Source organism: Brevundimonas aurifodinae, assembly GCF_040195595.1.
GTDB lineage: Bacteria > Pseudomonadota > Alphaproteobacteria > Caulobacterales > Caulobacteraceae > Brevundimonas > Brevundimonas aurifodinae.
Genome location: NZ_JBEGDD010000001.1, coordinates 441,712 through 488,463, shown reverse-complemented (window position 1 = coordinate 488,463; position 46,752 = coordinate 441,712). Strand labels below are relative to the sequence as shown.

45 protein-coding genes and 1 riboswitch (1 of these 46 only partly in view) are annotated in these 46,752 nt (G+C 67.8%); of the genes, 24 read left to right on the top strand and 21 right to left on the bottom strand.

The window, feature by feature from the left end:
- The 9 genes from hisH to ABN401_RS02440 form a co-directional block, all read left to right on the top strand.
- A partial coding sequence (gene hisH / locus ABN401_RS02480) for an imidazole glycerol phosphate synthase subunit HisH (protein ID WP_349683230.1) occupies positions 1-582 on the top strand: 582 nt, incomplete at its 5' end.
- On the top strand, positions 579-1,313 hold the full coding sequence (gene hisA / locus ABN401_RS02475; protein WP_349683229.1) for a 1-(5-phosphoribosyl)-5-[(5-phosphoribosylamino)methylideneamino]imidazole-4-carboxamide isomerase: 735 nt from the start codon (positions 579-581) through the stop codon (positions 1,311-1,313). The genes hisH and hisA, both read left to right, overlap by 4 nt.
- A 163-nt stretch (positions 1,314-1,476) precedes the next feature.
- Positions 1,477-2,244 carry an imidazole glycerol phosphate synthase subunit HisF gene (gene hisF / locus ABN401_RS02470; RefSeq protein ID WP_349683228.1) on the top strand — a complete coding sequence of 256 codons (768 nt, stop codon included), beginning with the start codon at positions 1,477-1,479 and terminating at the stop codon, positions 2,242-2,244.
- Positions 2,241-2,864, top strand: coding sequence for a bifunctional phosphoribosyl-AMP cyclohydrolase/phosphoribosyl-ATP diphosphatase HisIE (gene hisIE / locus ABN401_RS02465; RefSeq protein WP_349683227.1), 624 nt, complete (start codon positions 2,241-2,243; stop codon positions 2,862-2,864). Before hisF ends, hisIE begins: the two co-directional genes overlap by 4 nt.
- A gap of 42 nt (positions 2,865-2,906) precedes the next feature.
- Positions 2,907-4,358, top strand: coding sequence for a glucose-6-phosphate dehydrogenase (zwf, locus tag ABN401_RS02460; RefSeq protein WP_349683226.1), 1,452 nt, complete (start codon positions 2,907-2,909; stop codon positions 4,356-4,358).
- Between the two features lie 143 nt (positions 4,359-4,501).
- Positions 4,502-5,206 (top strand): 6-phosphogluconolactonase, encoded by a 705-nt coding sequence (pgl, locus tag ABN401_RS02455; RefSeq protein ID WP_349683225.1) that lies wholly within the window; start codon positions 4,502-4,504, stop codon positions 5,204-5,206.
- A gap of 3 nt (positions 5,207-5,209) precedes the next feature.
- The gene (gene edd / locus ABN401_RS02450; protein ID WP_349683224.1) at positions 5,210-7,084 is read left to right on the top strand and encodes a phosphogluconate dehydratase; all 1,875 of its coding nucleotides are present in this window, start codon (positions 5,210-5,212) and stop codon (positions 7,082-7,084) included.
- Positions 7,081-8,052 carry a glucokinase gene (glk, locus tag ABN401_RS02445; protein ID WP_349683223.1) on the top strand — a complete coding sequence of 324 codons (972 nt, stop codon included), beginning with the start codon at positions 7,081-7,083 and terminating at the stop codon, positions 8,050-8,052. The genes edd and glk overlap by 4 nt, the downstream gene beginning before the upstream one ends.
- 83 nt (positions 8,053-8,135) lie before the next feature.
- Complete coding sequence (locus ABN401_RS02440) at positions 8,136-8,405, top strand: hypothetical protein (protein ID WP_349683222.1); 270 nt, start codon at positions 8,136-8,138, stop codon at positions 8,403-8,405.
- Positions 8,406-8,496: 91 nt separating this feature from the next.
- Here the strand turns inward: ABN401_RS02440 and ABN401_RS02435 are convergent, their stop codons facing one another.
- Positions 8,497-10,293, bottom strand: a complete 1,797-nt coding sequence (locus ABN401_RS02435; protein WP_349683221.1) for a long-chain-acyl-CoA synthetase — start codon at positions 10,291-10,293, stop codon at positions 8,497-8,499.
- A gap of 314 nt (positions 10,294-10,607) precedes the next feature.
- On the opposite strand from ABN401_RS02435, the gene ABN401_RS02430 reads away from it, so the two are divergent.
- Positions 10,608-11,144, top strand: a complete 537-nt coding sequence (locus tag ABN401_RS02430) for a flagellar biosynthesis protein FlhF (RefSeq protein ID WP_349683220.1) — start codon at positions 10,608-10,610, stop codon at positions 11,142-11,144.
- Between the two features lie 72 nt (positions 11,145-11,216).
- On the opposite strand, the gene ABN401_RS02425 is transcribed toward ABN401_RS02430, so the two are convergent.
- The 3 genes from ABN401_RS02425 to ABN401_RS02415 form a co-directional block, all read right to left on the bottom strand.
- Positions 11,217-12,527: a PQQ-dependent sugar dehydrogenase gene (locus ABN401_RS02425; protein WP_349683219.1), complete on the bottom strand. Its 1,311-nt coding sequence runs from the start codon at positions 12,525-12,527 to the stop codon at positions 11,217-11,219.
- A gap of 14 nt (positions 12,528-12,541) precedes the next feature.
- Positions 12,542-13,093, bottom strand: coding sequence for a lipocalin family protein (locus tag ABN401_RS02420; RefSeq protein ID WP_349683218.1), 552 nt, complete (start codon positions 13,091-13,093; stop codon positions 12,542-12,544).
- An 83-nt stretch (positions 13,094-13,176) separates the two neighbouring features.
- Positions 13,177-14,088: a DUF1206 domain-containing protein gene (locus ABN401_RS02415; protein ID WP_349683217.1), complete on the bottom strand. Its 912-nt coding sequence runs from the start codon at positions 14,086-14,088 to the stop codon at positions 13,177-13,179.
- A gap of 130 nt (positions 14,089-14,218) precedes the next feature.
- Here ABN401_RS02415 and ABN401_RS02410 point away from each other — a divergent pair, with 130 nt between their 5' ends.
- Genes ABN401_RS02410 through ABN401_RS02395 form a run of 4 tightly spaced genes read left to right on the top strand, consistent with a single transcriptional unit; the run spans position 14,219 to position 17,455 of the window.
- Complete coding sequence (locus ABN401_RS02410; RefSeq protein WP_349683216.1) at positions 14,219-15,172, top strand: ABC transporter ATP-binding protein; 954 nt, start codon at positions 14,219-14,221, stop codon at positions 15,170-15,172.
- Positions 15,169-15,936 carry an ABC transporter permease gene (locus ABN401_RS02405; RefSeq protein ID WP_349683215.1) on the top strand — a complete coding sequence of 256 codons (768 nt, stop codon included), beginning with the start codon at positions 15,169-15,171 and terminating at the stop codon, positions 15,934-15,936. Before ABN401_RS02410 ends, ABN401_RS02405 begins: the two co-directional genes overlap by 4 nt.
- A 14-nt stretch (positions 15,937-15,950) precedes the next feature.
- The gene (locus ABN401_RS02400; RefSeq protein WP_349683214.1) at positions 15,951-16,235 is read left to right on the top strand and encodes a DUF427 domain-containing protein; all 285 of its coding nucleotides are present in this window, start codon (positions 15,951-15,953) and stop codon (positions 16,233-16,235) included.
- A 47-nt stretch (positions 16,236-16,282) separates the two neighbouring features.
- Complete coding sequence (locus ABN401_RS02395; protein ID WP_349683213.1) at positions 16,283-17,455, top strand: hypothetical protein; 1,173 nt, start codon at positions 16,283-16,285, stop codon at positions 17,453-17,455.
- Positions 17,456-17,897: 442 nt separating this feature from the next.
- Here the strand turns inward: ABN401_RS02395 and ABN401_RS02390 are convergent, their stop codons facing one another.
- From ABN401_RS02390 to ABN401_RS02375, 4 genes are all read right to left on the bottom strand, one after another.
- Complete coding sequence (locus ABN401_RS02390) at positions 17,898-18,302, bottom strand: hypothetical protein (protein ID WP_349683212.1); 405 nt, start codon at positions 18,300-18,302, stop codon at positions 17,898-17,900.
- Positions 18,303-18,378: 76 nt separating this feature from the next.
- On the bottom strand, positions 18,379-19,470 hold the full coding sequence (locus ABN401_RS02385) for a BPSS1187 family protein (RefSeq protein ID WP_349683211.1): 1,092 nt from the start codon (positions 19,468-19,470) through the stop codon (positions 18,379-18,381).
- 32 nt (positions 19,471-19,502) lie between these two features.
- A complete protein-coding gene (locus tag ABN401_RS02380) occupies positions 19,503-19,940 on the bottom strand; it encodes a DUF4260 domain-containing protein (protein ID WP_349683210.1) in 438 nt (145 codons plus the stop codon).
- Complete coding sequence (locus ABN401_RS02375) at positions 19,937-20,650, bottom strand: DUF4386 family protein (RefSeq protein ID WP_349683209.1); 714 nt, start codon at positions 20,648-20,650, stop codon at positions 19,937-19,939. Before ABN401_RS02375 ends, ABN401_RS02380 begins: the two co-directional genes overlap by 4 nt.
- Positions 20,651-20,747: 97 nt before the next feature.
- Here ABN401_RS02375 and ABN401_RS02370 point away from each other — a divergent pair, with 97 nt between their 5' ends.
- Together ABN401_RS02370 and ABN401_RS02365 are read left to right on the top strand one after the other, a co-directional pair.
- Complete coding sequence (locus ABN401_RS02370) at positions 20,748-21,149, top strand: hypothetical protein (RefSeq protein WP_349683208.1); 402 nt, start codon at positions 20,748-20,750, stop codon at positions 21,147-21,149.
- The gene (locus ABN401_RS02365) at positions 21,149-21,811 is read left to right on the top strand and encodes a TetR/AcrR family transcriptional regulator (protein WP_349683207.1); all 663 of its coding nucleotides are present in this window, start codon (positions 21,149-21,151) and stop codon (positions 21,809-21,811) included. The genes ABN401_RS02370 and ABN401_RS02365 overlap by 1 nt, the downstream gene beginning before the upstream one ends.
- Here ABN401_RS02365 and ABN401_RS02360 read toward each other — a convergent pair.
- Positions 21,799-23,058 (bottom strand): bifunctional alpha/beta hydrolase/OsmC family protein, encoded by a 1,260-nt coding sequence (locus ABN401_RS02360; protein WP_349683206.1) that lies wholly within the window; start codon positions 23,056-23,058, stop codon positions 21,799-21,801. The two genes, ABN401_RS02365 and ABN401_RS02360, sit on opposite strands and share 13 nt — an antisense overlap.
- Positions 23,059-23,150: 92 nt before the next feature.
- A riboswitch (TPP riboswitch) is annotated at positions 23,151-23,259 on the top strand.
- A 149-nt stretch (positions 23,260-23,408) separates the two neighbouring features.
- Between ABN401_RS02360 and thiC the strand changes: the two genes are divergently transcribed.
- The 4 genes from thiC (at position 23,409) to ABN401_RS02340 (ending at position 27,864) form a co-directional block, all read left to right on the top strand.
- The gene (gene thiC / locus ABN401_RS02355) at positions 23,409-25,445 is read left to right on the top strand and encodes a phosphomethylpyrimidine synthase ThiC (protein WP_432763510.1); all 2,037 of its coding nucleotides are present in this window, start codon (positions 23,409-23,411) and stop codon (positions 25,443-25,445) included.
- Between the two features lie 610 nt (positions 25,446-26,055).
- Positions 26,056-27,348, top strand: a complete 1,293-nt coding sequence (locus ABN401_RS02350) for a reverse transcriptase domain-containing protein (protein WP_349683205.1) — start codon at positions 26,056-26,058, stop codon at positions 27,346-27,348.
- A gap of 3 nt (positions 27,349-27,351) precedes the next feature.
- Positions 27,352-27,672 (top strand): hypothetical protein, encoded by a 321-nt coding sequence (locus ABN401_RS02345; RefSeq protein WP_349683204.1) that lies wholly within the window; start codon positions 27,352-27,354, stop codon positions 27,670-27,672.
- Positions 27,673-27,681: 9 nt separating this feature from the next.
- Positions 27,682-27,864, top strand: coding sequence for a hypothetical protein (locus tag ABN401_RS02340; RefSeq protein WP_349683203.1), 183 nt, complete (start codon positions 27,682-27,684; stop codon positions 27,862-27,864).
- 214 nt (positions 27,865-28,078) lie between these two features.
- Here ABN401_RS02340 and ABN401_RS02335 read toward each other — a convergent pair whose 3' ends face one another.
- The gene (locus ABN401_RS02335) at positions 28,079-28,753 is read right to left on the bottom strand and encodes a DsbA family oxidoreductase (protein ID WP_349683202.1); all 675 of its coding nucleotides are present in this window, start codon (positions 28,751-28,753) and stop codon (positions 28,079-28,081) included.
- Entirely contained in the window at positions 28,750-29,634 is an 885-nt protein-coding gene (gene galU, locus ABN401_RS02330; protein ID WP_349683201.1) for a UTP--glucose-1-phosphate uridylyltransferase GalU, read from the bottom strand. Before galU ends, ABN401_RS02335 begins: the two co-directional genes overlap by 4 nt.
- Before the next feature lie 171 nt (positions 29,635-29,805).
- Between galU and ABN401_RS02325 the strand changes: the two genes are divergently transcribed.
- The gene (locus tag ABN401_RS02325; RefSeq protein ID WP_349683200.1) at positions 29,806-30,186 is read left to right on the top strand and encodes a helix-turn-helix domain-containing protein; all 381 of its coding nucleotides are present in this window, start codon (positions 29,806-29,808) and stop codon (positions 30,184-30,186) included.
- Between the two features lie 64 nt (positions 30,187-30,250).
- Here ABN401_RS02325 and rpoD read toward each other — a convergent pair whose 3' ends face one another.
- The 5 genes from rpoD to dnaG form a co-directional block, all read right to left on the bottom strand.
- Positions 30,251-32,221, bottom strand: a complete 1,971-nt coding sequence (gene rpoD, locus ABN401_RS02320; protein ID WP_349683199.1) for an RNA polymerase sigma factor RpoD — start codon at positions 32,219-32,221, stop codon at positions 30,251-30,253.
- A gap of 93 nt (positions 32,222-32,314) precedes the next feature.
- Complete coding sequence (locus tag ABN401_RS02315; RefSeq protein WP_349683198.1) at positions 32,315-32,581, bottom strand: hypothetical protein; 267 nt, start codon at positions 32,579-32,581, stop codon at positions 32,315-32,317.
- A 67-nt stretch (positions 32,582-32,648) separates the two neighbouring features.
- On the bottom strand, positions 32,649-33,056 hold the full coding sequence (locus tag ABN401_RS02310; RefSeq protein WP_349683197.1) for a type II toxin-antitoxin system VapC family toxin: 408 nt from the start codon (positions 33,054-33,056) through the stop codon (positions 32,649-32,651).
- Positions 33,053-33,334 carry an antitoxin gene (locus ABN401_RS02305; RefSeq protein ID WP_349683196.1) on the bottom strand — a complete coding sequence of 94 codons (282 nt, stop codon included), beginning with the start codon at positions 33,332-33,334 and terminating at the stop codon, positions 33,053-33,055. Before ABN401_RS02305 ends, ABN401_RS02310 begins: the two co-directional genes overlap by 4 nt.
- Positions 33,331-35,205 carry a DNA primase gene (dnaG, locus tag ABN401_RS02300; protein WP_349683195.1) on the bottom strand — a complete coding sequence of 625 codons (1,875 nt, stop codon included), beginning with the start codon at positions 35,203-35,205 and terminating at the stop codon, positions 33,331-33,333. The genes ABN401_RS02305 and dnaG overlap by 4 nt, the downstream gene beginning before the upstream one ends.
- Before the next feature lie 320 nt (positions 35,206-35,525).
- On the opposite strand from dnaG, the gene ABN401_RS02295 reads away from it, so the two are divergent.
- Entirely contained in the window at positions 35,526-35,792 is a 267-nt protein-coding gene (locus tag ABN401_RS02295) for a hypothetical protein (protein ID WP_349683194.1), read from the top strand.
- A gap of 3 nt (positions 35,793-35,795) precedes the next feature.
- Here ABN401_RS02295 and ABN401_RS02290 read toward each other — a convergent pair whose 3' ends face one another.
- From ABN401_RS02290 to ABN401_RS02275, 4 genes are all read right to left on the bottom strand, one after another.
- On the bottom strand, positions 35,796-36,929 hold the full coding sequence (locus tag ABN401_RS02290; protein ID WP_349683193.1) for a patatin-like phospholipase family protein: 1,134 nt from the start codon (positions 36,927-36,929) through the stop codon (positions 35,796-35,798).
- Positions 36,930-37,116: 187 nt separating this feature from the next.
- Positions 37,117-38,277 carry a glutamine-hydrolyzing carbamoyl-phosphate synthase small subunit gene (gene carA / locus ABN401_RS02285; protein WP_349683192.1) on the bottom strand — a complete coding sequence of 387 codons (1,161 nt, stop codon included), beginning with the start codon at positions 38,275-38,277 and terminating at the stop codon, positions 37,117-37,119.
- Between the two features lie 45 nt (positions 38,278-38,322).
- The gene (locus ABN401_RS02280; RefSeq protein WP_349683191.1) at positions 38,323-39,651 is read right to left on the bottom strand and encodes an amino acid permease; all 1,329 of its coding nucleotides are present in this window, start codon (positions 39,649-39,651) and stop codon (positions 38,323-38,325) included.
- Between the two features lie 9 nt (positions 39,652-39,660).
- Positions 39,661-40,371, bottom strand: a complete 711-nt coding sequence (locus tag ABN401_RS02275) for an SDR family NAD(P)-dependent oxidoreductase (RefSeq protein WP_349683190.1) — start codon at positions 40,369-40,371, stop codon at positions 39,661-39,663.
- Between the two features lie 98 nt (positions 40,372-40,469).
- Between ABN401_RS02275 and ABN401_RS02270 the strand changes: the two genes are divergently transcribed.
- Positions 40,470-41,162 (top strand): HAD family hydrolase, encoded by a 693-nt coding sequence (locus tag ABN401_RS02270; RefSeq protein ID WP_349683189.1) that lies wholly within the window; start codon positions 40,470-40,472, stop codon positions 41,160-41,162.
- Positions 41,163-41,216: 54 nt separating this feature from the next.
- On the opposite strand, the gene ABN401_RS02265 is transcribed toward ABN401_RS02270, so the two are convergent.
- On the bottom strand, positions 41,217-44,282 hold the full coding sequence (locus tag ABN401_RS02265) for a TonB-dependent receptor plug domain-containing protein (protein ID WP_349683188.1): 3,066 nt from the start codon (positions 44,280-44,282) through the stop codon (positions 41,217-41,219).
- Between the two features lie 425 nt (positions 44,283-44,707).
- Here ABN401_RS02265 and ABN401_RS02260 point away from each other — a divergent pair, with 425 nt between their 5' ends.
- Positions 44,708-46,752 carry the 5' portion of a TonB-dependent receptor domain-containing protein gene (locus ABN401_RS02260; RefSeq protein WP_349683187.1) on the top strand. 1,105 nt of this gene lie beyond the right edge of the window, so the window shows 2,045 of its 3,150 coding nt (coding positions 1-2,045); the start codon lies at positions 44,708-44,710; its stop codon lies beyond the right edge, outside the window.

Sequence of the window (46,752 nt, the reverse complement as noted above, 5' to 3'; positions counted from 1 at the left end):
CACCTCGGCGCGGGCAACACCGCGTCCGTCCAGTTCGCGCTGGAGCGGCTGGGCGCGGACGTGCGCGTGACCTCCGACGCCACCCAGATCGCGGAGGCCGAGCGCCTGATCCTGCCGGGCGTCGGTGCCGCCGGCTACGCCATGGCGCGCATGGCCGAGCTGGGCCTGACCGACATCATCAAGGACTTCTCGCGCCCCCTGCTCGGCCTGTGCCTGGGCCAGCAGCTGCTGTTCGCCGAAAGCGAGGAGAACGGCGGGGCGACCCTTCTGGGCTTCATTCCCGGCCGCGTCACCCGTATGCCCGTCCGCGACGACCTGCCGGTGCCGCACATGGGCTGGTCGCAACTGAACACCCTGTCCGACGACCCGATCCTGGAGGGCGTCCACGACGGCGACTACGCCTATTTCGTCCACTCCTTCGTCTGCCCCGACACCCCCGCGACCATCGCCTGCGCCGACTATGGAGCATCGGTTCCGGCCATGGTCCGCAGCGGCAACCGCTGGGGCTGCCAGTTCCACCCCGAGCGCTCGGCCGCCGCCGGTGCCCGCATCCTGAAGAACTTCCTCGAGCTGCCCGCATGATCGTCTATCCCGCCATCGACCTGCGCGGCGGCAAGTGCGTGCGGCTGATGCACGGCCGGTTCGACCAGGTCACCGAATACGACCCCGACCCGGTCGCCCGCCTGACCGCCTTCGCCGACGAGGGGGCCCAGTGGGTGCACGTCGTCGATCTGGACGGCGCCGAGGCCGGCCGGGCGGTCCAGCACGACCTGATCGGTCGGCTGGCGGCGACCCACCTCGGCCACATCCAGTCAGGTGGGGGCGTCCGCTCGGTCGAGGATGTCGAACGGCTTCTGACGGCCGGGGTCTCCCGCGTCGTGGTCGGATCGCTGGCCGTGACAAAGCCCGACGCCGTCGCCGAATGGCTGGCCCGCTTCGGCCCCGAGCGCCTGACCCTGGCCTTCGACGTCCGCGTAGCGGAAGACGGCGTGCCGACGCCCGCGCTCAAGGGCTGGACCGAGGCGGCCGGGTTCGATCTGTGGACAGCGATCGACCGCTATCCGGCTGGAACCCTGTCCCATGTCCTTGTCACCGATGTCGGCCGCGACGGTGCCCTGACCGGCCCCAACCTCGACCTTCTGGCCGAGGTCGTCCGCCGTCGTCCGGAGCTGAAGGTCCAGGCGTCGGGCGGCGTCGCTAACCTGGAAGACCTGAAGGCCTGCGCCGACATCGGCTGCGACGGCGCCATCACCGGCCGCGCCATCTACGAAGGCCGCTTCACGGTCGCCCAGGCCATCGAGGCGGTCGGATGAGCCTCTCTCTCTTCCGCTCATCCCCGCGAAAGCGGGGACCCAGTGCTTTGGGCGATGACTTGAACCCACTAATTCGCGCTGCCGATCCCGGACACCCCGCCTCACAACAGGACTGGGTCCCCGCTTTCGCGGGGATGAGCGGAGTATTGGGGCGTCAGACCCCATGACCGCGCGCCGCATCATCCCCTGCCTCGACGTCAAGGATGGCCGCGTGGTCAAGGGCGTCCGCTTCGAGGGCCATGTCGACATGGGCGACGCGGTCGAACTCGCCGCCCGCTATCGAGACGCGGGGGCCGACGAACTGGTCTTCTACGACATCACCGCCAGCCCGGAGGGGCGCACCCTGGACTACGGCTGGGTGCGCGACATCGCCCGGCTGCTGGACATCCCCTTCTGCGTGGCCGGCGGCATCCGCACCGTCGACCAGGCCGCCGCCTGTCTCGACAACGGGGCCGACAAGGTCTCGATCAACTCGCCCGCCCTGGAGCGTCCCGAGCTGATCACCGAAATGGCCGAGCGCCTGGGCAGCCAGTGCGTGGTCGTCGGGGTCGACTCAAGGCGCGAGGACGGCGACTACGTCGTCCACAAATACACCGGCGACCCGAATGCCCGCCGTCTGGCAGGCAAGAAGACCATGGACTGGATCACAGAAGCCCAGGAGCGCGGGGCCGGCGAGATCGTCCTGAACTGCATCGATCAGGACGGCGTCAGAAAGGGCTATGACACCGCCCAGCTGTCGGATGCCCGCAGCCGCCTGACCATCCCCCTGATCGCCTCGGGTGGAGCGGGCGCGTCGTCCCACTTCCTCGACGTCTTCGACCGGGCCAATGTCTCGGGTGCCCTGGCCGCCAGCGTCTTCCACTCCGGCCAGATCTCGGTGCCGGATCTGAAGGCCTATCTCGCCGGCGCGGGCGTGGAGGTGCGGCAATGATCGATCCTACGACCCTCGACTTCGACAAGGGCGGTGGCCTGATCCCCGCGATCGTGCAGGACGCCGACACGCTCCAGGTCCTCACCCTCGCCTACATGGACCGCGCGGCGCTGGACGAGACGGTCCAGTCCGGCGAGGCCACCTTCTTCTCGCGCAGCCGGGGCGGACGGTGGAGAAAGGGCGAGACCAGCGGCAACCGGCTGAGCGTCGTCTCCATCACGCCCGACTGCGACGGCGACGCCCTGGTCCTCGCCGTCCGTCCGATGGGCCCGGCCTGCCACCTCGGCACCACCAGCTGTTTCGGCGAGGCCGACGCCCCGGGCCTGGGCCGCATCGCCCGACTGGAGCGGACCATCGCCGAACGCGCCTCGGCCGACCCGGAGTCCAGCTGGACCGCCAAACTGCTGGCGCAGGGTCCGAAACGCGCGTCCCAGAAGGTTGGCGAGGAGGGCGTCGAGACCGCGCTGGCCGGTGCCGCCGGGCCAGATGAGGAGCTCGCGTCCGAGGCGGCGGACCTGATCTATCACTTGCTCGTTCTGTTACGGTCGCGTCACTTGTCGTTTCAGGCGGTGCTGGACGTGTTGGCCTCGCGCGAGCGACCGGCCAAACAGCCACAATAGGTCACGGAGGCTCGATCCTCCGGTCATGGGAGACGAGCGGGCATGACGGCACTGGTGCTGTTCGGCGGCGGCGGCGATCTGGCGATGCGGATGCTTCTTCCGTCGCTGTATTTCCTCGAGCATGACGGACTGCTGCCCGAGGGCCTCAAGATCATCGGCGCGGCCCGCTCCGAAGAAACCCGCGAGGAATACATCGCCAAGGTCCGCGCCGCGGTCCAGGGCAAGGCCGACGGTCACTGGTCCGACGACGCCTGGGCAAAGATGGAAGCCCGTCTCGACTACCTCGCCGTCGACGCCACCTCGGCCGAAAGCCTCAAGCCCCTCCGCGACAAGGTGGGCGACGGGTCGGTCACCAGCTTCCTCGCCGTCTCGCCGTCGCTCTATGCCCGGATCGTCACCGCCATGCGGGCGGCGGGTCTGGCCGAACCCGAGGATCGTGTCGTCCTGGAAAAGCCGGTGGGCCGCGACCTGGACAGCTTCCGCGCCATCGACGACGCGGTGGCCGATGCCTTCGGCGAACATCAAGTGTTCCGCATCGACCACTATCTGGGCAAGGAGACCGTCCAGAACCTGATCGCCCTGCGGTTCGGCAACACCATCTTCGAGCCGCTCTGGAACAACCTGTCGATCGACCACGTCCAGATCACGGTGGGCGAGACCGTCGGCGTCGGTGACCGCTGGCCCTACTACGACGAGTACGGTGCGCTTCGCGACATGCTGCAGAACCACATGCTGCAGCTGCTGTGCCTCGTCGCCATGGAGCCGCCCTCGGACCTCGACCCGGACTCGGTGCGCAACGAGAAGGTGAAGGTGCTTCGGTCGCTGCGCCCCGTCACGCCGGACGAGGTCGAGCGCGTCACCGTGCGCGGCCAGTATGTTTCGGGCACCGTCGAGGGTGCCCGCGTCAAAGGCTATGACGAGGAGCGCGGGGCGGACTCGGACACCGAGACCTTTGTCGCCATCCGCGCCGATATCGATAACTGGCGCTGGGCGGGCGTGCCCTTCTTCATGCGCACCGGCAAGCGGTTGCCCGAAAAGCGCACCGAGATCGTCATCCAGTTCAAGCCGGTGCCGCACTCCATCTTCGACCGCGACTCGCGCGGCGAGGCGCGCGCCAACCGCATGGTCATCGAGCTCCAGCCCGAGGAGGACATCTCGCTCACCGTGATGAACAAACGTCCCGGTCTGGACCAGAAGATGCAGCTCCAGCGCATCGACATGTCCCTGTCCTGGGGCGTGGGCCAGAAGGGGGCGGAGCCGCCGCGCCGCCGCATCGCCTATGAGCGGCTCTTGCTGGATGCATTGAACGGCGACTCCACCCTGTTCGTCCGCCGCGACGAGGCGGAGAAGGCCTGGGAATGGGTCGACGGCGTCTCGGCGTCCTGGGCCGAGGGCAAGGTCAAGCCCATGCCCTATCGCGCGGGCACCTGGGGTCCGGACGCCGCGGACCTTCTGCTGGCGCGCACCGGCCGGGAGTGGAAGACCAATGGGTAATCTCTTTCCGCTCATCCCCGCGAAGGCGGGGACCCAGTGCTTTGGGCGATCAATGGCCGAGTTGGCGTTGACGAGCCTATCCCCGACGCCCTGCCTCATTTCAGACCTGGGTCCCCGCTTTCGCGGGGATGAGCGGTAATGAAATGAGCCAGATCGAATCCTTCCCCGACACCGACGCCTGGGCCGCCGCCATCGCCGCGCGGCTGGAGGAAAGCCTCGCCGCTGCCGTCATCGCCAACGGCCGCGCCGTCTTCGCCGGTCCCGGCGGCACGACACCTTCGCCGATCTACGCCCGCCTCGCCCAGGCCGACATCGGCTGGGACCGCATCGCCGTCACCCTGGTCGACGAGCGCCATGTGCCGGAGACCTCGCCGGACTCCAACGCTCGGCTGATCCGGGACGTCCTCCTGCAAGGCCCGGCCGCCGCCGCCCGCTTCATCCCGCTCCATTCCCCCGCCGTGACCGTCGATCGCGCCGCCGCGCTCGCCGCCCACGCCCTGGCCCAGGCCGGAGACCGCCTCGATGCCGTCCTTCTCGGTATGGGAGAGGATGGCCATATCTGCTCGATGTTCCCGGACAGCCCAACGCTGAGGACGCTGCTGACACCGACGCTGAAGCCGACGGTGCTGGGCGTGCCGCACGGCCGCGATGGTGCCGCCCCGCCGCAGGAGCGGCTGTCGATCAACCTGCCCTGGCTGATCTCCGCCGATCGCGTTGTCCTGGGCCTGAAAGGCGCGGTGAAGCGTTCCGTCTTCGAACGCGAGGCCGAGGGCGATCCAGCGACCCAGCCCATCGCCGCCCTGATCGCGGCGAAAGTCCCGCTCGAAGTCGTCTGGACGGAAGGCTAAGCCATGCCCCTTCATCCCGTGGTCAAAGAGGTCACCGACCGCATCGTCGCGCGTTCCAAGGAGTCGCGCGCCGATTATCTCCGCCGCATGGACGCCGCCCGCGATTCCGGCGTCGGTCGCGCCAAACTGTCCTGCGCCAACTGGGCCCACGCCTTCGCGGGCCAGACCATCGCCGACAAGCTGACGGCCATGACGGGCAAGACGCCCAATGTCGGGATCGTCACCGCCTACAACGACATGCTCTCGGCGCATCAGCCGTTCGAGCGCTTCCCCCAGGTGATCCGCGACGCGGTGCGCGAGGTCGGTGCCACGGCCCAGGTCGCGGGCGGCACCCCCGCCATGTGCGACGGCGTCACCCAGGGCCGGCCCGGCATGGAGCTGTCGCTGTTCAGCCGCGACGTCATCGCCATGTCGGTCGGCATCGCCCTGACCCATGACGCCTTCGACGCCGCCTTGTGTCTGGGCGTGTGCGACAAGATCGTGCCGGGCCTGTTCATGGGCTCGCTCGCGTTCGGCCACCTGCCCGTGATCTTCGCGCCCGCCGGGCCCATGCCCAGCGGCATTCCCAACGCCGAGAAGGCCCGCGTCCGCGCCGAATACGCCCAAGGGAAAGTGGACCGCGACGTCCTGCTGGCCTCGGAGATCGGCTCTTATCACTCGCCCGGCACCTGCACCTTCTACGGCACGGCCAACTCCAACCAGATGATGATGGAGCTGGGCGGGCTGCACCTGCCTTCGACCGCCTTCGTCCATCCGGAGACGGGGCTTCGCGACGCCCTGACCGCCGCCGCCGCCAAACAGGCGGTCCAGCTGGCCGAGAGCGGGACCGGCCGGATGGCCGACGTCATCGACGAAAAGTCCATCGTCAACATGATCGTGGCCCTTCTGGCCACCGGCGGCTCGACCAACCACGCCATCCACCTGGTCGCCATGGCCCGCGCGGCCGGTGTCCTGATCGACTGGACCGACATGGACCAGCTGTCGTCCGTCACGCCGCTTCTGGCGCGGGTCTATCCGAACGGCTCGGCCGACGTGAACGCGTTTCAGGCGGCCGGCGGCGTCGCCTTCGTCGCGCGCGAACTGGCCGAGGCGGGCCACATCCACGCCGACGTCCAGACCGTCATGGGCCCGGGCATCCATCACTATTTCCAGGAGCCCTCGCTGATCGACGGCGACCTTGTCTGGCGCGACGGCGTGGCCCAGAGCCTCGACACCGACATCCTGCGACCCGCCTCGGACCCCTTCGACAAGGAGGGCGGCCTGCGCCTCGTTCACGGCAATCTCGGCCGCGCCGTCATCAAGATCTCGGCGGTCAAGCCCCAGCACCGGATCGTCGAGGCCCCTGCCCACGTCTTCGACAGCCAGGAGGATGTACTGGCGGCCTTCCAGGCGGGCCAACTGGATCAGGGCGGCGTCATCGTCCTGCGCTTCCAGGGGCCCAAGGCCAACGGCATGCCCGAGCTGCATTCCCTGTCGCCCCTGATGAGCGTGCTGCAGGATCGCGGCCTGCCCATCGCCCTCGTTACCGACGGACGGATGTCGGGCGCGTCGGGCAAGACGCCCGCCGCCATCCACGTCACGCCCGAGGCTCTGGAGGGCGGCCCCCTCGCCTATGTGAAGACCGGCGACATCGTCCGCCTCGACGCCGAGGCGGGCGTGCTGACCACCACCGCCGACCTCTCGGCCCGTCCCGCCGCCAGGGCGCATGACGTCCAGTCCTGGGGCTATGGCCGCGAACTGTTCGGGGCCTTCCGCGCCGCCGTGTCTTCCGCCGAGCAGGGCGCGTCCGTCTGTTTTCAGGCGGCGGCGACGGCACGCCAGCCCGAGCTCCGTGACGTCGCCGATCACAACATCCAGAACCGGGCCATCGACGCATGAGTGACCCCCGCACCCTCCTCGTCGGCGACGTCGGCGGCACCAACGCCCGCTTCGCCCTGGCCCGCATGGTCGACGGCCTGCCGGTGCTGGACCATCACGAGAGCTTCCCGGCCGAACAGTTCCCGACCTTCCTGAAAGGCGTCGCCGCCTTCATCGAGGGCTGCGAGGTCAAGCCGTCGGGCGGCGTCATCGCCGTGGCGGGGCCGGTCGAGGACGGGGCCATCGACCTGACCAACTCGCCCTGGGCGGTGTCGGAGGCGGAGCTGGCGACCCTGGGACTGAACCCGGTCAAGCTGATCAACGATTTCGAGGCCCTGGCCTGGGGCGCGCCCATTGTGCCGGCCGCCGACCTCGTCCACCTCGGCGGTCCCGCGACGGGCGATCCGCACGCGACCCTGGCGGTGCTCGGGCCCGGCACCGGCTTCGGTGTCTCGGCCCTGGTGCGCGACGCTCACGGCGGTGAGATGGCCATGCCGTCCGAGGGCGGCCACGCCTGCTTCCCGCCGGGCGACACGGTCGAGGACGAGATCCTGCGTATCCTGCGCGAACGCTATGATCGCGTGTCCATCGAACGGCTGATCTGTGGGCCGGGCCTGTTGAACATGCACCGCGCGCTCGCCCGCATCGACGGCCGCGAAACCCATATCGACGACCCCGCCGAAATCACCGAGACCGCCCTCAAGGACCCCGAGAGCCCATGCGGCGCGACGCTCGCTCGCTTCTGCGCCATCCTGGGCGCGGTGGCCGGCGACATCGCCCTGACCACCGGCGCGCGCGGTGGCGTCTATATCGCCGGCGGCATCGCGCCCCGCATCCTCGATTTCCTCAAGGCCAGTCCCTTCCGTCGCCGCTTCGAACGCAAGGGCCGGTTCAAGGACTATATGGCCGACATCCCGACCTGGGTGATCACCCACAAGCACGCCGCCTTGCTGGGGGCCGCTCGCGTCGCCTTCGCGGAGACGGCATAACGCCGTTCGGATTTTGTCTCACGCGCCCGTGAACCCGGCGTGATCGGCGGCGTTTCCCCGACTTCACAAGGAAGGGATATCCCATGCGTAAACTGACCATCGCCTCCATCGCCGTCGCCGCCATGGCCGGCCTGGCCGCCTGCCAGTCGCCCGCCGACGACGCCGCCGAACAACAGGCCGACGCCCTGGAAGCCCAGGCCGACGCCGCGCCGACCGAGGCTCAGGAAGACGCGCTGAACGCCCAGGCCGACGCCATCGAGCAACAGGCCGGCAACGCCGACGGCGGCCTGACGACCGAGAACACCCCCTCGACCACGCCGCCCGCCGACGGCGCGATGGCTCCCGCCAACTAAGGCGGACCCCGGCGGGGCTCATGACCCCGCCGATCCTTCGGAAGAGACGTTCAGACCCCCGCCGCGATCGCTGCGGGGGTCTTCTCGTGGGTCAGAGGCGCGTCTCGCCGTTTCGGATCGCCGCGAAGGCGTCGGCCGTCAGCCTCTGGTAGCCGGACTTGCCGCCTCGCACATAGACGGTTCCCACCACGGCGGGATCGAAGCCCTCGGCGACCAGATCCACCTTGCGGTATTTGAACGTTCCGGTCGTCTCCAGCGTCTTGGCCAGCCGCACGAAGACGGGCCGCGCATAGGGGGGCAGCTGGGCGTCGGCGTACTCGGCGAACGCCTTTGGCGAGAACTTGCCTTCGACGACCAGCGTCACCATCCCGGCCTTGCCCTCGGCACCCGGCACCGGCACGCCATAGGCGATGACTTCCTTGACCCCCGGCGCTTCGGCCAGGCGCTGCTCGACCTCGGCCGTCGAGACGTTCTCGCCCTTCCAGCGGAAGGTGTCGCCGATCCGGTCGATGAAATAGAAATAGCCCTCGGAATCCTGGCGCATCAGGTCGCCGGTGCGGAACCAGCGGTCGCCGCGCTGGAACACGTCGGTCAGGATCTTCTTCTCCGACGCCGCCTTGTCGGCATAGCCCGAGAAGTCGTGGCGGATGTCGTTGCCGATCAGGCCGATGGCCTCGCCGATCTCGCCCGGTTTGGCTTCGACGCAGCAGCCGTTGGCCGCCCGCACCGGCATTTCCGTGTCGATGTCGAACTGCACCAGGCGGATGTTGATCTGCTTCTTGAGGAACTTGGGCACCCGCCCGATCGAGCCCGGCTTTCCGTCGAAGTTGAACACCGAGACATTGCCCTCGGTCGATCCATAGAACTCGAAGATCTCGGGGATCGCGAAACGAGTCTGGAAGTCTGACCAGACGTCCGGCCTCAGGCCGTTGCCGAAGGCCAGCCGCAGCTTGTGCCCGCGCTCGCCCTCCTGCTCGGGACAGTTGACCAGATACCGGCACAGCTCGCCGATGTAGACGAAGACCGTCGCGCCCGTCGCATTGACGTCCTTCCAGAAGCTGGAGGCCGAGAATTTGCGCCTCAGGATCAGCCGCCCGCCGTTCAGAAAGGCCGGGCCGATTCCGACCAGCCCCCCGGTGGAGTGATACAGAGGCAGGACGTTGAACACCCGGTCCTCGGCCGTCGTCGCCGTCGCCCCGGCGAAGGCCCGCATATAGGTGCGCGCGCGGGCGTGGTGGATCTTCGCCGCCTTTGGCAGGCCGGTTGTGCCGGAGGTGTAGATGTAGAGCGCCGTATCGCGGTTGGTCAGGCCGTCCCGCGCGGCTTTTGGCGGACGCACCGACGAGCCGCTGCGGACCGCGTTGTCCAGTCCCCGGCGCTCGGACATCTCGTCCTCGCCGCGCAACCCCAGCACCCACAGCATCATGGTGCGGGTGACGAAGGGGCGGGCCTCCTCGCATTTGCGCCAGGTCTCCTCGTCGGCGACGACCTGGGAGACACCGGCGATATTCAGACAGTGGGCCAGGGCCTGGCCGGTCAGGTTGGTGTTGATCAGGGCCGTGGCGATCCCGACCTTGGAAAAGCCCATCCAGGCCGCGATGAACTCGGGCCGGTTGGTCATCACCAGGCCGATCACATCGGACCGGCGCAGATTGCGGCTGCGCGCCCAATGGGCATAGCGGTTGGCCATGCCGTCCAGCTCGCGATAAGTCAGCGACCGGGTCTCGTCCTCCAGGGCGATGTTGTCGCCGAACCTGTCGACAGCCTCCTCGAAGTCGTCGCAGACCAGGACGTCGCCATCCAGGCTGATCGGCTTGATGCGCTTCAACAGACGCCGCAGGCCAGCGGCGAACTTGAGGTCACGTCGGATATTGGCCGCCAGACCCATGGTCTCGGTCGCTCCGTGTGCAGGCGCAAAAGGACAGGCCCCCGTGATGAACAAGCCCCGGCGTCCGGTCAACCGTCGGGAGAATCCTTGACGGGTCGCCGCGACGTTTCCCGGTCCGCGTGGCATGTCGGACCCGGTTGACGCAGCGATAACATACGACGCGTTCTGGCTTTAACGGCTACGATTTCGCCCGATTTGATCAAGAAGCGGTACAGGAACGCGGCGATCCCGGTTCTTCTTCGAGGCTTTGTTGATCTGGCAGGAACCGGGGTCGTCGAAGTCTGTTTTCTTGGCCTCAATCAGGAGGACCACAGATGACTGTGACCTATACCGACGACACTGCGCGCAACGAGCCGATGATCGAAGAGGTCTTCGTCCCCCGCTATGCCCGCACCAGAAAGTCCCGCTCCAAGGGCGGTATCCGCACCTGGATGATCCTGGCCCCGGTCGGCGTGGTCGCCCTCATCGGCGGCGGCGCTGCGGTCATGATGTCTGGCGAGACCGGCAACGAGCCCCTGGTCGCTCGTGAAGCGCCGGTGCCGCTCGTCCAGCCCGCCGTCCCGCTGGAAAGCTCGACCGCTCGGGCCGCACTGTCGACCGACGACCTGCCCGGCGGCGTGACCCTCACCGAGACCGCGGCCGCCCCGGTCGTCCGCGAGGCTCCGCCCACGCGGCCTGCCGCGATCCAGCGTCGCCAGCCTGTCGAACGCCGCGCCGCCCCCGCCGAGCCCGCGCCCGTCATGGAACAGGCTCCGACCGAGCCCACCGGACCGCAGCCCTATGTTGCGACGACCCCGACGATCGATGCTCCTGCCCCGGCCCCGAGCATCGTCCCGGCCCCGCTGGACTGACGCTCGCCCGATACGATCAAGGCCCCCGGTTCACCCGGGGGTCTTTTTCGTGCGCGCGATCCCGCTGATCGGTCAGGTCGCCGGCGCGACCCGCCAGATCACATTGCCCACGTCGTCGGCGACCAGCAGCGCCCCCGATCGATCCGTGATGACGCCGACCGGCCGACCCAGCGCCTCGCCCTCATCGTTCAGGAAGCCGGTCAGGAAGTCCTGCGGCGGGCCGGCCGGACGACCGCCCGCGAAGGGCACGAACACCACCTTGTAGCCGCTCTTGGGTTCGCGGTTCCACGAGCCGTGCTGACCGATGAAGGCCCCACCGCGATAGGCCGGGGCGAAGCTGGCGCCATCATGGAAGTGCAGGCCCAGCGAGGCCGTGTGCGCCCCCAGCGCATAGTCGGGAGACAACGCCGTGGCCACCGCCTGCGGGTTCTCCGGCTTCACCCGGCGGTCGACCGTCTGGCCATAATAGCTCCAGGGCCAGCCATAGAAGCCGCCGTCCCGGACCGACGTCATATAGTCGGGCACCAGGTCGTTGCCCAGCTCGTCGCGCTCGTTGACCGCCGTCCAAAGTGCCCCGCTGGTCGGCTCCCACGCCAGGCCCACAGGATTGCGCAGACCCGAGGCGAAGACGCGACGCGCGCCAGTCGCGACGTCGATCTCCAGAATCGCGGCCCGGTCGACCTCCTCGTCCAGCCCGTTCTCGCCGATGTTGGAGTTGGACCCCACCCCGACGTACAGCCTGGTCCCATCGGCCGAGGCGACCAGGGACTTGGTCCAGTGATGGTTCCGCCCGGCCGGCAGATCGGCCAGCTTGACCGGCGCGGCGTCGATCCGCGTCTGGCCCGTCTGATACGGCACGCTGACCACCGCGTCGGCATTGGCGATGAACAGCCGATCGCCGACCAGGGCCATGCCGAACGGCGACATCAGGTTCTCGAGAAAAGCCGTCCGCGTCTCGGCCACCCCGTCTCCGTCCGCGTCGCGCAAAAGCGTGATCCGGTTCGCGCTGGGGACCGCCGCCCCGGCCTGCTTCATGACGAGCCCCATGATCCAGCCGCGAATGCCGCCCTGCTTCTCTTCAGGCTTGGGTGGCGCGTTGGTCTCGGCCACCAGCACGTCGCCGTTGGGCAGCCGGTACATCCAGCGCGGATGATCCAGCCCCTCGGCGAAGGCCTGGACCGCGAACCCTTGCGGGGCCGTCGGCGTCACGCCCCGGGGCCAGCCCACGGCGGGGGCGATGTTGACCACGGGCAGGATCCGGCTGCTCGGCTCCACCAGCGTGGGGTTCTGGCCATAGGTCGAACCGGCCGGCGCCAGAGGGCCGCTCCCACACGCGGCGAGGGTCAGGGCGGCGGCGGAGACGGCGAACAGGGTCAGGCGCATGGGACGATCTCGGTTCAGGACGCGGTTTCGGGAAACTCGAGGCGGCTCACATCATAGCCCAGGGCGCGCGCTCGCTCGACGAGGGCCGCCAGTTCGGCGGGCGACGGCGGGGTGCGGGTATAGATCCACAGCTTTTCGAACCGCGGGTCGGCCGAGATGAACCAGCTGTAGTCGTCGGCCCGGTCCAGCACCCAGTATTCCCAGGTGACGAAGCCGCCGAAATACGGGGCTCTCAGCTTGGCGTTGAAGCCGGGGTCCAGGATCACCCCGGCGGCCCCCACGGCGCGTTCCTTGCCGTCGACGCCGCCCTGGCGACAGGTGTCGCGCAGGTCCACCCGCGTCGCCGAAACGATCACATAGTCGGTGGCCGCGGCGACGCAGCCGTCGGTGATGCCCATAGGCAGGCGGGCGACCTCCAGCCAGCGGCCGGAATAGAACCGGTCCAGGTCGATCGGCCTGGTCGGTTGGGGCGCGCGAACCTGGTCGGCGGGTATCGAGGTAGCGCAGGCCCCAAGCCCGAGGCTTACGGCGACAAAGACGGCGGCGGTCAGGCGGGCGAAGATCACGGGCGGGCTCCGGTCGTGGTCATGAAGGCCGAAGATACGGCCACGGTTCCCGATCCGGACGCGCGGCGAATGCGCGCGGCGCTCTATCCCGGAGTCAGGTCGCGCGGCGGGCGGATGCGCCGAAACCGCGCCTCGACGAAGGCGAACAGACCAAAGGCGATCAATCCCAGGGCCGTCACCCCCAGAACCCAGCTTCCGCCCGGCTGACGTTCCAGGGCGTCCAGCGCCTCGCCGAAGGCGGTGACCTCGGCCGAACTGGCCCGCCATCCCGCCAAAGAGACGAACACCCCCAGCGGCAGATAGGCGACGCCGCGCGCCACATAGCCCGCCCGTGCGATGGGCGAGAGCCGCTTGCACACCTGCGGCGAACACGACAGCGCCTCGCCGAAATCGGCCTTGACCCCCTTGATGATATTGCCGACGCCGATGCCCAGGACGATCAGTCCGACGCCCAGCAACAGCCAGTGGCCGTTCGGGAGGGCCAGCAGACTGGCCGCCTTCTCCTGGTTCTCGGCCACGTCGTCGGCGGCCGCCGATCGCTCATACTCGTCCAGGAATTCGAACACGGTCGATGCCAGCAGACCGTAGAACACGCCGCTCGCCGCCTGCCCGGCGCGCAGCATCAACGCCTTCCTCGACGTCCCCTCGCGGTCGGCGTCGAACACCGACTGCAGCACGCGCCATGACACGAAGGCCCACAGTCCCGCGCCCAGCAGCATCAGCCACAGCCGGCCGAACGGCTGCTCCGCCAGCATCGCGGCCGCACCCGTCGACCCGACCGCGTCGCCGGTCATGTCCAGCGCCGCCATCAGGGCGATGACCCCGATCGACACATAGACGAAGCCGCGCGCGCCATAGCCGACGCGCGCCGCCATCTCGAGCAGGTCGCGCAGCGGCGGCACCCGTCTCAGGATCGCGAACCGTCCGCGCCCGGCCTCGCCCAGCGCCGCCAGCCGGGCGCGGAGGCCGTGGATCGGAGCGAAGACGTCGGCCATCGAATGTCCTGGGTGAAAGCTGCGCCGTGCAACGCGCCGTGATGCAGAAAGGCTCCCGACCGCTCTTGAGCCCCGGCCGATCCACGCCATATCCCGGCCACGGCGCGCAATGCCGGTTGAGGGGCACCGCATGCCGCCGGTCATCGACATCCAGGGCATCTCCAAGACCTACAAGGGCGGACTTCAGGCCCTGAAGACGGTCGACCTCCAGATCGGCAAGGGCGAGATCTTCGCCCTGCTCGGCCCGAACGGCGCGGGCAAGACGACGCTGATCTCCATCATCTGCGGGATCGTGACGCCGTCCACCGGGACCGTGATCGCCGACGGCCACGACATCCAGTCCGACTATCGCCGGGCCCGCTCCAGGATCGGCCTGGTCCCCCAGGAACTGACCACCGACGCCTTCGAGACGGTCATCGCCACCGTCACCTTCAGCCGCGGCCTGTTCGGCAAGGCGCCGAACCCCGGCTTCGTCGAGAAGGTGCTGCGCGACCTCAGCCTGTGGGAGAAGCGCAACGACAAGATCATGACCCTGTCGGGCGGCATGAAGCGCCGCGTCATGATCGCCAAGGCCCTGAGCCACGAACCCGACATCCTGTTCCTCGACGAACCCACCGCCGGCGTCGACGTCGAGCTGCGCCGCGACATGTGGGAGCTGGTCCGCCGGCTGCGCGAGAGCGGCGTCACCATCATCCTGACCACCCACTACATCGAGGAGGCCGAGGAGATGGCCGACCGCGTGGGCGTCATCCTGAAAGGCGAACTGATCCTGGTCGAGGAAAAGACCGCCCTGATGAAGAAGCTGGGCAAGAAGACCCTGACCCTGAACCTGCAAGACCCGCTGGCGAGCCTGCCGCCCGAGCTCGGCGAATGGGATCTGACGCTGAGGGCCGAGGGCAACGAGCTGGAATACGTCTTCGATTCCAACGCCGAGCGCACCGGCGTCCCGTCCCTGCTGCGCCGCCTGTCCGACCTGGGCTTCGCCTTCAAGGACCTGAACACCCGCCAGAGCTCGCTGGAGGACATCTTCGTCAGCCTGGTCCACCGCGATACCGGAGCCAGCGTGCAAGGAGTGGGGGCATGACGTTCAACGGCTGGGGCGTCTGGGCCCTGTATCGCTTCGAGATGGCCCGCTTCGGCCGCACCATCTTCGGCAGCCTGGTGACGCCGGTCATCACCACGGCCCTGTATTTCGTCGTGTTCGGCTCGGCCATCGGCAGTCGCATGGAGGAGGTCGGCGGCGTGCCCTACGGCGCCTTCATCGTGCCGGGCCTGGTCATGCTGTCGGTCTTCACCCAGTCGATCTTCAACGGCAGCTTCGGCATCTATTTCCCCAAGTTCACCGGCACCATCTACGAGATCCTGTCGGCCCCCCTGTCGCCGCTGGAGACCGTCACCGCCTATGTCGGGGCCGCGGCGTCCAAGTCGATGCTGGTCGGTCTGGTGACGCTGGCGACCGCCGCCCTGTTCGTGCCGCTCCAGGTCCAGCACCCCCTGGCCATGCTGGGATTCCTGCTGCTGATCTCGGTGACCTTCAGCCTGTTCGGCTTCATCATCGGCCTGGTGTCCAACAGCTTCGAGCAGTTGCAGTTCATCCCCATGCTGGTGGTCACGCCCCTGACCTTCCTGGGCGGGGCCTTCTATTCCATCGACATGCTGCCGGCCGCCTGGCGCACGGTGACCCTGTTCAACCCGGTGGTCTATCTGATCGACGGGTTCCGCTGGGCCTTCTACGGCGTCTCGGACGTCGGGGTGGAGATCAGCGTCGCGGCCATGGCGACCTTCTTCCTGATCTGCCTCGGCGTCGTCGGCTGGATGTTCAAGACCGGCTATCGCCTCAAGAACTGAACGGAGACAGACCCATGCCGACCGCGACCTGGAACGGAAAAACGATCGCCCAAAGCGACGACACGGTGGTGGTCGAGGGCAACCACTATTTCCCGCGCGACGCCGTCGACCAGGCGGTGCTGACGCCGTCGACCACGACCTCGGTCTGCCCGTGGAAGGGGACGGCCTCGTACCATTCGCTCGTCGTCGACGGGAAACAGAACACCGACGCCGCCTGGTTCTATCCCGAGCCCAAATCGGCCGCCGCCGAGATCAGGGATCGCATCGCCTTCTGGAAGGGCGTCGAGGTCCGCGCCTGACCCTCTCGTCATTGGACGGCCGCACGTCCCGGGGCTAAGACGCCGCCATGTCCGACACGCCGCCGACCGATCCCAAGAACCGCCCGACCGGCGCCGCCCCGGGCGCCGCCGCGCCCGAGCCCTTCGTGCGTGGCCGCATCGTCTGGGGTCGCCCGCCCGAGACCGTTTTCCGCGCCGGCCCCCTGCCCCGTGCGCCCGAGAGCTGGTCCCAGGCCGCCCCGCGTCCGGCGACGCCTCCGACGCCGACCCCGCATCCGGCGACCAACATCTTCACCGGCTCCATGATCCCAACGCGCGCGGCTCCGGCCCCCGAGCCCGAGCTGCCCGGCGAGAAGCCCCTCTCCCCAGAGCCGGACGCTGCGGACCTTGAGGCCCCCGCCGAGCCCCTCGTCGCCAGGCCGCGGCGCGCCCGCAAGGCCGCCGCCGCCCCGAACCCGGTGGCGACGCCCGAGATCGCGCCCGCGCCCGAACCGCCCTTCGAGACGGTCGTCGAGGACGTTCCCGTGGTCGAGGCCTACGCCGAGCCCGAGCCCGAGCCCTTCGCCGAACCGGTTCTGGAGACCATCGTCGAGCCCGATCCCGTCCGCTCGGCCGCCGCCGCGCGCCCCACGGTCGAGATCATCGTCGAGCCCGAGGCCCCCGAGCAGATCGACACCCTGCCTCCGCCCCTATCGGGCGCCGCGACCGGCCCCGCCGACCCGCGCGCCATCCCCTCCGTCGTCGTGACCCCGACCCTCTACGCCCGGGTCGAGGCCGTGATGGAGAAGGTCAAGACCAACGACACCTGGCGGATCGCCGCCGTGGCCGGTGCCCTGATCGTCATCGCCGGTTTCGTCTGGCTGGCCACCCTGCCCGCCGGCGACGCCCCGCCTCTCGACATGGACGCCCCGCCCCCGGCCGCCCCGGGCGCAGAGGTCCTGCCGCCCGTCGAGACCGCTCCGATCCCCGCCACCGAGGCCCCACCGCCCGCCGCCGTCCAGACCGAGGCAGAAGCCACGCCCGCGCCCACCCCGGCCCCCGCCCGCGTCGAGCCCGCGCGTCCGACCGCTCCGCGCGCGGCACAGTCCACGACCCCGAGCGTCACCACGCCCCCGGTCGAGCCGCCTCCCGCCCCGGTGATCGAGCCCGCCCCCCTGGTCATCGAACCGCCCACCGCCGCCACGCCCACCCCCACCGACCCCGACGCCCCCATCGAGACGAGGCCTCAGCCGCTGAACTAGGGGAGGTTGCGAGACCCTGGGGTCTTCTACTGGGCGCGTGGATGACGTCAGCTGTAGACCCGTTGCGGACTTTTGATGACAGTCCGCCGCGTGATCAGAGCCAAAACGACGAGTTAAGCTTACATTTTCATTGGGACCTCTGCAGAGGCTAGCCTCCCAGATAGTAGAAGAAGAAAGCGTGTAAGCGGAGGGTCACAGTGCGGAGAGCTATTCAGATCGTAGGATTCTGCTCCTGCGCTGTGGCAGCAACGGCTCTGGCGCTAATCGAGCGGAACGTTCGAAACGGTCTGGGCGCGGGAAGCTCGCCAGAGCTGCTACTGATTTTTCGGTCAGCGCCGCGATCGTCTGCATCGCAGCCTTCTTTTACAAGAAGAACGCCTGACGCAAACGTCCGCTTGGGGCACCGCCCCGCCGGCTGACTCGCCCCAGCTTGCCCCGTCTCTCACCCCTTCTCCGCCGCCCGATAGGGCAGATACCCCCGCTCCACCATCCGGCGCAGGCCCTCATAGGCCTCGGTCAGTTCCTCATAGGTGGTCCGCATCGCCACCAGCCGCTCCGCGTCGTGGGTCGAGACCGCGTGGCCCTGTTCGGTCAACCTCAGGGCCTCGGCGATCCAGCGGCCCCGCGCCGTGGCGGCGGCGACGGCCAGGCGCTGGAAGGCGGCGGGCTCGGTGTGATTGGCGCCCAGCCCCATGACCTGGGGGATGACCTCCCGATTGGACAGGAAGGCCGTGTAGTCGATCTGTTCCAGGTGGCCGCGCAGCCGGCGCTGCTCCTGCGGATCGGAGTCCGAGGGTTCGAAATGATCCCCCCGGCTGCGGGTCCTGGCCGACATCATCGTGCCCATCGTGGTCTCCTCGGGCGCTCTCCCGGCCGAGATGCTGCGCCCCGCCGGTTAACGCCGCCTTTCACGGCACCGCACCTCAGGGAAAGGCGAGATAGGTCCAGACCGGCCGATACAGCGGCGCGCCCTGGGCATCCCGCGGCGTCACCGCATCGGCGACAGTCGAGGAATGCCGCGGCTGTTGTACGAACGCGACTGGATTGGGATTGGGCGGGGCGCTCGTGACCAGGCGCCGTGACAGGCCGTAAGGCGGCACCGCTCCATCCACCGAGGTGTTCGGACCGAACTCCGACAGTCCGAGCAGCGTCCAGTTCTGGTTGATCAGCGCCAGCGGCACCAATTCATCGTCCGTGTGGGTGAAGCCGAACTGGCGGCTCGCCGATGTGACATTGGGCAGGCTTAACCATGGCGCCGGCGTCGTGGTCATCAAGCCGACGTCCGCTGGACCGGAGAACATGACGATCCGGTCGAGCGCATGGAGCTTGCCCAGATAGGCCGCATGGCCAGAGCCCTGCGATTGACCCGCCACAGTGATCCGGCTCCAGTCCAGCTGGCCCGAAACCAGCAGCCGACCCCACCCCTCGGTCGGGAAGGTGCGATCCAGGTAGCGGATCAGGTCCTCCAGACGGCCGATGATGGAACCGTTGCGATCCACCGTGACCAGCGGGCTGTGGTCCACCCCCGTCAGGATCTCGCGGCGCGCCTTGCCCGCGCAGTCCGGATCGGGGCTGGGCCTGCACAGGTCGCCCACCGCCGTGTCGTTGGGATAGGTCAGGCCCACCGCGTGATAGCCGCGCGAGGCCCCCGTGCGGACGATCTCGCGATAGAAGCGGGGCACGCCGTTTGTCCCGGGCAGCATGACGAACAGCCGGTTCTGCGCCAGGACCGCCGGATTGGGCGTCACCACGAAATGGGCTGAGCTATTGGTCGCCACCGCCGGGTTGACGGTGGTCGGAGACAGTTCGCGCTCGACCGAGACCCCGGCGGGCGGCGGCGGCGGTGGAGGCGGCGGAGGAGGCGGTGGAGGGGGCGGCGGGGCCGGAGGCTGGGTGGGCGGGGTGGGCGGGGTGGAGGGGCCGTCGCCCCCGCCTCCGCCCGAGCAAGCCGCGAGGGCAGTGCCGGAGAGGACAAGGGCTCCGATCAGGCGGAGAGCTTGGAAAGTGCGGTTCATGGAGACTCGTCTTCTTTGAGCGATCATGGATATCACGCGCCAGGCCTGCTGATCCGTCGCGTTTCGCGGGCGGCGCGCGCCGCCTTGCCGACAGGCCCCAGATGGGTGTGATCGAAGCTGGAGGCGGACTTCAGCCCGTATCCGACCAGCCGGTCCCAGCCGACGTGCGCGGCCCAGATCAGGGCGAACGACAGGGCGGCGGGCGCGACCGTCAGGCCGACGAGGCCCAGCGCCACCGGTCCGACCTCGGTGTGGGTCAGGTTGTAGGCCAGCGTCCCCGCGCCCCGCCCAAGCCCGTAGGCCAGGAACGACAGGTCGGGCACCAGGAACAATCCGGCGAACCACCACCACGACAGACCCGTCCGGTGATACAGCACACAGGCCACCACCAGCAGCGCCAGCCCTTCCAGCCGCAGCAACCGGCCGGGCCAGCCCCCGGCTCCGCCCTCGGTCTGAAGGATCGCGCTCATGTCGTCTCCCCCTGAATCGCCCAGGTCAGGCCGAGCGCCACCAGCCACGCCAGCCAGGCCATGAAGACCCACTGGGTGATCTGGAACGCGGGAAAGGCCGCATCGACGGTGGCCAGCAACTCGACCTGCCCCACGATCCACAGCGGCGACAGGATCAGGGCGATCACCCCCAGAGCCTGCGTCCACCACCCCCGCGCCATGGGCCCACGCACCAGCGCCAGCCCGACCGCCAGGGTCCAGGCCGCCAGCAGGGTCTGACCCAGCCATTCGCCGATCGCCACGCCCGCGAACTGATGCAGGGCCTGATAGGTCCCGACCGCCACGGTGCTCTCGGTCGCCGAGCCGTCCAGCGCCCGGTCCGCCAGACCCGGCACGACGAAGCTCCAGCGTGACAGGCCCACCGCCTGGGCGACGGCCGAGGCCGCGCCCGCGGCCGCCGCCCAGGCGGGCCAGCGCGCTCCACCCGCCCGGATCGCCTCGCCCGTCCAGGCCGAGACCCACAGGAAGGCCAGGGCGCACAGGGCGAAGGCCAGCCAGATCACGATCAGCTCGGGCCCACCCGCCCGGAAGGCCGCCAGCACCTCAAGCGGCGGCTCGCGCAGCACATCGTCGTATCCGAACCGATCGACCAGCAGGGCGAAGGGAACATTGGCGGCCAGGGCGAAGCCGGCCATCGCCAGCCCCGCCTTTCGTCTCATCGATATCGTCATCGAACTTTCCCCGTTGTCTCAGTTGTGAGACTTCTATATGTCCCATCATCGAGACATGTCAACCGGCAGTCCGAACAAGCTGAAAAGAGAGACCCCCATGAACATCGCCTCCCCCCTGATCGCCCTGCCCCTCGCCGCCCTTCTGGGCCTCGCCGCCTGCGCCGCGCCCCGTGTGGGCGTCGACGACCTCGACGTCCTGTCGGCCCAGGCTCCGGATGAAGTCATTGCCAGCGGCCGTCCGGTCGAGGCGCTGGCTGCCTGTTTTCAGGAACGCGCCGACTTCCTGCCGCTCAGCCGCTTCGTCATGACCGAGACCCACTGGCGCTATTCGCTGGCCGGCTATGGCTCGGCCTATGAGAGCGTCACCATCCGCCCCACGGCGACGGGCTCCGAGGCAGAGATCCGGCTCGGCGCCTATGACGCCCGCTGGACCCGGAACTTCGAGGATGGCCGCGGCCAGGCCTTGCGCGCCTGCGCCGCCTCGGACACGAACGGGTGATGACGCCAGACACACCAACCCGCGCTCAAGTAGCGAGCGACCGCGTCGCGAGCGGTAGCGCCAAAAGCAGGCCGCGCGACCGCGCGGCGACGGAGGCGGCGATCGTCTCCGCCGCCGAGCGGCTGCTGCTGCACGACGGCTGGAGCGGGCTGAACGTCAACACCCTGGCGGCCGCGGCCGGCGTCGATCGCAAGCTGATCTATCGCTATTTCGAGGGCGTCGAAGGCGTCGTCGAACGTCTCGCCGGCCAACTGGACCTGTGGCTGGGCGAGACCCTGGCCGCCCAGCCGCCGACCCAGGCGACCTCCTACCGCGACTTCGCGCGCGAGATGCTGACCGGCTATCTGCGGGCCCTGCGGGCCAGCCCGCTCATACTGCGTCTCGTGGCCTGGGAGCTCAGCGTGGACACCCCCTTGCTGCGGCGTCTGGAGGCGGCCCGTTCGGCTGTGCTGCAGCGCTGGACGGCCTCGCGCCGCCCCAACCTGCCCCTGCCGGACGGGGTGGACGTGGTCGCCCTGAACGTCGTCTTCCTTGCGGCCATCCAGCACCTGGCCCTCGCCGCCCAGTCCCGCGACCGCTTCGCCGGCGTCACCCTGGACGACGCCGGTTGGGCCCGCATCGAGGCGGCCATCGACCGGATGCTCCTGGCCTATCCGGCCTGACCGCAGGCCTCCTCCATCTCCTTGAAGTGCTCTTCCTCGCATGGCGCGGGCATTTCCGGCGCGCCCGCCCGCGTCACCACCCGCGCGCCACTTTCCAGCGTGCGGTGCACCGGGCATTTATCGGCGATCTCGAACATCCGGACGCGCTGCTCCTCGTCGAAGGCCCCCTCCAGCCTCAGCGTCCGCTCGAACACGTCGGGCGGCGCCTGCCCCGCCTGACGCTCGTGGCGCACCTCGACCGAGGCCCGCTCCAGCGGCAGGCCCTTCTTGTCGGCATAGAGCCTGAGAGTCATGACCGTGCAGGCCCCCAGGCCGGCCGCCACCAGCTCATAAGGCGTCGGGCCACTGGCCAGCCCGCCCACCGACACCGGCTCGTCGGCCAATAGCAGGGCCCCGCCCGCCTCGACCTTGACCTGGAACTTGCCGGCCCCCGTTTCGGACACCCGCACCACGCCGTCGGACGCCGGCGCCGTCCCCGGCGTCGTCATGTCACCGATATAGCGGCTGGCCCAGGCCGCGATCACCGCCGCCGCATAGGCCGCGTCCGCCGGATCGCTCAGCAGATGGTCGGCCTTGTCCAGCGAGACGAAGCTCTTGGGATGTTTCGCCGCCAGGAAGATGCCGCTCGATTCCTCGATCCCCACGATCTGGTCCACCGGCGAATGCAGCACCAGCAGCGCCCGCTTCAGCCCCGTCAGCCGCGTTTTCTGGTCCTGGGCCCTCAGGTCCTCGGCGAAGCCCGCGCCGACCGACACCGGCCGCCCGCCCACGCTGGCCGTGTGGGTCTCGCCGTGCATCAGCCCCTCAGCACCCGGCCCCAGCAGTTTCAGCACATGGTCGACATCGAACGGCGCGGCGATCGTCGCCACCGCCTTGACGCTGGGGATGTCCCCCGCCGCCGCGATCGCCGCCGCCCCGCCCAGGCTGTGCCCGATCAGCAGGCCCGGCGCGCAACCGTGCCGCGCCATGTGCGCCGCCGCCTCGACCAGGTCGCCGACATCCACCGTGAACCCCGCCGGCATGGGCGTCATGCCCGCCTCGCCGATCCCGGCGAAGTCGATTCTCAGCGTCCCCACCCCCTCGGCCGCCAGGGCCCGGGCGATCCGCGTCGCCGCCAGGTTGTCCTTGCCGCAGGTGAAACAGTGGGCGAACAGGGCCCAGGCCCTGACCTGCCCGTCCGGCCGATCCAGCCGCCCACGCACCCGTCGCCCGTCGGAGCAGTCGAAGTCGAAGGGTTCGGTGCGCATGGTCGTTCTCCGGGCCGGGCCTCCAGCCTAGCCCCGGATTTCGCCCCGCGCCTCCGAAAGGTTTCCAAGCCTCGCGCGCGCGCCTATGCTCGACCTGTTCTCCCGGGGGCGGTGCCTGAGCCGCTGAGATAGAGGTGATCCTCTGACCGGCCGAACCTGATCCGGGTCATGCCGGCGAAGGGATGGGAATGCTTGTTTCCATCCGTGCACCCCGGCGAAGGCCGGGGTCCAGGTCACGGACTCCGTCGGTCGGAGTGCGCGGCCCTGGATCCCGGCCTTCGCCGGGATGCACGGTGAAGAGGAAGCGGATCAGTCCGGAGCCGGCGCACCTCAACTGCACAGAGGCCGCCATGAACATCCACGTCACGCCGCACGCCAAGGTCGATGAGGCTCAAGCAGCGATCGACCGCGTCGAGAGCGATAGCCTCCCCCTCGCCGAAGCGCGCAAAGAGGTGATGCGCGAGACCGGCGCCATCCCCACCGGCGAACGCGCCGGGTCGAGGAAAGTCTACGTCTCCGGCGAACTGTTCTCCGACATCCGCGTCCCATTCCGCGAGGTCGCCGTCCACCCCAGCGCCAATGAGCCGCCGGTGACCATCTATGACAGCTCCGGCCCCTACACCGACCCCACCGTCGCCATCGACATCAAGCGCGGTCTCCCCCTCGTCAAATCCAGCTGGCAGCTGGATCGCGGCGACATCGCCCCCGTCGCCAATCCTCGTGAAGTGAAGCCCGAGGACAACGGCCACGCCGAGGGCAGGCACCTGGCCCCCCGCTTCGACACCTCGCGGCACAAGGTCTTCAAGGGCGTGCCCGGCCGCCCGGTGACCCAGCTGGAATACGCCCGCGCCGGCGTCATCACGCCCGAGATGGAATACGTCGCCATCCGCGAGAACCTGCGTCGGGAAGGGTCGAGGGTCGAGGGTCGAGGGTCGGAAGGAACCATCACCTTCGCAGATGGGTCGACGATGCCGTCCCCCAACGCAGCCTTCTCCCCTTCCTCGACCCTCGACCCTCGACCCTCGACCCGGGACGGAGAGTCCTTTGGCGCCAGCATCCCCGACTTCGTCACGCCGGAATTCGTCCGTCAGGAGATCGCCCGCGGCCGCGCCATCATCCCGCACAACATCAACCACCCCGAGGTCGAGCCGATGATCATCGGCCGCAACTTCCTGGTGAAGATCAACGCCAACATCGGAAATTCCGCTGTTCTGAGCACCGTCGATGACGAGGTCGACAAGCTGGTCTGGGCCACCCGCTGGGGCGCCGACAATGTCATGGACCTGTCGACGGGTCGCAACATCCACAACATCCGCGACTGGATCATCCGCAACTCCAGCGTCCCCATCGGCACCGTCCCCATCTATCAGGCGCTGGAGAAGGTCGGCGGCGTGGCCGAGGACCTGACGTTCGACATCTTCGCCGACACCCTGATCGAACAGGCCGAACAGGGCGTGGACTATTTCACCATCCACGCGGGCGTGCGCCTGCCCTTCGTGCCGCTGACGGCCAACCGCGTCACCGGCATCGTGTCGCGCGGCGGCTCCATCATGGCCAAGTGGTGCCTGTCCCACCACAAGGAGAGCTTCCTGTACGAGCGCTTCGACGAGATCTGCGAGATCCTGCGCGCCTACGACGTCTCCTTCAGCCTCGGCGACGGCCTGCGCCCCGGCTCCATCGCCGACGCCAACGACGCGGCCCAGTTCGCCGAGCTGCGCACGCTTGGCCAGCTGACCAGGGTCGCCTGGGACCACGGCTGCCAGGTCATGATCGAGGGCCCCGGCCATGTGCCGATGCACAAGATCAAGGCCAACATGGATGAGCAGCTGAAACACTGCCACGAGGCGCCCTTCTATACCCTGGGGCCGCTCACCACCGACATCGCGCCGGGCTATGACCACATCACCAGCGCGATCGGCGCGGCCATGATCGGCTGGTTCGGCACGGCCATGCTCTGCTACGTCACGCCCAAGGAGCACCTGGGCCTGCCGGATCGTCAGGACGTCAAGGACGGCGTCATCACCTACAAGATCGCCGCCCACGCCGCCGACCTGGCCAAGGGCCACCCCGCCGCCCGCGCCCACGACGACGCCCTGTCGCGCGCCCGGTTCGAGTTCCGCTGGGAAGACCAGTTCAACCTCGGCCTCGACCCCGAGACGGCCCGCAAATACCACGACGAGACCCTGCCGAAAGAGGCCCACAAGACCGCCCACTTCTGCAGCATGTGCGGGCCGAAATTCTGCTCGATGAAGATCAGCCAGGACATCCGCCGGGACGCGCAGGCGCAGAATGACGCGGGGGGGTCGCTGGCGGAGGCGGAGGCCGGGATGGCGGAGATGTCGGCGAAGTTCCGCGCGGGGGGCGGGGTGGTGGAGGTGAAGGTGTGAGGGGCCAAGCGCCACTTTGACTATGGTCGGAACTTGGGTATGATGTTCCTACTACGTTCGCGTCCGGAGTGAAGGTGACCGGTTCTACTGGTGCGCTGGATTTCCGAGGCGGCGGGTCGGTGGCGGGACAACTCGTCGCCGCGCCCGTTCGGATAGGGCCGAAAGGCACCTCCGGAGAGGGTAGCCAGGACCCGTTCGACACTCGACCTGCTGCAACTCTCACCCTCGAAGTTAGGGGGACGATCTGGGCGGCTGGTTCCTTTTCAACGATGGGTCCCGTGGAGGAGGCGCGTTTTCGCCGCGAGACCTTGTCAGAACCCGCAAAAACGATACGCGGGTCCCCAAGGAGATTTCGGTGGCGGAAATTCGCAAAAACGTGCGCCAGTCGCGCGCTCCCTCATAGGTTGTGCTCTCGTGGCGCTTCTGGGGGGATCGCTTCTTGCGTCCGGAGTGAAGGTGACCGGTTCTACTGGTGCGCTGGATTTCCGAGGCGGCGGGTCGGTGGCGGGACAACTCGTCGCCGCGCCCGTTCGGATAGGGCCGAAAGGCACCTCCGGAGAGGGTAGCCACCGTCGGACGGGTTTGGGCGAACCAGATCGGACCCTGAGACGTGGCAACTGACCCTTTCAAAACAGTATGCAGTCTCGCGAGCCTTGAAGCCGCATGGCGTGCGATCGAAGGCAATGGTCGGTTCTCAACGTCGATTACGGTCCGAAGTGAGATCGATCAGTTTCGCGAAAACACCGGCACGAAACTTCGCTCCCTCAGCTACCGGCTAAGCCGAGACCGATTTGTGTTCCCTCCAGCTAGGGGCATTCCAATCCCAAAGCTGAAGGACGGTAGAAAGACCGGCGGCGTCAGACCTATCGTACTGGCAGACGTTGAGTCCCGAATAGTTCAGAGGGCCATCTTAGAGGTTCTGACCGACACGCCTGAACTCCGCCCTTATTTTGAGAACCCCTATAGTTTCGGCGGTTTGAGAAAACGCGCAGACGGCGATCATTCTGGTGTGCCCGGCGCTATTTCCTGCGCACTTCAAGCGATTGGTCAGGGTGCGACCCATGTCGCTAGCGCCGATATATCGGGCTTCTTCAAACGAATCCCAAAGTCCCGAGTAATCGCAATCGTGGCGGCGGCGGTGCCAAATGCGCGCTTCATGTCGCTCTTTGAAAAGGCGATCACCACAGAACTCGCCAACATGGCGGAACTCCGGTCGAAACGAGATGCGTTTCCGATTGGCGAAATAGGAGTGGCCCAGGGAAATTCGCTTTCCCCTCTGCTCGGCAACATATGCCTGAGCGAGTTCGACGCGCTCATGAATGAAGGCGACTGCAGCTGTGTTCGCTATATTGATGACATCTTGATTTTAGCGCCGACCAAGCGAGCCGCTTCTGCAAGATTGAAGCGAGCGAGAGAATATCTCGCTACGCTCGGCATGCAGTTTTCACCGGAAAAGACATCCGCAGAACCTGTTCCCGTACAGAGCAAATTCGAGTTTCTCGGCGTCGAATTCGCGAATGGTTTGCTGCGCGCTAATCAGAAATCTCGGCAAAGGCTGGTCGAGTCCGTGAGCCTCGCCTTTGATAAAAGCTGCCAAGCTTTTACGGACGCAGCAAAGACAAAAGGTGACGTCGAGAGACATCTTTCCCTTAGCCACACCCTCAGAAAGGTGGATGGAATTCTCAACGGCTGGGGCAAGCACTATCGCTTCTGCAACGACGTCCGCACCCTAAATGAGCTGGACAAGCGGGTAAGCGAACTCATTCGGTCATATCTCGGTCGCTACGGTGAAGTCCGAAACAAAGCTGATCCAAAACAGTGGCGGTCGCTGCTGGGTATTGCGTCGCTTTCGATGATCGAACGAACACCTCTGGATTGGCCAAGAACGACAAGGGCTAATTGACCCATGCCCACCCTCGTCCTCCTCGCCGGTCCGAACGGTGCCGGGAAGACCACCTTCATCAACGACTTCCTGCGTCAGCGGGCGGAGGCGTTCCAGTTCGTCAATCCGGACGAGGTGGCGCGCGGCCTCCCCTTCTTTCGTCATCCTCCGGCAAGCCGCGCCTTCGCGGCGCAGACCGGGGGACGCAGCGGCGCGCGAGAGCGCGAACCTGTCACGCACACTGGCCCGTCCGACATCGTGCCTGAACAGATCGCCTTCGGCGCCGCTGGGTCCCCCGGTCTTCGCTGCGCTACGCCGGAGGATGACGAAAGCAGATTGTGCTAGGTTCGAGCCATGTTCAGCATCACCTCGTACCCCGAACTGATCCTGAGAGCCCTCCAGGACGCCGCCCACACGGCCAGGCACGGCACGCGCGAGGAACAGTCCGGCAAGTTCCTGCCGCCCCCCGGCTGGAAGGGTCACCTCGTCACCGCCGCCGACGCCCCGCCCAAGCCGAAGAAGCCCCGGGCGGCGTAAGTGTCCCTTCTCCCCTTGCGGGTCGACGAAGGGCGCATCGCGACCGAGGAGGGGTGGCCCGGAGGGCCGGATGAGGGGTGAAAGGCGATGGCGCCGATGACGGGCCGCCCTCTCCCTCACTCTAGAGATCGAGTTTCACCCCTCATCCTATCGCGCCAAGGCGACGGCTGCGCCGTCGGGCGCGATGTCCTTCTCCCGCAAGGGGAGAAGGAAGCTAGGACGCCACAATCCGCCGCAACGCCTCCTCGAACACCGCCGCCGGCTGGCCGCCGCTGATCAGGTATTTCCCCTCCACCACCACCGCCGGGACCGCATTGATCCCTCGGGCGCGCCACAGCTGTTCCTCGGCCCGCACCTCGGCGGCGAACAGGTCGTCGGCCAGGACCTCGACGGCCTTGTCCCGATCCAGCCCCGCGGCCGCCGCCGCATCGGCCAGCACCTGGGCATCCGCCAGCGGCCGGTTCTCGGTGAAATGGGCGCGGAACAGGGCCTCCTTCAGCGCCCGTTGCTCGGCCACCCCCACCGTGCCCGCCCAGTGCAACAGGCGGTGGGCGTCGAAGGTGTTCCAGATGCGGCTGTCCGGCCCCATCCGCATCTCGAACGCCCCCTTGCCACGGTCTGGCCAGGCCTCGGCCGCCCGCTCGGTGATCATCGCCCGGTTCGCCGCCGACTGTTCGGGCGTGGAGCCATACTTCTTCGCGATATGCTCGCCGACGTTCTCGCCCTCGGCTGCCATGCCGGGGTTCAGCTCGAACGGCTGGAACGTCACCTGCGCCTCGATGCCCTCGCCCCTCAGCCGCTCCAGCGCCCCCTCCAGTCCGCCCAGCCCCACCACGCACCAGGGGCAGACCACGTCCGAGACGAAGTCGATCTTCAGCGTGCGGGTCACCGGCCCAGCAGCCCTTCGATCGCCGCCCGCGCCGCCTTGCCCAGGTCCGGCCGCTTGAGCGCCAGGGCGACGTTGGCCCTGAGCAGGCCGATCTTGTCGCCGCAGTCGTGGGTCACGCCCGAATACTGTACCGCCGTGAAGCTCTGATCCCGCATCAGCCGGGCCATGCCGTCGGTCAGCTGGATCTCGCCGCCCGCGCCGCGCTCCTGCCCTTCCAGAATGCCGAAGATCTCGGGCTGCAGGATGTAGCGCCCCGCGATCGACAGGTTCGACGGCGCCGTGCCCTGGGCCGGTTTCTCGACCATCCCCTTCATGCGGATGCGGTCGCCGGCGCGGCTCTCGGGATCGACGATGCCGTATTTGTGGGTCTCGGTTTCGGGCACGGCCTCGACCCCGATGACATTGCCGCCCAGCTCCTCATAGGCCCCGACCAGCTGCTTCAGGGCTCCCGGCTCGGCATCCACGATGACGTCGGGCAGCAGGACCGCGAAGGGCTCGTCGCCGATGATGTCACGCGCGCACCACACCGCGTGGCCCAGGCCCAGGGGCTGCATCTGGCGGGTGAAGCTCATCTCTCCGGCGGTGGCCAGTTCGGCGTTCATCATCTCCAGTATCTCGGTCTTGCCCTTGGCCGCCAGCTGGGCCTCCAGCTCGATCTGGTGATCGAAATAGTCCTCGATCGCCCCCTTGGACCGCCCGGTGACGAAGACGATGTGCTCGATGCCCGCCTCTCGCGCCTCCTCGACGATGTAGGACAGGATCGGCCGGTCGACGACGTTCAGCAGCTCCTTGGGCGTGGTCTTGGTGCCGGGCAGAACCCGGGTGCCCAGTCCGGCGACGGGCAGCACCGCCTTGCGAAGGCGGCGGGAGTGAGGGGGCATGCATCGATCCTGAACAGCGGCGTTGTCCCAGCTTAACGCATCATCCGCCGATTGGCCTCCCCCCGGGCGCGGGTTCGCTCCCCCGTCACGCGAACGCGGCATGGTCGTTGCGGCTCAGAGGGCGAGCCGTGCCGTTCTGGCACAGCGCGACACATCAAGGGGAATGGGGCCATGGCCACCGACATCGATCTCCACCTGGGCCGCCGCCTGCGCCGTCGTCGTCGCCTGCTGGGCCTGACGCAGCAGCAGCTGGCCGTCCAGGTCGGCATCCGCTTCCAGCAGATCCAGAAGTACGAATGCGGCGCCAACCGCATCTCCGCCGCCCGCCTGTGGCAGCTCAGCGAGGCGCTGGAGACGCCGATCAGCTATTTCTACGACGGTCTGGCCGAGGCGATGGAGCGCAAGGAAGCGGCCGGCAGCGGCGGCGAGATGTTCAGCCGCAAGGAAACGCTCGATCTGATCCAGGCCTATTACCAGCTGGGCGAACGGCCGCGCCGCCGCCTGCTCGACCTGGCCAAGTCCCTGCATACCGAGGGGGAACCGGCGGTCTGAGAGCAGAGAGAGCAGACAAGAAAAAGGGCCGCCTCGTTTCCGGAGCGGCCCTCTTTTTTGAGACCTAGCTGTCGAGGAAGCTGCGCAGCTTTCTCGACCGGCTCGGGTGCTTCAGCTTCCTCAGCGCCTTGGCCTCGATCTGACGGATGCGTTCGCGGGTGACGCTGAACTGCTGACCAACCTCTTCCAGGGTGTGGTCGGTGTTCATGCCGATGCCGAAGCGCATGCGCAGGACCCGCTCCTCGCGCGGCGTCAGGGACGCCAGCACGCGGGTGGTGGTCTCGCGCAGGTTCGACTGGATGGCCGCGTCGATGGGCAGGATGGCGTTCTTGTCCTCGATGAAGTCGCCCAGGTGGCTGTCTTCCTCGTCGCCGATAGGGGTCTCGAGGCTGATCGGCTCCTTGGCGATCTTCAGGACCTTGCGGACCTTCTCCAGCGGCATGGCCAGCTTTTCGGCCAGCTCCTCCGGCGTCGGCTCGCGGCCGATCTCGTGCAGCATCTGGCGGCTGGTGCGGACGATCTTGTTGATCGTCTCGATCATGTGCACCGGGATACGGATGGTCCGCGCCTGGTCGGCGATCGAGCGGGTGATCGCCTGACGGATCCACCAGGTGGCGTAGGTCGAGAACTTGTAGCCGCGCCGGTACTCGAACTTGTCGACCGCCTTCATCAGGCCGATGTTGCCCTCCTGGATCAGGTCCAGGAACTGCAGGCCGCGGTTGGTGTATTTCTTGGCGATGGAGATCACCAGGCGCAGGTTGGCCTCGACCATCTCCTTCTTGGCCTGACGGGCCTCGCGCTCGCCCTTCTGAACGGTCTGAACGATGCGGCGGTAGTCGTCGATGGGCAGGCCGGCCTCGGTCGCCACGGCGGCGACGTCGCCCCGGATCTGGGCGATCTGGGCCGACTGATCGTCGCTGAACTTGGTCCAGCGCACGCCCATCTCCTTGACCGATTCCGACCAGTTGGGGTCGAGCTCGCGGGTGAAATAGGCCTTGAGGAACTCCGGACGCGAAATGCCGTAGCTGTCGGCCAGGCGCAGCAGGCGGCCCTCGAGGCCGATCAGCCGCTTGTTGATGGCGTACAGCTGCTCGACCAGGGCCTCGATGCGGTTGTTGTTCAGCTTCAGCGTCTTCAACCGGCCCGAGATGGCGGCCGACAGGGTGTCGTGGGCCTTCCGGTCCTTGGTCGACAGGTCCTCGCCCTTCAGCCGGCTCTCGACCAGCTTCTCCTGCAGCTTGCGGAAGGCGTCGAAGTCGCCCGCGATGGCGTCCAGCGTCTCCATGACGCCGTCGCGCAGTTCGGCCTCCAGCGCCGAGATCGACATGCCGCCGCCGTCGTCGAAGTCTTCGTCCTCCTCGTCCTGCTCGGCCTTCTCCGCCTCCGCTGCTTCGGGCGAGCCTGGCTCGGGTTCGGGTTTGGGCGGAACGGGCTGGCCGGGGATCGGGGGCTGGGGCTGGTTGTGCGGCAGGGACGAGGGGTTCAGTACGCCGTAGGTGGCGTCCAGGTCGATGACCTCGCGCAGCAGGATGCGGTTGTTGGCCAGTTCGTCGCGCCACACCATGATGGCCTCGAACGTCAGGGCGCTCTCGCACAGCCCCGAAATCATGGCGTCGCGGCCCGCCTCGATGCGCTTGGCGATGGCGATCTCGCCCTCGCGGCTCAGCAGTTCGACCGAGCCCATCTCGCGCAGATACATCCGCACGGGATCGTCGGTGCGGTCATAGGTCGGCTTGGCGTTCTCGTCGGAGATCTGGGTCTCCGCGCGCTCGGCGACCTCTCCGCCCGAGGTCTCGGCCGCGTCCTCCTCGGCCTCGACGACGTTGACGCCCATCTCGGACAGCATCGCCAGCGTGTCCTCGATCGCGTCGGGCGTCACCTCTTCGGACGGCAGGACCTTGTTCAGCTCCTCCATCGTCACATAGCCGCGGGCCTTGGCCTGCTTGATGAACTTCTTGACGCCGGCGTCGGTGAGGTCGAGCAGCGGCCCATCCGACTGGACTTCGGGTTCCTGCGTCTCGGTCTGCGCGCTCATTAAGTCTCTGTCTCCGACCGGGGCGGGGTCTCGGCGCCCTCGGCAAAATTGCAACAACTCGTCCCGAAACAGAACGCATGCGAGGCCGGTTCGTTACGAACCCGCCTCATCGTCCCAGATCGCGCCGGTCCTGATGGCTCGCCGCAGGGCATCACGCTCGGCCTTCAGACGACTGAAGGCCGAGGCGTCGAAGGCGGTCTCCGCCCCCGACTTCGCTGACGCCAGCGCCGCATCCAGGCCCGCGAGGCGGGTCAGGGCTGCGAAGCCTTGCGACCACCGGACCCTTGCCTCGGCGAGGGGCGCATTCGCGGCCAGGAAAGGCGCGCCGGACTTCGCCGCCGCCTTCTCGACCTCGCGCACTAAGGCATCGTGTCCGGAAGTGGCGAGATGGCGACGCAGGGCCGCGCTGTCAAGCGTCTGTCGGCGATCAGTCCGCGCGCAGCCAGTTCTCGACCCTGAGGCCGGCTACACGTCGAAACTCGCGCTCGTTGTCGGTGACAAGGGTGCAGTCTTGCGCCAGGGCGTGGGCTGCGATCAGCATGTCGTTGGCACCAATCAGTAGACCGCCATACTCAAGCGCAGCTCGCATGCTGGCATAACTCATGTCCGCAGGCGCGTCCCACGGCAGGACGGACAGTCCCGCCAGCACGGCTTCAAGCCGTCCGAACAGATGAGGCATGTTGCGTCGCGCCAGACCGAACCTGAGTTCCGCAACGACAATGATGCTGGTGCAGAGTTCGTCCTCGTCGCTCAACGCGATCCGTTGCGCCGTCCGACCGATGGCTTGCTTCATCAGGTCTGACACGACGTTCGTGTCTAGCATGTAGCGGATCAAAAGTTCACCGGCCGGGGAGGAAAGTCCTCGATCTCCCCGATCTCATCGTCGATGGGGCTCAGCTTACTCAATGCGGCCAGCAGGTCCGCGCCGGTCGTCATCTTGCGGATCGGCTCTATCACCAGCCGGTTCCCCTCCCGCCGCATCACCGCATCCTCGCCGGGCAGTTCCAACGCGGCGGGGATGTCCACGGCCTGACTCGGGCCATGGCGGTAAAGCTTGACCGGGTGCGATCCATCCATGGAGCCTTGGCTATCACAAGGCAGCCAGGGGGTCACGCCTTGCCGCCTCCCCAGTTCGTCGCGGTTGTGATTGCGCGCCTCAGAATGTCCCGTTCAGATTTCAGCCTAGCCAAGGTGGTTGTTCCTGATCCAGGTCCGAGCTGATCTTTCGCTGCGGCGACAGCTTTCTCGAGAGATGCGAGTCGCATGAGCAGCTCCAGGGTCTCAACCCAGAGATCGCGAGCCTCCTGCCGGGTCAGCGCAGCCGAAAGAAAAGGCGCACCGGATTTCGCGGCGGCCTTGTCCACCTGCTGCATCAACTCCTCAAATCCAGCGCCGTGAAGATGTCTCCTGGTCGTTGCGGCATCTGACTCGTTGCCTGCGAACCGCAGCCGGACCAGTTCCTGCGTCAGGCCTTCGAGGGCGACGTCGCCCAACCCATGATTTGCCAACTCTTCAAGATAATCATCAAGCCGAGCGGGATCTTCGATCGCGGCATGAGCCAAGGCGGCGGCCACCGGATCAAGGGCCCGAGAAATGGCCTGCCTCGCGTCCGCGCCCTCCGATGTCTGCCGTGGCCGAGCACTCATGCGGCTGAGCCAATCCGGCTTCGAGCGCCGCAAGTCAGGGGTCCAAGCCTGCTGGACGCGGCCGGGGAACAGGCCGTCGAAGCGGTCGAACAGGTCGCGGCGGTATTGCTCGGCCAGATCCTTGTCCTGGATCGCCGCCGCCGCCGCGCGCAGGCGGCCTTTCAGACCCGCGCGACGCTCAGGCGTGTCCAACGGCTCGACCTCGGCCTCGCGGCGGAACAGGACCTCGGCGAAGGGCCGGGTCTCGGCCAGGGCCTGGCGCAGGGCGGGCGCGCCTTTCTCGCGAAGGATGTCGTCGGGGTCCTGGCCGCCTTCCAGCAGCGCGAAGCGAAACGACTTGCCGGATTTCAGCAGCGGCAACGCTCGCTCGATGGCCCGGAACGCGGCGCGCTGCCCCGCCCCGTCGCCGTCGAAGCACAGCACCGGCTCGGGCGAGACCCGCCACAGCAGGGCCATCTGCTCCTCGGTCAGGGCCGTGCCCATGGGGGCCACGGCCGGCAGGCCGGCCCTCTGGCAGGCGATGACGTCCATATAGCCCTCGACCACGATCACACTCTCGGTCGACTTCGACGCCGCGCCCAGGATGCGCCGCGCCTCGGGCAGGCCGTAGAGGGTCGCCCCCTTGTGAAAGAGCGGGCTCTCGGGCCCGTTCAGATATTTCGCCCGGTCGTCGGGGTTCATGGCCCGGCCGCCGAAGCTGACCAGCCGTCCGCGTGCGTCCAGGATCGGGAACATCAGCCGGTCACGAAACCGGTCGTAGGGTGCCCCACCCCCCTCCGGCGCGATCAGCATCCCCGCCTCGACCAGTTCGCCCGGCTTGGCCCCCCTCTGGACCAGCGCCGCCTTCAGGCCTTCACGGTCGTTGGGCGCATAACCCAGGCCGAACCGCTCCCACTGATCCTCGGGCAGGCCGCGCCGTTCCAGATACTCGCGCGCCGCCTTGCCGACCGAGCGGCGCAGGTTGGCCGCGAACCATTTCTGAGCCAGGTCCATCCAGCCGGCCAGGCCCTGGCGCTTCTGCTCGCGCTCGGCGGCCTGGGGATCGACGTCTGGTAGTTGCATGCCCGCCTCGGCGGCCAGCCGTTCCACGGCCTCCGGGAAGCTCAGCCGCTCGGTCTCCTGCAGAAAGGAGATGACGTCGCCGTGCTTGCCCGACGAGAAGTCGTGGAAGAAGCCCTTGTCATCGTTCACAAAGAACGACGGTGACTTCTCCTTGCTAAATGGGCTCAGACCTACCCACTCGCGTCCTTGGCGCTTGAGCTTCACCGTCCGCCCGATCACATCGGACGGCCGAAGGCGTGCCTTTAGTTCCTCGAGGAAGCGGTCATCGAATCTCACAGCCCGACAGGCATTGCGAAACTGCGCACCGCTAGACCAATTTGCAGGCACAAAACCGCGCTCCCCAACAGCTTTCCCACAAAGGGGACAGTTCGAGGGATAATTTGCCAATACGTCAAATGCGGACCTAACGGCCGTTTCGACCGGCGATTGTCCACCATCGCGTTAAGGTCTCGGTAAGCAATAAGGCGGAATCGTCGCCTTAACCGTCTGCATGCAAACAATATTCTGACGGGATCAGGAACTATCCACAGACCCTGTGGTTAAGGCCACGAGCCTCGGGCGCAGAAGCGCCGCCTCCCGTTCCCTCAGAGACATCCATGTTCATTGCCATCGCCCGCCCGGCGGTGGAGGTCCAGGGTCCCGACGCCGTCGCCGTCCCCGGCTCCCCCGCCATCGCAGACCTGACGCCTCGCGCCCTGCACGCCCGTCTGTTGGCCAACGCCGCCCAGCGTCGCCTGCGCGGGCTCGAGCGTAGACGCGAGCGACGCCTCGAAGACGCCGATTACTGGCTGCACGCCGCGCCGGTCGCGGTGCGAAAAGCATCGGCCCTGCGGGAAGAGAAGAGCTTCGCCCCCCTGCCCTGAGGCTCAGCGCCAGATGTCGCCCGACAGGGCCCCCGCACGACCGACCTCGAACACGGCGCGCATCGAGGCCGGGCTGAAGTCCAGCGGCGAGGCCTCCGAGTCGTCCGGCAGGGCGGCGTAGCGAAAGAACAGGTCGTTGCGATCGGCGAAGGCGCGGTTGCCCTCCAGCGTCGTCACCAGCGAGGATCGCAGCAGGATCTCGACGCTGCGGCCCAGCACCCCGCCCAGACTGTCGCGCGTCACCGCGAAGCTCGGGGCCAGCCGCCCGTTGATGACGACGTGAAACCGGGCGGCCCTGAGCATGGCCGACGGCTCATCATAGGACCACAACGTCTCGGGCACCGCGAGGAACGGCGTGGTCACCCCGCCGTCGACGTGCATCTCCTCGAACGACAGGTCGCCGGTGTTCGACTGGATCAGCACCGGTGGAAAGGCTCCCGGAATGCTGGCGGAAGCGACCAGCACGGACCGGAACAGCTCCAGCGCCTGCGGCGAACCGGCCGAGGCGATCGCCCCCATGTCCCAGCTGACGCCGCGCTGGCTGTCGAGGTCGGTGGTGGCGACCAGCAGCACCCGCCCCCTGGCGTATTCGGCCGCGACGGCGCGCAGCATCGCCTCGTCGACATAACGCTCGACCAGGGCCCGCAGCGGCTCGCCCTTGTAGACGCCCGACCCGAAGAAGACCCCCAACCCCTGCGACTGCAACAGGGTGGAAGCCGCGCCGCCCGTGTAGGCCTCCTCCAGCTCATCGTTCCAGTCGGAGCCAAGGAAGACGAACGGCGCCGCCAGGGCCCCGGTGGAGACGCCCGTGACGACCTCGAAGTCCGGCCGCGACCCGCTCTCGGTCCAGCCCCGCATCAGCCCGGCGGTAAAGGCCCCGTTGGACCCGCCGCCCGACAGGGTCAGGAAGTCGACGACCCCGTCCTCTCCAACCGGTACCCCCTCGCGAAAGGCCTGACGGAACAGGGCGACCCGCCGCTCGTCGTCCAGATAGACGCGGATCGGATACCTTTCGTCGGAGGTCAGGCCCATCGGCCGGGCGGCCTGCCGGTCCTGCAGCGCGAACGAAGAGCGCGAGCCGCCGACGCAGCCGCCCAGCATCAGGACCAAAAGAGCGAGCGATAGGACGCGGATCATGGCGCTCGAACGCTACCACGCCTTTTCCGACACGCGGATGACGGCCTTGACGGCGTCGACGCTCGGGCTACGTCCGGGATTGACGCAGCACTCGCCTAGGGTGGGGTCCTGGTTCAACGGTCACCAGGCACGGAAATGAGAGAAGTGAGAGTCACTCCCACGCCTGGCCCGGACTCTCACGGCTCGCTCAGGCGTCCATCAGGGCGCGGAACCGGTCGAACAGATACAGGCTGTCGGTCGGTCCCGGCGAGGCCTCCGGGTGATGCTGGACGCTGAACACCGGACGGTCCCTCAGCTGGATGCCGCAGTTGGTGCCGTCGAACAGGCTGACGTGGGTCTCCTGCACGGCGTCGGGCAGGCTGTCGCGGTCCACGGTGAAGCCGTGGTTCATCGACACGATCTCGACCTTGCCGGTGGTCAGGTCCTTGACCGGATGGTTGGCACCGTGGTGGCCCTGGTCCATCTTCACGGTCTTCGCGCCCAGAGCCAGCGCCAGCATCTGGTGGCCCAGGCAGATGCCGAACACCGGCTTGCCGCTGTCGACCAGCTTCTTGATCTCCGGCACGGCGTACTCGCCCGTCGCGGCCGGGTCGCCGGGTCCGTTCGACAGGACGACGCCGTCCGGATTGCGCGCCAGGATGTCCTCGGCCGAGGTCGTGGCCGGCACCACGGTGATCTTCGCCCCGGTGGAGGCGAGCGCCCGCAGGATGTTGCGCTTCACCCCATAGTCGACGACCACGACGGACTTTCCGGCGGCGTCCACGCGCGGATAGCCCTCGGGCCAGTCCCACAGCCCCTCGTTCCAGTCGAAGGCCTGAAGTGTGGAGGCCGGCTTGGCCAGGTCGAGGCCCACCAGACCTGTCCAGCCCTTCGCCTCGGCCACCAGGGCGTCGAGATCGAAGCGGCCCTCGGGGTCGTGGGCGATGACGGCGTGCGGCGCGCCCTTGTCGCGGATGGCCTGGGTCAGAGCCCGGGTGTCGACGCCCGACAGACCCACCACCCCCCGGCGCTTCATCCAGGCGTCCAGCGAGGCGTCCGAGCGCCAGTTGGCCGGATCGGTCGGCAGGTCGCGAAAGATCGCGCCCCGCGCCGAGGTGTCCGAGCCGCCGCCCATCTGCTCGATGTCCTCCACCGTCGTGCCGGTGTTGCCGACATGGGGAAAGGTGAAGGCCAGGATCTGGCTCATGTAGGAGGGGTCGGTCAGGATTTCCTGATACCCGGTCATGGCGGTGTTGAAGACGACCTCTCCCAGGGCCGAGCCGGTCGCGCCCACGCCGACCCCCTGAAAGATCGTGCCGTCGGCCAGAGCCAGAACGCCGGTGCAGCCGGGAAGCAGAGATGTGGTCATGGCCGTCCCCTTACACCGAATCCCGGCGAACAAACGGCCGGGTTGCTACAGAGGCGCGCTTGCCGGGTCAACGCGCCCGGCCCGACCCCGGCGAACCCAGAGCCATCCCACCGAGGCCACGCCGAACAGAACGACGGCCGGCACGATGTTTCCGGGCGCCGCCGCCACAACCGCCATAACGGAAAAGAGGCCGCCAACCACCGCCAGGGCCCGCCATCCCGCAGATCGGCTGAACCGGAACAGGCTGACGCAGCACAGGGCATAGAGGCAGATCGTCAGGACGGTGCAGGCCCCGATCAGCAGGCCGAACTGGCCCGCCAGCGTGGGCTGGGAGGTCATGACGACCAGCCCGGCCATGATGGTGCCGTTGATCAACGGATTGCTCAGAGGCAGGCGGCCCGGCGTGGCGGCCGACCCCCACCAACGCGGCAGATAGCCCTGCTCGGCCGCGCTCCTCGCCGTCTCTCCGCCCAGGATGGTCCAGCCGGCGATGGTGCCGAGCGCCTTGATCACCGCGCAGGCGGCGACCAGGCCGGCGACCGACGCCCCGAACACCCGCGCCGCCAGATCGGCGAAGGGGCTGGTCGACTGGCCCAGCTCGGCGGCCGGGATCACCCCGAACACCGCGACGCTGGCGGCGACATAGACGACCAGGGCCAGGCCGACACCGCCGACGCTGGCCCGGCCGACGTCGCGGGCGGGGTCGCGCACCAGCCGCGACAGGGCCGCCGCGCTCTCCAGCCCCAGGAAGGACCAGAAGATCACCACCAGCGAGGCCGGCACACTCTGGGCCAGGGGCAGCCCGGACGGATTCCACGAGGCGGCGAAGGTCTGACCGCTGAACGCCACCGCCCCGGCCGCGATCGCCAGAACCAGAGGCAGCAGACCGATGACCAGCGTCACCGCCCCCAACCGCGCCGCGATCCGCGCGCCCGTGGCATAGGCCGTCGTCGTCACCCCGATGAGGACCAGGTTGCACAGCGCCGCCGGAATGGGCTGGGCCAGGGCCGGAAAGAAGAAGGCGAGATAGCCGGTCCCGGCCAGCGCCACGGCCACGTTTCCGGTCAGGCAGACGCCCCAATAGGCGATCGCCGTCTGAAAGCCGAGGAAGGGCCCCAGCCCCCGCCGCGTGAAGTCCGACAGGCCGTCGGCGTCCGGCTGAAACCGGCCCAGACCCGCGAACACCGCCGCGAGGATCATGGCTCCGACGCCGCAGATCAGCCAGCCGATCAAGCTGGACGATCCTGTCGGCGCGAGAGCGACCGGGGCCAGATAGACACCCGAGCCAATCATGTTGCCGGCAACGACCAGGGCCGCGAGCCCCCAGCCCAGCTTGCGGTCGGCGGGCAGGGGAATCGTCTCGGTCTGGCTCATGGCCGGACGCTATTCCGGAATGCGCGCTCCGTCCCAGGCGAAAACGCCGCCGCTGTCAGCGGGTGTCAGTCCTTCGATGACGGTCAGCATCCGCTCGGCTGAAAAGGCGGGGGTAAAGAGCTTCCCCTCCGCTACGCCCTTCTGGAAGGGCTGGGACAGATCCGTATCGACCGTTCCGGGATGCAGCCCGGCCACCACCGCCTGCGGATGCGAGCGCCCGAGCTCGACCGCCAGGTTCTTCAGGATCATGTTCAGCGCCGCCTTGGACGCGCGATAGCTGTGCCAGCCGCCCAGCCGGTTATCGCCAATCGACCCGACCCGCGCCGACAGGGCCGCGAACACCGCGCGACGGTCCCGAGGCAGAAGCGGCGCGAAATGCTTGGCGACCAGGGCCGGACCGACCGTGTTCACGCGGTAGTCGCGCAGCAGATGCTCGGCGGTCATGGCCTTGTAGGACCGCTCGGGCTCGTGCCCGTCGTGCAGGACGCCCGCCGCGACGACGATCAGCGTCGGTGTCGGCCCGGCTTTCACCCGTGTAGCGGCGGCGACGATCGAGGCTTCGTCCCCGAAATCGAGGCGGCCGTCGCCAGGGACCGAGCGGCCGAAGCGATGGATGACGGCATGGTCTCCGGAGGCCGCCAGAGCGTCGGCCAGGGCGTGGCCGATCCCGCCCGAGGCCCCGATCACCACCGCCGATGTCTGTTGCGCCGGACTGCTCATCAACCGTCCATGACGGCTGGGGGCCCTGGCGGCAACGCGACCCGTTGACCGGCCCCCCGACCCGCGCGAGACGGACCGCTCGCAAACGGAGCGCGGCCATGCCCATCACCACCGTCGGCCTCGATGCGGACGACACCCTCTGGCACAACGAGACGATCTTCCGGCTGACCCAGGCGCGGTTCCTGGATCTGCTGGGCGAGCACGACAACGCCGCCATCGAGACCCGGCTGGCCGAGGTCGAGAAGCGCAACCTCCGGCTCTATGGCTACGGCATCAAGGGCTTCACCCTGTCGATGATCGAGACGGCGATGGAGCTGTGCGAGGGCGAGCCGCCGCCGGGGGTGGTGCGCGAAATCCTGGCCGCCGGGCGCGAGATGATCGCCCATCCGGTCGAGACCCTGCCGGGCGTCGATGAGGCCCTGGCCCAGCTGGCGGAGCGGTATCGGCTGGTTCTGATCACCAAGGGCGACCTGCTGGACCAGGAGCGCAAGCTGGCGGCATCCGGGCTGGGCGACCTGTTCGCCGCCGTCGAGATCGTCTCCGAGAAGGATCGCGGCACCTATGACCGCGTCTTCACGCGCCACGGCACGGGGGCCGTCGAGGCCGTGATGGCGGGCAATTCGGTGAAGTCGGACGTGATCCCCGCGATCGAGGCCGGGGCGTTCGCCGTCCACATCCCCTACCACGTCACCTGGGCGCACGAGGTGGCCGAGCCGCCAGTGGATCACCCCCGCTTCGGCCTTCTGGACACCATCGCCGCCCTGCCCGACTGGATCGCCGAGCGGGCATAGAAAAGGGGCGAGCTCTTTTGCACTCGCCCCCGATCTTCGGGTCTCAGCCCAGGCTTAGCGCCAGGGCATCAGGCTACCGAGCGAGTCGAGGCGGGCCGTCGCCCCGACGTAGAAGTAGCGACCCAGGGCGTTCACCGGATACGATTCCGAGCCCGGAGCCGGCTGTTCGTCGGTGAAGTTGTTGACGCCCGCATAGACACCCACGCCGTCGTTGACGTCATAGGCGATGCGGAAGTCGTGGACCTCGCGCGCCGGGAACTGGCGGTACTGCGGCTCATAGGCGTCGGGGTTGTTGACCCGGCTGACGCGGCTCTGGCGGTTGGTCTCCGAGAACCAGCTGAAGCCGTAGTTGGCCGACCAGGCCCGCCAGTCCCAGGTCACGTCGAACGTGGCGGTATAGTCCGGCGCGTCGATCTGGCCTTGCGAGTTAATCGGATCGGCACCCGACACCTCGATGAAGCTCAGGCTGTCCAAGGCGTTGCCGACCAGGGCGAAGTTGAACGTGCCGATGTCGCGCTCGACCCCGAAGTTGGCCGGATCCAGGCGATAGGCGACGTTCAGGTCCCAACCCGAGGTCTCGTAGCTGGCGAGGTTTCCGGGGATCTGGGAGAAGGTCGTGATCCGGCCGGGGTTGCCACCAACGGTGCCGCGTTCGATCAGATCGCAGAACTGGTTCGGGCGCGGCAGGTCATAGCAGTTGTTGACGATCCGCTGCGACGTATAGGCCTGAATCGCGTCCTCGATCTCGATGTTGTAATAATCGAGCGAGAGCGACAGACCCGGGATGTCCTGCGGCGTCAGCACGAAACCCACGGTCCAGGTGTCGGCGCTTTCAGGCTGCAGCAGGGGGTTGCCCTCGATGAAGCCGCCGACAGCTTCCGAGCTGTTGTTGATGAAGGTCGCCGGATTGGCCACGCCGGCCGCCAGCAGATCGATGCGGCAGTTCTCGGCCCGCAGTCCCGGGTTCTCGCCCTCGGTGATGTTCTCGACCGAGCAGGGGTCGGCGAAGGTGCCGAAGGTCTGCTGGCGGCCTTGGAACAGGTTGACGATATTGGGCGCACGGACGGCCCGGGCGACCGTGCCGCGCAGGGCGATGGTGTCGTCGATCTCCCAGCGGCCGTTAACGTTCCAGGTGTCGGTGCCGCCGCTCGTCGAATAGTCCGAGTAGCGATAGGCGGCCGACACATCGACGGCTTGGGCGAACGGCAGGTCACGCAGCACCGGCACGGCGACCTCGACGAACACCTCGGCCACGTCGAACTCGCCCTGGGTGCGCGACCCCCGGCCCACGCCGGTCAGCGGATACTCGAGCGAGTCGGCCAGGAGCTCGATGTCCGAGGGACGCGAGTCGCTGGATTCCTTACGGTATTCACCGCCCAGCACGAAGCCGATGGGACCGGCCGGCAGGCTGAAGAAGCCCGTTGTGTCGCCCGAGACGAAGGCGTTGACGACATGCTGCTCGATCGTCGCGTCCGAGGTGTATTCGCCCGTGATCCAGTCGATCGCGGCCTGGGAGTTCAGGCCCTCGCCGAACAGGTTGATCGGCAGACAGCCCGAGTTGGCGCCGGGGGTGAAGGTGGCACCGAAGGCCGCGTCGGGGAATGCGAACTGACCGAACACGTCACCGGTCGGGATGGCACCCGGGGTGACATTGGAGCGGCAGACCGGCTGGCCGCCCGAGACGATCACGTCCGTGGCCGCGAAGAAACGGTCGTTGATGATGACATTCTTGGAGACCGTCTCCTGGTCGGCCCGACCATAGACGTAGGAGGCCTCGAAGCTGATGGTGTCGGTCAGGTCGCCTTCCAGGCCGATCAACCCGCGCCACGTCTCGCGCGTGATGTCGTAGTTCTGCGTCCCCAGGTCGAAGTTGTCGCGAGCGACGAGAACGCCGGGGCCCGGCAGGAAGCCGTCGTAGCCGTCGAAGGTGCCGAGACCGCCGGGCGCCAGGGCGTCGGCGCGCGCCGCCGCCGGGATGAACGGGTTATCCAGCGACGTGAACAGGCCATAGACATAGCTGGGCTGGGCGAAGAACTCGGTCTGGCTCTGGGTGTATTTCGCCTCGCCGAAGACGCGCAGACCGGGCGTCAGGTCGTAGCGGCCGGTCAGGCTGACGGTGCCACGCTCGAGGCCCGGCAGCAGGTCGTCATTGAAGTCGTCCAGCGGCGTGCCGCTACCGCCCAGGGCGATGAACCCGCCGGCGCTCTCGCCGTCGATGAAGGGGGACCCATCGCCCAGGAAGCTCACGCCCGACAGGGTCGAGGCGTTGGCGAAGTTGGTATAGATCGAGCCGCCGCGCGTCGTGTCGATGTAGCGGGCGTTGTTGGCCAGGATCAGGTCGGGGATGTTCGGGGTCTGGGCGCCGCCGAAGGTCTCCGGATCATCGGGATTGTTGACGAAGATGAAACGGTTGCCGGTCCGGGTGTAGTCGCGATCGGCGAACTTGAGCGCGTCGTCCTTGTTGTACTCCAGCCCCAGGGTGACGTTGCCCCGTCCGTCGGCGAAGTTGTCGCCGAACAGCACGCTGGCGAAGATGTTCTCGCCGCCGCCGGCCTCGGACACCCCGTACTGGGTGCGGATGTCGACGCCCTCGAAGTCGTCCTTGAGGATGAAGTTGACCACGCCCGAGACGCCGTCGGCGCCGTAGACCGCCGAGGCCCCGCCGGTCAGCACCTCGGTGCGCTCGATCAGGGCCACCGGGATGGCGTTGATGTCGACCGAGGCCGTGCCGGGGCTCGACGCGACGTGACGGCGGCCATTGACCAGGACCAGCGTCCGGGTGGTGCCGAGCCCGCGAAGATCAAGCAGGTTCAGCCCCGCCAGCCCCGGCGTCGAGGTGTCGGCGCCTTCCTGCAGCGTCAGCGACTGCGCCAGCGCGGGGACCTCGGTCAGGTACTCGGTCAGATTGGTCTGGCCCGACCGCTCGATCGACTCGGCGGTGACCGACACCACAGGATTGGCCGCCACATAGTCCTGCACCCGGATACGCGAGCCGGTGACCACGATCTCCTCGACCTCGGTCGCCTGGTCCGGCAGGACGGTCTCCTGCGGCACGGCGGTCTGCGCGACGGCAGAGCTCGCCGCGACAATGGTCAGAACACTGGCGGCGCCTGCCAGCATCGTTGATCGAAGAAGAGTGGATCGCCGAGCAGCCATTTAGTATCCTTGGTTTTTGAGAACGCCACTCGTCTGTCAACGAAGCGACACTGTATTCACAGCCTGAACGTCGTTATGCAAAATTGAGCTCAAGCGACGACGGAATACTGTTCTCTTGTCGCGAAATGAAGCCAAATTGGGACGAAGCAAGACGGGATTGCGACAAGAACGCAACACCCAAAACACGAGCGCGGTTCGTCGAAATGTGGCTTTGGGGTGACCCCGTCGTGTCAAAATCGCGAAATGGACACATCGTGCGTTGACGCGGCCGCAGTGCAGCAAAAAACTACCTTCACCGTGACAACCTCACGTCGGTGAAGGATAAATCTATGCGCAGTCATTTCAGTGTTCGGACACGTTGCCTCGCTGGCGTTGGCCTTGTGGCCCTGATGGCCAGCCCCGCCCTGGCTCAGGACCCGGGCGGCCAGGCCACCGAGGTCGATGAGATCGTCGTCACCGGCTCGCGCATCGCCGTTCGCGCCGAGAACGCGCCCCAGCCGGTCCAGATCGTCACGTCCGAAACGCTGGATCTGCAGGGCATCACGGACGTCGCCGACGCGCTGGACACCATCCCCGCGCTTCAGAACTCCACCAGCGCGGCCCAGGCCAACGGCGGGGCCCAGACGCTGAACCTGCGCGGCATGGGCGCGAACCGCACCCTGACCCTGGTCGACGGCAAGCGGCATGTGGCGGGCGTCGCGGGCACGGCCGCGGTCGACGTCTCGACCATCCCCTCGGCCCTGGTCGAGCGGGTGGAGGTCCTGACCGGCGGTGCCTCGGCTGTCTATGGCTCGGACGCCGTGACCGGCGTGGTCAACTTCATCCTCAAGGACGATTTCGTCGGCCACGAGTTCGAGGTTCAGGCCGGTATCTCGGGTCAGGGCGACACCGAGGACTTCTATGCCTCCTACGCCATCGGCCGCGACTTCGACGGCGGCCGGGGCAACATCGCCGTCGCCATCCAGGGCAGCCATTCCGAGGCGCTCTTCTATGGCGACCGGGACTTCTCGCGCGGAAACAACCAGGCGGACGATTACCCGAGCCCTGATCGCCTGTTCCAGGCGGGCGACCCGTTGCCCGCCGGACGAACCCTGGCCCAGGTTCAAGGACGCACCATCCTGCTGGCCAGCGGTGCCCCGCGCTTCGCCGGCACCGATCCCTCGCTGATCGCCCGCGCCCAGAATTCGGCGGCCCGGACCTATCTCAACAACCCCACCTTCTCGATCGCCAGCATCGGCGGTCTGGTCGGCTATGACCCGTTCGGCTTCGGCTTCGCGGGCGGCCCCGGCGACTTCGCCACCCTGCCGGACCTCGACGGCAACGGCGTCAACGACTGTTCGCAGAGCATCGGCGGGCGCGGGACGATCACCGGTTTCCCGGTCGGCTGCTGGGTCGTCGATCCGGTCACCAACCAGGTCCGGCCCTTCCGCGACGGTCTGATCGCGGCGGCCTTCAACCAGTTCGGCGGAGACGGCAGCCCGCAGACCTTCGACGGCCAGAACCTGCTGCCGCAGGACACCTCGGTGAACTTCAACCTGCTGCTGAACTATGAGGTTTCGCCTCTGTTCCGGCCCTACGCCCAGCTGAAATACGCCTACAACAAGGGCGTCACCTTCAATCCGTACAACAGCTTCGACGACTCGATCCCGATCGCCCTGGACAACCCCTACATCCCGGCGTCCATCCGCGCACTCGTCGATCGCGAGATCGCCGCCGGCAATGGCGACGCCAGCTCGCTCGTCACCATCGGCCGGGACAACGTCGACATCTTCAACCCGGAGGGGACCAACGAACGCGAGACCTATCGCGCCGTGGTGGGCTTCGACGGCGAATTCTCCAACGGCTGGTCCTATGACGTCTCGCTGGTCTACGGAAAGGCCGAGGTCGAGACGGTGCAGGCGCTGCGTCTGGAAGACCGCTTCTTCTCCGCCATCGACGCGGTCCGGGCGCCGAACGGCGACATCGTCTGCCGCTCGACCCTCAATCCGAACGCCTTCCCCCGCTACTCCCTGCTGACCGACACGGCCAACTTCGGGCCGGGCGCGACCATCCAGCAGTTCGGCGGCTTCACCACCTTCACGCCCGGCGCCAACTCGCCCTGCCGGCCGCTGAACCTGTTCGGCGTCGGCAACTCGACGCCCGAAGCCCTGGCCTTCCAGAACTATATGCGGGTCAACACCTCCTCCATCGACCAGACGGTGTTCAACGCCACCCTGGTTGGCGACTTCTCGCAGTGGTTCAGCCTGCCGGGCGGCCCCATCGGCTTCGCCATCGGCGCCGAATACCGCGACGAGGGCTCGGAGTTCACGCCGGACCCCTTCATCCAGCAGGGCTTCCAGTTCCAGTATCAGGCCACCCAGATCACCACCGGCGGCTTCGACGTCACCGAGGGCTTCCTGGAACTGAACTTCCCGATCCTGGCCGACATGCCGTT

Coding starts and splice junctions, on each gene's coding strand:
- hisIE (WP_349683227.1), top strand. CDS start 2,241: ATGATCGATCCTACGACCCTCGACTTCGACAAGGGCGGTGGCCTGATC.
- ABN401_RS02430 (WP_349683220.1), top strand. CDS start 10,608: ATGACTGTGACCTATACCGACGACACTGCGCGCAACGAGCCGATGATC.
- ABN401_RS02365 (WP_349683207.1), top strand. CDS start 21,149: ATGACGCCAGACACACCAACCCGCGCTCAAGTAGCGAGCGACCGCGTC.
- carA (WP_349683192.1), bottom strand. CDS start 38,277: ATGACCACATCTCTGCTTCCCGGCTGCACCGGCGTTCTGGCTCTGGCC.
- ABN401_RS02265 (WP_349683188.1), bottom strand. CDS start 44,282: ATGCTGGCAGGCGCCGCCAGTGTTCTGACCATTGTCGCGGCGAGCTCT.
- edd (WP_349683224.1), top strand. CDS start 5,210: ATGCCCCTTCATCCCGTGGTCAAAGAGGTCACCGACCGCATCGTCGCG.
- hisF (WP_349683228.1), top strand. CDS start 1,477: ATGACCGCGCGCCGCATCATCCCCTGCCTCGACGTCAAGGATGGCCGC.
- ABN401_RS02295 (WP_349683194.1), top strand. CDS start 35,526: ATGTTCATTGCCATCGCCCGCCCGGCGGTGGAGGTCCAGGGTCCCGAC.
- ABN401_RS02385 (WP_349683211.1), bottom strand. CDS start 19,470: ATGAACCGCACTTTCCAAGCTCTCCGCCTGATCGGAGCCCTTGTCCTC.
- ABN401_RS02290 (WP_349683193.1), bottom strand. CDS start 36,929: ATGATCCGCGTCCTATCGCTCGCTCTTTTGGTCCTGATGCTGGGCGGC.
- ABN401_RS02400 (WP_349683214.1), top strand. CDS start 15,951: ATGCCGACCGCGACCTGGAACGGAAAAACGATCGCCCAAAGCGACGAC.
- rpoD (WP_349683199.1), bottom strand. CDS start 32,221: ATGAGCGCGCAGACCGAGACGCAGGAACCCGAAGTCCAGTCGGATGGG.
- ABN401_RS02370 (WP_349683208.1), top strand. CDS start 20,748: ATGAACATCGCCTCCCCCCTGATCGCCCTGCCCCTCGCCGCCCTTCTG.
- zwf (WP_349683226.1), top strand. CDS start 2,907: ATGACGGCACTGGTGCTGTTCGGCGGCGGCGGCGATCTGGCGATGCGG.
- ABN401_RS02390 (WP_349683212.1), bottom strand. CDS start 18,302: ATGGGCACGATGATGTCGGCCAGGACCCGCAGCCGGGGGGATCATTTC.
- ABN401_RS02435 (WP_349683221.1), bottom strand. CDS start 10,293: ATGGGTCTGGCGGCCAATATCCGACGTGACCTCAAGTTCGCCGCTGGC.
- ABN401_RS02375 (WP_349683209.1), bottom strand. CDS start 20,650: ATGACGATATCGATGAGACGAAAGGCGGGGCTGGCGATGGCCGGCTTC.
- ABN401_RS02380 (WP_349683210.1), bottom strand. CDS start 19,940: ATGAGCGCGATCCTTCAGACCGAGGGCGGAGCCGGGGGCTGGCCCGGC.
- ABN401_RS02415 (WP_349683217.1), bottom strand. CDS start 14,088: ATGGCCGACGTCTTCGCTCCGATCCACGGCCTCCGCGCCCGGCTGGCG.
- galU (WP_349683201.1), bottom strand. CDS start 29,634: ATGCCCCCTCACTCCCGCCGCCTTCGCAAGGCGGTGCTGCCCGTCGCC.
- pgl (WP_349683225.1), top strand. CDS start 4,502: ATGAGCCAGATCGAATCCTTCCCCGACACCGACGCCTGGGCCGCCGCC.
- ABN401_RS02405 (WP_349683215.1), top strand. CDS start 15,169: ATGACGTTCAACGGCTGGGGCGTCTGGGCCCTGTATCGCTTCGAGATG.
- hisA (WP_349683229.1), top strand. CDS start 579: ATGATCGTCTATCCCGCCATCGACCTGCGCGGCGGCAAGTGCGTGCGG.
- ABN401_RS02395 (WP_349683213.1), top strand. CDS start 16,283: ATGTCCGACACGCCGCCGACCGATCCCAAGAACCGCCCGACCGGCGCC.
- ABN401_RS02325 (WP_349683200.1), top strand. CDS start 29,806: ATGGCCACCGACATCGATCTCCACCTGGGCCGCCGCCTGCGCCGTCGT.
- ABN401_RS02410 (WP_349683216.1), top strand. CDS start 14,219: ATGCCGCCGGTCATCGACATCCAGGGCATCTCCAAGACCTACAAGGGC.
- ABN401_RS02360 (WP_349683206.1), bottom strand. CDS start 23,058: ATGCGCACCGAACCCTTCGACTTCGACTGCTCCGACGGGCGACGGGTG.
- thiC (WP_432763510.1), top strand. CDS start 23,409: ATGAACATCCACGTCACGCCGCACGCCAAGGTCGATGAGGCTCAAGCA.
- ABN401_RS02425 (WP_349683219.1), bottom strand. CDS start 12,527: ATGCGCCTGACCCTGTTCGCCGTCTCCGCCGCCGCCCTGACCCTCGCC.
- ABN401_RS02340 (WP_349683203.1), top strand. CDS start 27,682: ATGTTCAGCATCACCTCGTACCCCGAACTGATCCTGAGAGCCCTCCAG.
- ABN401_RS02440 (WP_349683222.1), top strand. CDS start 8,136: ATGCGTAAACTGACCATCGCCTCCATCGCCGTCGCCGCCATGGCCGGC.
- glk (WP_349683223.1), top strand. CDS start 7,081: ATGAGTGACCCCCGCACCCTCCTCGTCGGCGACGTCGGCGGCACCAAC.
- ABN401_RS02280 (WP_349683191.1), bottom strand. CDS start 39,651: ATGAGCCAGACCGAGACGATTCCCCTGCCCGCCGACCGCAAGCTGGGC.
- ABN401_RS02345 (WP_349683204.1), top strand. CDS start 27,352: ATGCCCACCCTCGTCCTCCTCGCCGGTCCGAACGGTGCCGGGAAGACC.
- ABN401_RS02275 (WP_349683190.1), bottom strand. CDS start 40,371: ATGAGCAGTCCGGCGCAACAGACATCGGCGGTGGTGATCGGGGCCTCG.
- ABN401_RS02270 (WP_349683189.1), top strand. CDS start 40,470: ATGCCCATCACCACCGTCGGCCTCGATGCGGACGACACCCTCTGGCAC.